Source organism: Pseudomonas sp. VE 267-6A, from assembly GCF_024126555.1.
In the GTDB taxonomy this organism is placed as follows: Bacteria; Pseudomonadota; Gammaproteobacteria; order Pseudomonadales; family Pseudomonadaceae; genus Aquipseudomonas; species Aquipseudomonas palmensis.
Genome location: NZ_JAMYBY010000008.1, coordinates 56,495 through 114,165, shown reverse-complemented (window position 1 = coordinate 114,165; position 57,671 = coordinate 56,495). Strand labels below are relative to the sequence as shown.

Annotated in this window: 51 protein-coding genes, 1 tRNA gene and 2 pseudogenes (2 of these 54 running past the window's edge); 31 read left to right on the top strand and 23 right to left on the bottom strand. The window is 58.0% G+C overall.

Going from position 1 to position 57,671, the window contains the following annotated elements; translation table 11 throughout:
• The 9 genes from NJH59_RS11295 to NJH59_RS11255 all read left to right on the top strand — a co-directional run.
• Positions 1-1,664 carry the 3' portion of a tetratricopeptide repeat protein gene (locus tag NJH59_RS11295; RefSeq protein ID WP_054916245.1) on the top strand. Its footprint begins 67 nt before the window's first position, so the window shows 1,664 of its 1,731 coding nt (coding positions 68-1,731); its start codon lies off the left edge, out of view; the stop codon is at positions 1,662-1,664.
• A gap of 4 nt (positions 1,665-1,668) precedes the next feature.
• Positions 1,669-2,286 (top strand): lipoprotein insertase outer membrane protein LolB, encoded by a 618-nt coding sequence (lolB, locus tag NJH59_RS11290; protein WP_043864329.1) that lies wholly within the window; start codon positions 1,669-1,671, stop codon positions 2,284-2,286.
• The gene (gene ispE, locus NJH59_RS11285) at positions 2,286-3,134 is read left to right on the top strand and encodes a 4-(cytidine 5'-diphospho)-2-C-methyl-D-erythritol kinase (protein ID WP_043864328.1); all 849 of its coding nucleotides are present in this window, start codon (positions 2,286-2,288) and stop codon (positions 3,132-3,134) included. The genes lolB and ispE overlap by 1 nt, the downstream gene beginning before the upstream one ends.
• 34 nt (positions 3,135-3,168) lie before the next feature.
• Positions 3,169-3,243: transfer RNA gene (locus NJH59_RS11280), tRNA-Gln, on the top strand.
• Positions 3,244-3,290: 47 nt separating this feature from the next.
• Positions 3,291-4,232 (top strand): ribose-phosphate pyrophosphokinase, encoded by a 942-nt coding sequence (locus tag NJH59_RS11275; protein ID WP_010225730.1) that lies wholly within the window; start codon positions 3,291-3,293, stop codon positions 4,230-4,232.
• Between the two features lie 138 nt (positions 4,233-4,370).
• Positions 4,371-4,967, top strand: a complete 597-nt coding sequence (locus tag NJH59_RS11270; RefSeq protein WP_043864327.1) for a 50S ribosomal protein L25/general stress protein Ctc — start codon at positions 4,371-4,373, stop codon at positions 4,965-4,967.
• Between the two features lie 75 nt (positions 4,968-5,042).
• On the top strand, positions 5,043-5,627 hold the full coding sequence (pth, locus tag NJH59_RS11265) for an aminoacyl-tRNA hydrolase (RefSeq protein ID WP_043864326.1): 585 nt from the start codon (positions 5,043-5,045) through the stop codon (positions 5,625-5,627).
• Between the two features lie 21 nt (positions 5,628-5,648).
• Positions 5,649-6,749, top strand: coding sequence for a redox-regulated ATPase YchF (gene ychF, locus NJH59_RS11260; RefSeq protein WP_054916246.1), 1,101 nt, complete (start codon positions 5,649-5,651; stop codon positions 6,747-6,749).
• A 188-nt stretch (positions 6,750-6,937) separates the two neighbouring features.
• Complete coding sequence (locus NJH59_RS11255; RefSeq protein WP_253086805.1) at positions 6,938-8,191, top strand: tyrosine-type recombinase/integrase; 1,254 nt, start codon at positions 6,938-6,940, stop codon at positions 8,189-8,191.
• A gap of 434 nt (positions 8,192-8,625) precedes the next feature.
• Here the strand turns inward: NJH59_RS11255 and NJH59_RS11250 are convergent.
• The 7 genes and pseudogenes from NJH59_RS11250 to NJH59_RS11220 all read right to left on the bottom strand — a co-directional run bounded on the left by NJH59_RS11250 (position 8,626) and on the right by NJH59_RS11220 (position 14,533).
• Positions 8,626-9,585 (bottom strand): annotated as a pseudogene (locus tag NJH59_RS11250) (IS5 family transposase).
• Positions 9,586-9,723: 138 nt separating this feature from the next.
• On the bottom strand, positions 9,724-10,011 hold the full coding sequence (locus tag NJH59_RS11245) for a cyd operon YbgE family protein (RefSeq protein WP_070087343.1): 288 nt from the start codon (positions 10,009-10,011) through the stop codon (positions 9,724-9,726).
• Entirely contained in the window at positions 10,008-10,130 is a 123-nt protein-coding gene (gene cydX, locus NJH59_RS11240) for a cytochrome bd-I oxidase subunit CydX (RefSeq protein WP_014753615.1), read from the bottom strand. Before cydX ends, NJH59_RS11245 begins: the two co-directional genes overlap by 4 nt.
• Before the next feature lie 22 nt (positions 10,131-10,152).
• Complete coding sequence (cydB, locus tag NJH59_RS11235; RefSeq protein ID WP_070087344.1) at positions 10,153-11,289, bottom strand: cytochrome d ubiquinol oxidase subunit II; 1,137 nt, start codon at positions 11,287-11,289, stop codon at positions 10,153-10,155.
• Positions 11,282-12,853, bottom strand: a complete 1,572-nt coding sequence (locus tag NJH59_RS11230) for a cytochrome ubiquinol oxidase subunit I (RefSeq protein ID WP_014753617.1) — start codon at positions 12,851-12,853, stop codon at positions 11,282-11,284. The genes cydB and NJH59_RS11230 overlap by 8 nt, the downstream gene beginning before the upstream one ends.
• The gene (cydP, locus tag NJH59_RS11225; RefSeq protein WP_070087345.1) at positions 12,850-13,140 is read right to left on the bottom strand and encodes a cytochrome oxidase putative small subunit CydP; all 291 of its coding nucleotides are present in this window, start codon (positions 13,138-13,140) and stop codon (positions 12,850-12,852) included. The genes NJH59_RS11230 and cydP overlap by 4 nt, the downstream gene beginning before the upstream one ends.
• Positions 13,141-13,207: 67 nt before the next feature.
• Positions 13,208-14,533: a sigma 54-interacting transcriptional regulator gene (locus NJH59_RS11220; RefSeq protein WP_253086804.1), complete on the bottom strand. Its 1,326-nt coding sequence runs from the start codon at positions 14,531-14,533 to the stop codon at positions 13,208-13,210.
• A gap of 235 nt (positions 14,534-14,768) precedes the next feature.
• Here NJH59_RS11220 and NJH59_RS11215 point away from each other — a divergent pair, with 235 nt between their 5' ends.
• The 8 genes from NJH59_RS11215 (at position 14,769) to NJH59_RS11180 (ending at position 20,926) form a co-directional block, all read left to right on the top strand.
• Complete coding sequence (locus NJH59_RS11215) at positions 14,769-15,647, top strand: MBL fold metallo-hydrolase (protein WP_014753621.1); 879 nt, start codon at positions 14,769-14,771, stop codon at positions 15,645-15,647.
• 51 nt (positions 15,648-15,698) lie between these two features.
• Positions 15,699-17,369 (top strand): bifunctional protein tyrosine phosphatase family protein/NAD(P)/FAD-dependent oxidoreductase, encoded by a 1,671-nt coding sequence (locus NJH59_RS11210; protein WP_253086803.1) that lies wholly within the window; start codon positions 15,699-15,701, stop codon positions 17,367-17,369.
• Positions 17,370-17,396: 27 nt separating this feature from the next.
• Positions 17,397-18,200 (top strand): sulfite exporter TauE/SafE family protein, encoded by an 804-nt coding sequence (locus NJH59_RS11205; protein WP_253086802.1) that lies wholly within the window; start codon positions 17,397-17,399, stop codon positions 18,198-18,200.
• A 191-nt stretch (positions 18,201-18,391) separates the two neighbouring features.
• On the top strand, positions 18,392-18,874 hold the full coding sequence (locus NJH59_RS11200; RefSeq protein WP_253086801.1) for an OsmC family protein: 483 nt from the start codon (positions 18,392-18,394) through the stop codon (positions 18,872-18,874).
• Positions 18,849-19,115, top strand: a complete 267-nt coding sequence (locus NJH59_RS11195) for a helix-turn-helix transcriptional regulator (RefSeq protein WP_253086800.1) — start codon at positions 18,849-18,851, stop codon at positions 19,113-19,115. Before NJH59_RS11200 ends, NJH59_RS11195 begins: the two co-directional genes overlap by 26 nt.
• Positions 19,112-19,552 (top strand): YeeE/YedE family protein, encoded by a 441-nt coding sequence (locus NJH59_RS11190; protein WP_253086799.1) that lies wholly within the window; start codon positions 19,112-19,114, stop codon positions 19,550-19,552. The genes NJH59_RS11195 and NJH59_RS11190 overlap by 4 nt, the downstream gene beginning before the upstream one ends.
• Positions 19,549-19,968: a DUF6691 family protein gene (locus NJH59_RS11185; RefSeq protein WP_253086798.1), complete on the top strand. Its 420-nt coding sequence runs from the start codon at positions 19,549-19,551 to the stop codon at positions 19,966-19,968. Before NJH59_RS11190 ends, NJH59_RS11185 begins: the two co-directional genes overlap by 4 nt.
• A gap of 104 nt (positions 19,969-20,072) precedes the next feature.
• A protein-coding gene (locus NJH59_RS11180; RefSeq protein ID WP_253086797.1) for an IS5 family transposase occupies positions 20,073-20,926 on the top strand; the annotation gives its coding sequence in 2 pieces (ribosomal slippage) (positions 20,073-20,426 and positions 20,429-20,926; 852 coding nt in all).
• A 163-nt stretch (positions 20,927-21,089) separates the two neighbouring features.
• Here NJH59_RS11180 and NJH59_RS11175 read toward each other — a convergent pair.
• The gene (locus NJH59_RS11175) at positions 21,090-21,299 is read right to left on the bottom strand and encodes a helix-turn-helix domain-containing protein (protein WP_253086828.1); all 210 of its coding nucleotides are present in this window, start codon (positions 21,297-21,299) and stop codon (positions 21,090-21,092) included.
• Between the two features lie 319 nt (positions 21,300-21,618).
• A complete protein-coding gene (locus NJH59_RS11170; RefSeq protein ID WP_253086796.1) occupies positions 21,619-22,311 on the bottom strand; it encodes an inovirus-type Gp2 protein in 693 nt (230 codons plus the stop codon).
• Positions 22,312-23,009: 698 nt separating this feature from the next.
• On the opposite strand from NJH59_RS11170, the gene NJH59_RS11165 reads away from it, so the two are divergent.
• The 5 genes from NJH59_RS11165 (at position 23,010) to radC (ending at position 26,998) form a co-directional block, all read left to right on the top strand.
• Complete coding sequence (locus tag NJH59_RS11165; RefSeq protein ID WP_034100767.1) at positions 23,010-23,339, top strand: hypothetical protein; 330 nt, start codon at positions 23,010-23,012, stop codon at positions 23,337-23,339.
• A 71-nt stretch (positions 23,340-23,410) separates the two neighbouring features.
• Positions 23,411-24,379: a DUF932 domain-containing protein gene (locus NJH59_RS11160; protein WP_103518024.1), complete on the top strand. Its 969-nt coding sequence runs from the start codon at positions 23,411-23,413 to the stop codon at positions 24,377-24,379.
• A gap of 75 nt (positions 24,380-24,454) precedes the next feature.
• A complete protein-coding gene (locus NJH59_RS11155) occupies positions 24,455-25,459 on the top strand; it encodes a lambda-exonuclease family protein (RefSeq protein WP_253086795.1) in 1,005 nt (334 codons plus the stop codon).
• Positions 25,460-25,535: 76 nt separating this feature from the next.
• Positions 25,536-26,450 carry a hydrolase or metal-binding protein gene (locus NJH59_RS11150; RefSeq protein WP_253086794.1) on the top strand — a complete coding sequence of 305 codons (915 nt, stop codon included), beginning with the start codon at positions 25,536-25,538 and terminating at the stop codon, positions 26,448-26,450.
• A 50-nt stretch (positions 26,451-26,500) separates the two neighbouring features.
• Positions 26,501-26,998 carry a DNA repair protein RadC gene (gene radC / locus NJH59_RS11145; protein ID WP_253086793.1) on the top strand — a complete coding sequence of 166 codons (498 nt, stop codon included), beginning with the start codon at positions 26,501-26,503 and terminating at the stop codon, positions 26,996-26,998.
• A gap of 193 nt (positions 26,999-27,191) precedes the next feature.
• Here radC and NJH59_RS11140 read toward each other — a convergent pair whose 3' ends face one another.
• The 4 genes from NJH59_RS11140 to NJH59_RS11125 are packed head-to-tail and all read right to left on the bottom strand — an operon-like array spanning position 27,192 to position 30,008.
• The gene (locus NJH59_RS11140; protein ID WP_253086792.1) at positions 27,192-27,329 is read right to left on the bottom strand and encodes a hypothetical protein; all 138 of its coding nucleotides are present in this window, start codon (positions 27,327-27,329) and stop codon (positions 27,192-27,194) included.
• Between the two features lie 2 nt (positions 27,330-27,331).
• Entirely contained in the window at positions 27,332-28,135 is an 804-nt protein-coding gene (locus NJH59_RS11135; protein ID WP_253086791.1) for a retron system putative HNH endonuclease, read from the bottom strand.
• Positions 28,132-29,514, bottom strand: coding sequence for an AAA family ATPase (locus NJH59_RS11130; RefSeq protein ID WP_253086790.1), 1,383 nt, complete (start codon positions 29,512-29,514; stop codon positions 28,132-28,134). Before NJH59_RS11130 ends, NJH59_RS11135 begins: the two co-directional genes overlap by 4 nt.
• Positions 29,511-30,008 carry a hypothetical protein gene (locus NJH59_RS11125; RefSeq protein WP_253086789.1) on the bottom strand — a complete coding sequence of 166 codons (498 nt, stop codon included), beginning with the start codon at positions 30,006-30,008 and terminating at the stop codon, positions 29,511-29,513. The genes NJH59_RS11130 and NJH59_RS11125 overlap by 4 nt, the downstream gene beginning before the upstream one ends.
• Before the next feature lie 78 nt (positions 30,009-30,086).
• Between NJH59_RS11125 and NJH59_RS11120 the strand changes: the two genes are divergently transcribed.
• A complete protein-coding gene (locus NJH59_RS11120) occupies positions 30,087-30,518 on the top strand; it encodes a hypothetical protein (protein ID WP_317618626.1) in 432 nt (143 codons plus the stop codon).
• A gap of 209 nt (positions 30,519-30,727) precedes the next feature.
• On the opposite strand, the gene NJH59_RS11115 is transcribed toward NJH59_RS11120, so the two are convergent.
• The gene (locus NJH59_RS11115; RefSeq protein WP_253086788.1) at positions 30,728-31,759 is read right to left on the bottom strand and encodes a hypothetical protein; all 1,032 of its coding nucleotides are present in this window, start codon (positions 31,757-31,759) and stop codon (positions 30,728-30,730) included.
• 49 nt (positions 31,760-31,808) lie between these two features.
• Here NJH59_RS11115 and NJH59_RS11110 point away from each other — a divergent pair.
• A pseudogene (locus tag NJH59_RS11110) lies at positions 31,809-32,171 on the top strand (transposase); the annotation flags it as partial.
• A gap of 185 nt (positions 32,172-32,356) precedes the next feature.
• Here the strand turns inward: NJH59_RS11110 and NJH59_RS11105 are convergent.
• The 7 genes from NJH59_RS11105 to NJH59_RS11070 form a co-directional block, all read right to left on the bottom strand.
• Positions 32,357-33,535, bottom strand: coding sequence for a GIY-YIG nuclease family protein (locus NJH59_RS11105; protein WP_253086787.1), 1,179 nt, complete (start codon positions 33,533-33,535; stop codon positions 32,357-32,359).
• Positions 33,528-35,606: a DEAD/DEAH box helicase gene (locus NJH59_RS11100; protein ID WP_253086786.1), complete on the bottom strand. Its 2,079-nt coding sequence runs from the start codon at positions 35,604-35,606 to the stop codon at positions 33,528-33,530. The genes NJH59_RS11105 and NJH59_RS11100 overlap by 8 nt, the downstream gene beginning before the upstream one ends.
• 71 nt (positions 35,607-35,677) lie before the next feature.
• A complete protein-coding gene (locus NJH59_RS11095; protein WP_253086785.1) occupies positions 35,678-38,479 on the bottom strand; it encodes a DNA methyltransferase in 2,802 nt (933 codons plus the stop codon).
• Positions 38,476-39,093, bottom strand: coding sequence for a recombinase family protein (locus NJH59_RS11090; protein WP_253086784.1), 618 nt, complete (start codon positions 39,091-39,093; stop codon positions 38,476-38,478). The genes NJH59_RS11095 and NJH59_RS11090 overlap by 4 nt, the downstream gene beginning before the upstream one ends.
• Before the next feature lie 774 nt (positions 39,094-39,867).
• Positions 39,868-40,536: an inovirus Gp2 family protein gene (locus tag NJH59_RS11080; RefSeq protein ID WP_253086783.1), complete on the bottom strand. Its 669-nt coding sequence runs from the start codon at positions 40,534-40,536 to the stop codon at positions 39,868-39,870.
• A gap of 489 nt (positions 40,537-41,025) precedes the next feature.
• A complete protein-coding gene (locus NJH59_RS11075; RefSeq protein ID WP_023442851.1) occupies positions 41,026-41,205 on the bottom strand; it encodes an AlpA family transcriptional regulator in 180 nt (59 codons plus the stop codon).
• A 78-nt stretch (positions 41,206-41,283) separates the two neighbouring features.
• The gene (locus NJH59_RS11070) at positions 41,284-42,144 is read right to left on the bottom strand and encodes a hypothetical protein (protein ID WP_253086782.1); all 861 of its coding nucleotides are present in this window, start codon (positions 42,142-42,144) and stop codon (positions 41,284-41,286) included.
• A 654-nt stretch (positions 42,145-42,798) separates the two neighbouring features.
• On the opposite strand from NJH59_RS11070, the gene NJH59_RS11065 reads away from it, so the two are divergent.
• Both NJH59_RS11065 and NJH59_RS11060 read left to right on the top strand, forming a co-directional pair.
• Positions 42,799-43,515, top strand: coding sequence for a hypothetical protein (locus tag NJH59_RS11065; protein ID WP_253086781.1), 717 nt, complete (start codon positions 42,799-42,801; stop codon positions 43,513-43,515).
• A 1,699-nt stretch (positions 43,516-45,214) separates the two neighbouring features.
• Entirely contained in the window at positions 45,215-47,419 is a 2,205-nt protein-coding gene (locus NJH59_RS11060; protein WP_253086780.1) for an OsmC domain/YcaO domain-containing protein, read from the top strand.
• Between the two features lie 99 nt (positions 47,420-47,518).
• Here the strand turns inward: NJH59_RS11060 and metE are convergent, their stop codons facing one another.
• Entirely contained in the window at positions 47,519-49,807 is a 2,289-nt protein-coding gene (gene metE / locus NJH59_RS11055) for a 5-methyltetrahydropteroyltriglutamate--homocysteine S-methyltransferase (RefSeq protein ID WP_253086779.1), read from the bottom strand.
• 208 nt (positions 49,808-50,015) lie between these two features.
• On the opposite strand from metE, the gene NJH59_RS11050 reads away from it, so the two are divergent.
• The 5 genes from NJH59_RS11050 to NJH59_RS11030 all read left to right on the top strand — a co-directional run bounded on the left by NJH59_RS11050 (position 50,016) and on the right by NJH59_RS11030 (position 56,628).
• Positions 50,016-51,392: a cystathionine beta-synthase gene (locus NJH59_RS11050; protein ID WP_043864322.1), complete on the top strand. Its 1,377-nt coding sequence runs from the start codon at positions 50,016-50,018 to the stop codon at positions 51,390-51,392.
• A complete protein-coding gene (locus NJH59_RS11045) occupies positions 51,389-52,555 on the top strand; it encodes a PLP-dependent aspartate aminotransferase family protein (protein ID WP_043864321.1) in 1,167 nt (388 codons plus the stop codon). The genes NJH59_RS11050 and NJH59_RS11045 overlap by 4 nt, the downstream gene beginning before the upstream one ends.
• A gap of 101 nt (positions 52,556-52,656) precedes the next feature.
• On the top strand, positions 52,657-53,187 hold the full coding sequence (locus NJH59_RS11040; protein WP_043864320.1) for a sigma-70 family RNA polymerase sigma factor: 531 nt from the start codon (positions 52,657-52,659) through the stop codon (positions 53,185-53,187).
• Positions 53,184-54,152 (top strand): FecR domain-containing protein, encoded by a 969-nt coding sequence (locus tag NJH59_RS11035; RefSeq protein ID WP_253086778.1) that lies wholly within the window; start codon positions 53,184-53,186, stop codon positions 54,150-54,152. Before NJH59_RS11040 ends, NJH59_RS11035 begins: the two co-directional genes overlap by 4 nt.
• A gap of 85 nt (positions 54,153-54,237) precedes the next feature.
• Positions 54,238-56,628 (top strand): TonB-dependent receptor, encoded by a 2,391-nt coding sequence (locus NJH59_RS11030; RefSeq protein ID WP_043864319.1) that lies wholly within the window; start codon positions 54,238-54,240, stop codon positions 56,626-56,628.
• A gap of 7 nt (positions 56,629-56,635) precedes the next feature.
• Here NJH59_RS11030 and NJH59_RS11025 read toward each other — a convergent pair whose 3' ends face one another.
• A protein-coding gene (locus NJH59_RS11025; protein ID WP_054916250.1) for an amidase crosses the window boundary here: on the bottom strand, positions 56,636-57,671 show its 3' portion. It continues 320 nt past the right edge of the window; 1,036 of the gene's 1,356 nt are visible here — the last part of the coding sequence; its start codon lies off the right edge, out of view — the gene reads right to left on this strand; its stop codon occupies positions 56,636-56,638.

Genomic DNA, 57,671 nt, shown 5'->3' with positions numbered 1-57,671 from the left:
GCGCCCGGGACGCCACGGCGCCTGCCGACGATGCGGCCACGGTCGCCGAGGCCAAGAAGCCCACGGTGTACGGCTCGTTCACCCAGGACACGGTGTACAGCCTGTTGACCGCCGAGCTCGCCGGGCAGCGCAACCGCTTCGATATCGCCCTGGACAACTACGTCACGCAGGCGATCAAGACCCAGGACGCGGGCATTTCCGAGCGGGCATTTCGCATTGCCGAGTACCTGGGCGCCGATCAGGCCGCCCTCGATACCGCACTGATATGGGCCAGGAACGACCCCGAGAACCTCGACGCACAACGCGCCGCCGCCATCCAGCTGGCGCGCAGCGGACGCTATGACGATTCGATGGTGTTCATGGAGAAGGTGCTGCAGGGTCAGGGCGACACGCATTTCGACTTTCTCGCGCTGTCGGCGGCCGAAACCGACCAGGACACCCGCGACGGCCTGCAGAAAAGTTTCGACCGCCTGCTGGTAAAGTACCCCGACAACAGCCAGCTGGTGTTCGGCAAAGCCCTGCTGCTGCAGCAGGACGGCAAGTCCGAGGCCGCCCTGGCGCTGCTCGAAGCCCACCCGCCGGCGGACGGTGAAATTGCCCCGATCCTGTTGCGTGCGCGCCTGCTGCAATCGCTCGACCGTGGGCCCGAAGCCCTGCCGCTGCTGCGCAAGGCCATCGCCCGCAACCCCGACGACAAGCGCCTGCGCCTGACCTACGCGCGCACCCTGGTGGAGCAGGACCGCATCGACGACGCCAAGGTCGAGTTCGCCAACCTGCTGCAGCAATACCCCGAAGACGACGAACTGCGCTATTCGCTGGCGCTGGTGAGCATCGAGGCCAAGGCGCTCGACGAAGCCACCAGCTACCTGCAGGAACTGATCGAGCGCGACAGCCACGTGGATGCGGCGCACCTGAACCTGGGGCGCATCTTCGAAGAGCGCAACGATTCCGAAGCGGCCCTGACCGAGTACGCCCTGGTCGGCCCTGGCAACGACTACCTGCCCGCGCAACTGCGCCAGGCCGACATCCTGATTGCCAACGGGCGCACCGACGAGGCCAGCCGGCGCCTTGCCGAAGCCCGCGAGGCGCAGCCGGACTACGCGATCCAGCTGTACCTGATCGAGGCCGAAACCCTTGGCAACAATGACAAGGACGCCCAGGCCATGCAGGTGTTGCAGGCAGCGATCCGGCAGTACCCGGACGACCTGAGCCTGCTGTACAGCCGTGCCATGCTCGCCGAGAAGCGCGACGACCTGGCCCAGATGGAAAGGGACCTGCGCAGCATCCTGCAACGCGAACCGGAAAACGCCATGGCGCTCAATGCGCTGGGCTACACCCTGGCCGACCGTACCACCCGCTATGCCGAAGCCAAGGGCCTGATCGAGAAAGCCCTGCAGATCAACCCCGAAGACCCGGCCGTGCTCGACAGCCTGGGCTGGGTCAACTACCGCATGGGCAACCTGGACGAGGCCGAGCGCCTGCTGCGCCAGGCCCTGGAGCGCTTCCCCGACCACGAGGTCGCGGCGCACCTGGGCGAAGTGCTGTGGGCCAACGGCAAGCGTCGTGAAGCCCGCCAGGTTTGGGCCAAGGCCTTCGAAGGCCAGCCCGACAGCCCTATTCTGCGCAAGACCGTCTTGCGCCTGACCGGATCCGAGACTCTATAAGCTTATGTTACTGCGCCATTTCATCACCTTCAGCCTGATCGCCGTGCTTGCCGGCTGCTCCAGCTTCGGCTCCCGCGAGGCCGTGCAGGGCCAGGGCAACGCGCAACTGTGGCGTGAACACAAACAGCAGTTGAGCACCCTCGACGGCTGGCAGATCAACGGCAAGGTGGGCATCCGCGCACCGAAAGACTCCGGCAGTGGCACCCTCTTCTGGCTGCAACGCCAGGACTACTACGACATTCGCCTGTCCGGCCCGCTGGGTCGCGGCGCCGCACGGCTTACCGGCCGTCCGGGCCAGGTGGTGCTGGAAGTGGCCAACCAGGGCCGTTTCGAGGCACAAAGCCCGGAAAGCCTGCTGGCCGAGCAACTGGGCTGGGAACTGCCGGTATCGCACCTGGTGTGGTGGGTACGCGGTCTGCCCGCCCCCGACAGCAAGAGCCAGCTGACCCTGGACGGCGACAGCCGCCTGGCCAGCCTCAAGCAAGACGGCTGGAGCGTCGAGTACCTGAGCTACACCGAACAGAACGGCTACTGGCTGCCCGAGCGCCTCAAGCTGCACGGTCAGGACCTCGACGTGACCGTGGTGGTCAAGGAATGGCAACCGCGCCAGCTGGGGCATTGATGATGAGCCGATTGACCCTGCCGGCCCCGGCCAAGCTCAACCTGATGCTGCACATTCTCGGCCGCCGCGACGACGGCTACCACGAGCTGCAGACGCTGTTCCAGTTTCTGGACCATGCCGACGAACTGAGTTTCGACCTGCGCGACGACGGCCAGGTCATCCTGCACAGCGACCTCAAGGATGTGCCCCACGAGAGCAACCTGATCGTGCGCGCGGCGCGCAAGCTGCAGCAACTGACCGGCTGCCCCCTGGGCGTGGACATCTACCTGAAGAAGGTACTGCCCATGGGCGGCGGCATCGGCGGTGGCAGTTCGGATGCCGCCACCACCCTGCTCGGTCTCAACCACCTCTGGCAGCTTGGCTGCAGCGAAGACCAGCTGGCCGAGCTGGGCCTGACACTGGGCGCCGACGTGCCGGTTTTCGTCCGCGGGCACGCGGCGTTTGCCGAAGGCGTGGGCGAGAAGCTCACCCCCGTCGACCCCGAGGAACCCTGGTACGTCGTGCTGGTACCGCAAGTATTTGTAAGTACAGCAGAAATTTTTTCGCATCCGTTGTTGACACGTAATTCACCGCCCATTAAGATGCGCCCCGTTCCCAAGGGAAACAGTCGTAATGACTGCCAACCGGTAGTAGAGCAGAGTTACCCGGAAGTACGTAACTCACTGAATTTACTAGGTAAATTCACGGATGCTAGGCTAACCGGAACTGGAAGTTGTGTGTTTGGGGCCTTCCCAAGCAAAGCTGAAGCTGATAAAGTTTTGGCCCTTCTTACAGAGACCCAAACAGGGTTTGTGGCTAAAGGAAGCAACATCTCAATGTTGCATCGCACGCTGCAAGGTCTGCTCTAGGAATCGAGTATCAGGTACTCGCAGCAACAGATACAGGGGCGTCGCCAAGCGGTAAGGCAGCAGGTTTTGATCCTGCCATGCGTTGGTTCGAATCCAGCCGCCCCTGCCATTTTCCTATACTCATCCAGGTATACCCTCAGCCTTCAGGTACTGCGCGTGTCCAAGATGATGGTCTTTACGGGGAACGCTAACCCCGATCTGGCTCGGCGTGTCGTACGTCAGCTGCATATCCCTCTCGGTGACGTCTCTGTCGGTAAGTTTTCCGACGGCGAAATCAGCACTGAGATCAATGAAAATGTTCGTGGTAAAGACGTTTTCATTATTCAGCCGACTTGCGCGCCAACCAACGATAACCTGATGGAACTGGTAGTGATGGCCGATGCCTTCCGCCGCTCCTCAGCGTCTCGAATCACTGCCGTGATTCCTTACTTCGGATATGCCCGCCAGGATCGCCGTCCGCGTTCGGCGCGTGTAGCTATCAGCGCCAAAGTGGTTGCCGACATGCTCACCGTCGTCGGGATCGACCGTGTTCTCACCGTCGACCTGCACGCTGACCAGATCCAGGGTTTCTTCGATATTCCGGTAGATAACATCTACGGCTCCCCCGTTCTGGTGGATGACATCGAAGACCAGCGTTTCGAGAACCTCATGATCGTGTCCCCGGACATCGGCGGCGTCGTGCGTGCACGTGCTGTTGCCAAGTCCCTGGGCGTCGATCTGGGTATCATCGACAAACGCCGCGAGAAGGCCAATCACTCCGAAGTGATGCACATCATCGGCGACGTCGAAGGACGTACGTGTATTCTCGTCGACGACATGGTCGACACCGCCGGCACCCTGTGCCACGCGGCCAAGGCCCTGAAAGAACACGGCGCGGCAAAGGTTTACGCCTACTGCACGCACCCTGTCCTGTCGGGTCGCGCGATCGAGAATATCGAAAACTCCGTGCTGGATGCACTGGTGGTGACCAACACCATCCCGCTGTCCGCTGCAGCACAAGCCTGTGACCGTATCCGTCAACTGGATATCGCACCGGTCGTGGCCGAAGCGGTTCGCCGCATCAGCAACGAAGAATCGATCAGCGCGATGTTCCGCTGAGGGCCTGGCCCTCGCGAGATCACGTTGACGTAAAGCGCCCCGCCCCAGCACTGGTTGTTGGGGCGGGGCTTTTTTGCCCTCCCCGGTTTGGCGCTGGTCGCAAACGCCGCCGGGGTCTGGCTATTTTGGAGAAACAACATGACTGATTTCACTCTGAACGCCCAAGCGCGTACCGACCTGGGGAAAGGTGCGAGCCGCCGCCTGCGTCGTCTCGCCGCCCAAATCCCTGCCGTTGTCTACGGTGGTGACAAAGAAGCGCAATCCCTGACCATCGTGGCCAAGGAAATCGCCAAGCTGTTCGAAAACGAAGCTGCCTTCAGCCACGTGATCGAACTGAACGTTGACGGCACCAAGCAGAACGTCATCGTCAAGGCCCTGCAGCGTCACCCAGCCAAGCAGTTCATCATGCACGCCGACTTCGTGCGCGTTGTTGCTGGCCAGAAACTGACCGCTATCGTTCCTGTGCACTTCGTCAACGAAGAAGCACCGGTCAAGAAAGGCGGCGAAATCTCCCACGTAGTGTCGGAGATCGAAGTTTCCTGCGAAGCCAAAGACCTGCCTGAGTTCATCGAAGTCGACCTGGCCAAGGCCGAAATCGGCACCATCATCCACCTGTCGGACCTCAAAGCTCCGAAAGGCGTAGAGTTCGTCGCTCTGGCCCACGGTGATGACAAGGCTGTTGCAAACGTTCACGCTCCGCGTGTTGCGCCTGAAGCAGAAGGCGCTGCCGAGTAATCCACTCGACACGCCGGCGTTGACCGGGTTGCAGCCCCGCGCTGCAACCCACAACTCCAAGGAAGAGCCCCTGACGTGACCGCCATCCAACTGATCGTCGGCCTGGGAAACCCCGGCCCCGAATACGAACAGACCCGGCATAACGCAGGGGCTCTTTTCGTGGAACGCATTGCCAGCGCCCAGCGCGTCAACCTGACCGCTGACCGCAAGTATTTCGGCCTGACGGCTAAATTCAGCCATCAGGGCCAGGACGTTCGTCTGCTGATCCCCACCACCTACATGAACCGCAGCGGCCAGGCCGTTGCTGCACTGGCGAACTTCTTCCGCATCCCGCCAGATGCCATCCTGGTGGCCCACGACGAACTCGACCTGCCCCCCGGCGTCGCCAAGCTCAAGAAAGGCGGCGGCCATGGCGGGCACAACGGCCTGCGCGACATCATCGCGCAGCTGGGCAACAACAAAGACTTTCACCGTCTGCGGCTTGGCATCGGCCACCCGGGTGACAGCACCAAGGTGTCCGGTTTTGTCCTTGGCAAGGCGCCCCGCGCCGAGCAGGAAAAACTCGATGCCAGTATCGATTTTGCCCTCGGCGTGCTGCCGGACATCCTCGCCGGCGATTGGACGCGTGCGATGAGAGAGCTGCACAGCCAAAAGGCCTGACTCCACGAAGAGGGATTCACCATGGGTTTCAATTGCGGCATCGTCGGCCTGCCCAACGTCGGCAAGTCCACCCTGTTCAACGCCTTGACCAAATCCGGCATCGCGGCAGAAAACTTCCCCTTCTGCACCATCGAGCCGAACAGCGGCATCGTGCCGATGCCCGACCCACGTCTGGATGCCCTGGCTGCGATCGTCAAGCCCAACCGCGTGCTGCCGACCACCATGGAGTTCGTCGACATCGCCGGCCTGGTGGCAGGTGCGTCCAAGGGTGAAGGCCTGGGCAACAAGTTCCTGGCCAACATCCGTGAAACCGATGCCATCGCCCACGTGGTCCGCTGCTTCGAAGACGAGAACGTGATTCACGTCTCCAACAGCGTCGACCCCAAGCGCGACATCGAGATCATCGACCTGGAACTGATCTTCGCCGACCTGGACAGCTGCGAGAAGCAACTGCAGAAGGTCGCGCGCAACGCCAAGGGCGGCGACAAGGATGCCCTGGCACAAAAGGCCATCCTCGAGAAGTTGATTGCGCACTTCACCGAAGGCAAGCCGGCGCGCAGCCTGATGAAGACCATGGCCGACGACGAGAAGGCGCTGGTACGCGGTTTCCACCTGCTGACCAGCAAGCCGGTGATGTACATCGCCAACGTTGCCGAAGACGGCTTCGAAGACAACCCGCACCTGGACGTGGTCAAGGCCATTGCCGAGGAAGAGGGCGCGATCGTGGTACCGGTCTGCAACAAGATCGAAGCCGAGATCGCCGAGCTGGAAGACGGTGAAGAGAAAGACATGTTCCTCGAAGCCCTGGGCCTCGAAGAGCCAGGCCTGAACCGAGTGATCCGTGCCGGTTACTCGCTGCTCAACCTGCAGACCTACTTCACGGCCGGCGTGCAGGAAGTGCGGGCCTGGACCGTTCGCGTGGGCGCCACCGCGCCTCAGGCGGCCGGCGTGATCCACACCGACTTCGAAAAGGGCTTCATCCGTGCCGAAGTGGTCGCCTACGACGACTTCATCCAGTACAACGGTGAAAGCGGCGCGAAGGAAGCCGGCAAATGGCGTCTGGAAGGCAAGGACTACATCGTCAAGGATGGCGACGTGATGCACTTCCGCTTCAACGTCTAAGCAGTAATCTGGATCCTCGTAGATCTCGGCGGACATCAAACCCCTTGAAGACAGCTGCTTCAAGGGGTTTTTTATTGTCCACGAGCGTCCATCAGGAACATTGAGATCCATACCTTTACCGGGTACGCTTCCGGGTACAGCAACCCCATACCCAGCCCAGAAACCGGGTACACGAGCAGGAGGCAGCCATGCCACTCACCGACACCCAGTGCCGTACCGCGAAGCCCAAGGAAAAGCCCTACAAACTCACGGATGGTAATGGGCTGTACCTGGAGGTAAAGCCCAATGGTGTTAAGGCCTGGCGCTATAGGTTTGAGCTGAGCGATGGCAACACCAGGAAGGAAAGCGTTTTCGCCATTGGGGACTATGTGATTGTCGCGAAGGCGGAAACCCCCGAGCAAGCACAGGAGCGGCGAAACGGACGTCGATTCACCCTATCAGAAGCTCGTGATGAACGCGTAAAAGCGCGTTCACTCGTCGTGCAAGGAATCAATCCTGCCCATCACCGGCAACTAGAGCGGGTCAAGCGTGATCACGAGAGAACCATTACCTTTGAAGCGGTTGCCAACGAATGGCTGGCATTGAAGGACTGGGAGGAAATCACCAAGTCAAGGCGACTCAACATGTTGGAGCGGGTCGTGTTCCCGAGAATCGGGGCTATGCCCATCAAAGCCATCACATCCGCCCACATCCTTGACGTGCTGAAAGGAGCCGCACAGGACAATGGGCCATCGGTCGCCGCTGAAGCCAAGAGAACCATGTCTGGCGTTTTCGAACTGGCAATCTCTACCTTACGCGCCAACAGTGATCCCGTTCACGCTGTTCGCCGGGCACTGCCCACAAACAAAACCCAGCACAAACGACCGCTTTCTAAAGAAGAGATTGGCCAGCTATTACGAGATGTGGATGCTCACGCTGGACGCCATGAAACCCTCTGCGCCTTCCGCCTGATGTGGTTGACGCTGTGCCGCCCAAATGAAGTGGTAGAGGCTCGATGGTCGGAGTTTGACCTGGGAAAGGCCATCTGGTGTATTCCTGCTGAGCGAATGAAAAAGCGGAAAGAACACACTGTTCCGCTCCCAGCCCAGGCAGTCAGAATGCTGCAGGCCCTTCACGGAATTACAGGAAAATACACACATGTTTTTCCGCATCGAGACATGCGGACTCAGCCCATGGTGGCCGCCTCGCTCCGTCAAATGCTCAAGACGTTAGGCTGGGGAGGCAAGTACAGCCCACACGCCACACGGACAACAGGGAGTACTAGGCTCAATGAAATGGGCTTTTCAGCAGACTGGATCGAAAGGCAACTGGCGCACACAGAACAGAACGCAGTCCGTCGTACCTACAACCACGCGGAATACTTGCATGACCGAACCAGGATGATGCAACAGTGGGCCGATATGCTGGACGCATGGGCAAAGGCGGAAAAGAACGTCAATTGACACCAGGTAGGAGACCTCGTTGAGTACGTCTCCGCCGCCTCCATCATGGCCAGGCCCTGAACCTTGCTCACAGGCAACTCGCTGGATTCAATCTGGTCGATGTTCCGGCACAGGGTTGCCACTGCACCCCGCCAGCCTCCGCGCTAGAGCTGAGGATCTTCATGCCAGCACCACTCACAGGTATGAGAAGATCCAGATCAGGCCCTCAATGATCGGCCAACCTGCTACAGCGCAGGTCGAGTAGTTCAGACGTGCCGATTATTAGGTTCAATTTCGGCCAACGCCAAGGGATGGTCTGAAATAGCCACGTGCTTCTGGCTGACTTCAGCCGACGCTGATTTTAAAAGCGGCAAATCGATCAAAAATGCTCAGATCACCCGCTCATGTCTGTGTTTTTAGCCACTGCGAGCACCTCGCTGCGGCTATTTCCCGCATTACAGACGCACCTCTCCTGCATTCGTCAGTAAATGTCGGCGTGCCATCCACAGATTCGACAGGGCGAACAGCGTCACCAGTTGCGCGGTGTTCTTCGCCAGGCCACGGAAGCGCGTCTTCACATAACCGAACTGGCGCTTGATCACCCGAAATGGATGCTCGACCTTGGCGCGCACCTGGGCTTTGGCCTTCTCGATTTTGCGCTTGGCTTTGTACAACGCGCTGCGCTTATCAAGCTTCTTATAGGTGCTGCGGCGTGCCGCCACCTGCCAGATAACCTTGCGGCCATCATGCTCCGGACGTTTCTCGACGCCGGTATAACCCGCATCGGCACCCACCATGTTTTCTTCACCGTGCAGCAGCTTGTCGACCTGGCTGATATCCGCCACATTGGCCGCCGTACCCACAACGCTGTGCACCAAGCCGGACTCGGCGTCCACACCGATGTGGGCCTTCATGCCGAAGTAATATTGTTGGCCTTTCTTGGTCTGGTGCATCTCTGGGTCGCGCTTACCCTCCTTGTTCTTGGTCGAACTCGGCGCATTGATCAGCGTGGCGTCGACGATGGTGCCTTGGCGCAGCGACAGACCCCGGTCACCCAGATAGCCATTGATCACAGCCAGAATGCCGGCAGCCAGTTCGTGTTTTTCCAGCAGTCGACGGAAGTTGAGTATGGTGGTTTCGTCGGGAATGCGTTCCTGGTTCAGTCCGTCAAACTGCCGCAGGATGGTGGTCTCGTACAGTGCTTCCTACGTCACCGGATCGCTGTAGCCGACCAGTTCTACATCAGGTGCACGAGCCTCGCCATATGCCGGACGACCACCTTCGCCCTTCGGGTAATGCGGCCCGATCAACGGAATCAAACCCTTCCACGGCACCACCTGAACCATCTCGATCAGAAACAACTCTTTGCGGGTCTGCTTACTCTTGCCGGCGTATTCGGCATGGGCGAAGGTCAGTTACTACATCGGAAAACTCGGCAGGTGGAGTCCAGGCATTTTGGCAAAATCGGGAAGTCTTCTTCAGGATTTCCCTAACTGGAAATAGGTAGTGCTACTGTCTTTATGTTGAGAACTCAAGAGTTCAGTCATCAGCCCTCAATTTGCAAACTTTACCCAGCAAGCCAGTGCCAGCGCAACACAGCAGGTCCAGCCCGAGAACAGCCAGCGCCAAACGCACGCTCGCGGCACGAAGCCCACGCCCCTGACAAAGGCCACACTCATCGCCACGAACATGGCCGTTGCCAGCCCGTGATCAGCTTTCCCGTCCGGGGCCGCCATCAGCGGCGGATAGAGCGTACACACGAGCATGATCGCGATCGCGATAAGCAGGCTCAGCGGGTGGAGGCGTGAGGACGCCGAGGCGTCGGCGACCCGCGTCATCATGGCTGTGCCTCGTCACGGTCACTCTGGGCACGACCGGCTTCGGTCTCGCCCCACATCGCATTCAATATGGCCAGCAGTAAGGCAAAACCGACTCCCAGCATCCAGGCGAAATACCACATGGTCCTTGCTCCTCTGAGGGCCTTAGTAGGCAGAATGTTCGTTGGCTTTGATCTGTGCCACGGTGACCTTGCCGCGCATGACGCGATAGGCCCACGAGGTGTAGATGACGATCAGCGGCATGAAAATCAACGTTGCCCAGAACATGATTGCCAGGCTTAGATGGCTGGACACGCTGTCCCACACGGTCAGGCTGGCCGCCGGCACGGTTGATGACGGCATGACGAACGGGAACATGGACACACCGGCGGTGCTGATCACCCCGACCACCGCCAGCGACGAGGCGACAAACGCGGCGAGTGTACGGCGCATCAGCAGCAAAAGCGTGGCACCGACGGCGCCGGCCATGCCCAGCGCGGGCAGCAGCCACAACGCTGGATAATGGTCATAGTTGGCCATCCAGGCCCCGGCGTCGCGTACCACGGTCTTGTTGAGAATGTCCGGCAGCCCGGCGATGTCCACTACCGAGGTAATGCGATAGCCTTCGATCGACTGCAACCACACGCCAGCAATGATGAATGTGCACAGCAGCACCAGCGCTGCGCCGACCCCGCCCTTGATGGCGCGGGCCTGGATAACGCCTTCAGTGCGGTGCGCCAGGTAGGTACTGCCTTGCAAGGTGATCATTGCACTGCTCACCACACCGGTCAGCAGTGCGAAGGGGTTCAGCAGTTGCCAGAAACTCCCGGTGTACGTCGATACCAGCATGTCATTGAAGTGGAACGGTACGCCTTGCAGCAGGTTGCCGAAGGCGATCCCGAACACCAGTGGCGGCACGGCCCCGCCGACGAACAGGCCCCAATCCCAGATGCTGCGCCATTTGGCATTGTGGATCTTGCTGCGATAGTCGAAGCCCACCGGGCGGAAGAACAAGGCCCACAGGACCAGAATCATCGCCCAGTAAAACCCGCTGAACGCGGTGGCATACACCACCGGCCACGCCGCGAACAGTGCGCCGCCGGCAGTGATGAACCACACTTGGTTGCCGTCCCAGTGCGGCCCTACGGTGTTGATCGCTACGCGTCGTTCCAGGTCCGAGCGGCCTACAAAGGGCAGCAAGGTGCCTACCCCCATGTCATGACCGTCCATGATGGCGAAGCCGATCAGCAGTACGCCGACCAGTGCCCACCAGATAATTTTCAGGGTGACGTAATCAAGCATGGTGGAGTTCCTTCAGGTTGGCATCGTGAGCATAACGGCCGGTTCTGAGGCTGCCGGGCCCTTGACGGGCGAACTTGACCATCAGGAACATTTCAACCACCAGCAGCACGGTGTAGAAAGCCACGAATCCAGCCAGCGAGCCATAGAGGTTATTGATGCTCAGGGTGGAGACGCTCATGTGGGTGGGCAGTACGCCATAGATGGTCCAGGGTTGACGGCCGTATTCAGCGACGAACCAGCCCAGCTCGCAGGCAATCCAGGGCGCAGGCAGCATGCAGAGTGCCCAGCGCAGCAGCCAGCGGCGGCGTGTACAGGCCGATTGCAAGGTGCTCCAGAAGGCCACCCCGAACAGCAGGAGCATGGCAAAACCAAGGGCGACCATGATCCGGAATCCCCAGAACATCGGCGTCACGCGCGGTACGGTATCGTTCACTGCCTTGTCGATAATCGCCGGTGTGGCCTGGTTGACATCCTCGACGTACTTTTTCAGCAGCAGGCCAAAGCCCAGGTCCGTCTTGTAGGCTTCGAAGGTGTCGAACGCCGCCTTGTCGGTGCGATCGGCCCGCAGGGCTTCAAGCGCATTGACGGCAGTAATGCCACGCAGAATGCGCTCGCGGTTTTTCTCTTTGATGTCATGAATGCCCGGGATCTGCTTGCTGACCGAGCGCGTGCCGATCAAGCCCATTACCCATGGCACGTCGACTTCCCAGTTATTTCTGGACTCGGCTTCATTTATGCTGGCCAGCAAGGTTAAGCCTGCCGGTGCGGGTTTGGTTTCCCACATGGCTTCCATGGCCGCCAGCTTGGTTTGCTGCGCCTCACCCACCGTGTACCCCGACTCATCCCCAAGCACGATGACGCTGAGCACCGAGGCCAGGCCGAAAGCCGCCGCCACCCGAAAACTGCGCTTGGCGAACTCGACATCACGACGCTTGAGCAGGTACCAGCTGGAAATTGACAACACGAACATCGAACCGGTGACATAACCGGCGGACACCGTGTGCACAAACTTGGCCTGGGCCACCGGGTTGAACACCACTGCCCAGAAATCGACCATCTCCATGCGCATGGTGATGTAACTGAACTCTGAACCCACCGGGTTCTGCATCCAGCCATTGGCGATCAGAATCCACAGTGCCGACAGGTTGGTACCGATGGCCATCAGCAGCGTGACAAGCAAGTGGTGCTCTTTCTTCAGGCGATCCCAGCCAAAGAAGAACAGACCGATCATGGTCGACTCAAGGAAGAACGCCATCAGGCCTTCAATGGCCAGCGGCGCACCGAAGATATCGCCCACGTAGTGCGAGTAATACGCCCAGTTGGTACCGAACTGAAATTCCAGGGTGATACCGGTTGTCACCCCCAGGGCGAAGTTGATGCCGAACAGCTTGCCCCAAAAACGCGTCATGTCTTTCCAAATGACGTTGCCGGTCATCACATAGACGCTTTCCATGATGACCAACAGCCACACCATGCCAACCGTGAGCGGTACGAAAAGAAAGTGGTAAAGCGCAGTGGCTGCGAATTGCAGCCGAGACAAATCTACCAGGTGTTCTGAAATCACTTGCTTGCCCCTTGAGTCAAGGTGGGTACTCCGAAACGGTTGCCGATAATGTTCGGGTCGACACTGACGTGCGAATCCCGGATGAACAGCCACCACAGCACTGTCAGCACCAGTAGTTTGATCACTACTGCCGTGAGCAGATGGCGTCGAAGTCGTTTGTCGAAAATGGTCATGACTTGCCAATATGCACACGGCATGCCAAGGGGTTGTTTTACTTTTTTATCTTTTAAAAACAGTGGCTTAGCGGTGATTTCTGGCAGGTGCGGCAGGCCTTGCCGGGTGAGCACGCTGCCAACCTGCCAGGGTGGCAGCGATTGGCAGTCATTGGCAGTCGTGGGGCGTGAGGGCGATTGATCAGGCCAAACCTTGCTCTTTCAGTCGTCTGTACAACGTGCGTTCGCTAACACCCATGTGCCTGGCCAGTTCACTGCGGGTACCTTTGAAGGTGGCCAGTATCTGCGCCAGCGAGCTGCCGTCGAAAGGCGTTGAGGCGGGGGGCTGAGGCGATATCGCCACCGATGCCTGGGGCAAATGTGTGGAGCGGATCACTCCATCGTCAGCGAACAGACTGGCTCTTTCCAGCACATTGCGTAATTCGCGGATATTGCCGGGCCAGGAGTGCCGCTGTAGTTGTGTCAGAGCCTCCGCCTCTATTGTCAGCCGGCGCTTGCCGGTACTGGCACGTTGTAGAAATGAATTCGCAAGCAAACCAATGTCTTCAACCCGGTTGCGCAAGGGGGGCAACTGAATGGGAAAGGCGCTGATGCGGTAGTACAGGTCCTGCCTGAATTCTCCGTTCTCCATCATCTTTTCAAGGGGTTTGTGGGTCGCGGCAATTAACCTGAAGTTGGCGTGAAGGGTCTCGACACTGCCGACACGGCGATAGGTGCCCGATTCGATCAGGCGCAGCAGTTTCACCTGCATGGCGAGTGGAACGTCACCAATCTCATCGAGAAACAAGGTGCCGCCCTGGGCCGTTTCAACCAGTCCGGGCTTGCGCGTGGTGGCCCCGGTGAATGCCCCTTTTTCATGGCCGAATAGTTCGCTCTCAAACAGCGTTTCGGGCAATCCCGAGCAATCGACGACGACGAAGGGCCCCGTGGCTCGATCGCTGTTTTCATGTACGGCGCGGGCGAACAGCTCTTTGCCCGTACCGGACTCGCCCAGTAGCAGTACCGGCAGCATGGATGGGGCCACCCGCTGCAGTTCCGACAGGGCAAGGTTAAAGGCCGGCGAGCGGCCAACCAGGCCTTCGTTGCTGGGGCGCGCTGAGGCGCTGCGAACCTGCGTGAGACGCTCCACATAGGCAGTGATAACACCTTGGTCGTCCAGAATCGGGCGTAGTTCGACGTCGACGTGCTCCGGGCCGCGAGGCGTGTGGTGAATGTGCAGGACACGATCCGGTCCGCGCATTTCCTGCGCTTTTTTCATCGGGCAGTTCTCGCCCGCCTGATCACAAGGAACGTCGTAGTGGTGTGAGATTTGATAGCACTTATGGCCGATAAAGGGCTTGTCAGCGCTGCCAAACTGCCGCTGATAGGCCGTGTTGGCAGCCAGGATGTTGTAGTTCGGATCAAGCACGATCATCGGCTGTGGTTCGTGCTCAAGGAACGAAACCAATGATTGCACTTGATCCGAGTGCGGGAGTAGGTGGGTCGGGGTGGGCAAGTAAGTCTTCATCGTGGCTCCTGACAGTCCATTCATCCTGTTCTGGCACTGCCACCTCTGTCAACAGGCACTGCCAATGGCAGTGAATCCAGGTGAATACAGAAAAAACAAACCCGTACTGAAAAATAAAATCAATAAAATCAAGTAGATATGACAATATCTTGGCTCCGTTTGAGTCTGGCAGGCTTATTGCTATGTCAGTCCTCAGTGTGAGCGGCTTGGTAAAAGCCCCTAAGGAGACAGGCCAATGAGTGTAAAACTTCACGTCGAAGGATTCTTCGATCCTGCTACCAATACCGTCAGTTATCTTGTGTTGGATGAGGCGACCCGCCACTGCGCGTTGATCGATAGCGTACTGGACTACGACCCTAAGTCCGGCCATACCGGCACAACCTCTGCCGACAAATTGATTGCAAGGGTGAAAGAACTCAGTGCGAGAGTCGACTGGATTCTCGAGACTCACGTCCACGCAGACCACCTGACGGCAGCACCATACCTGAAGGAGAAACTTGGCGGGAAAATAGGGATCGGCAGCCAGATTTCGACGGTGCAGGAGGTGTTCGGCACGCTGTTCAATACCGCTGGCGAGATGCCCCGTGACGGAAGTCAGTTCGATCACCTGTTCGTCAATGACGAACCGTTCACCATCGGCACGCTGCAATGCCAGGCTCTCCATACACCCGGCCATACGCCGGCCTGTATGACTTATGTGATCAGCGACGGCACCGAAACGGCCGCATTTGTTGGCGATACCTTGTTTATGCCCGACTACGGTACTGCACGCTGTGACTTTCCCGGTGGAAACGCGCGCACGCTGTTCCAGTCAATCAACAAGGTGCTGAGCCTGCCGGCCAATACGTTGCTCTATATGTGCCACGACTATCAGCCAGGGGGCCGCGAGGTGCAATTCGTCAGCACCGTTGCAGACCAACGCGCGCACAACGTTCATGTGCGTAACGGGATCAGTGAGGAGGAGTTTGTGGCGATGCGCACTAAGCGAGATGCCTCGATGGACATGCCTACTCTGATCCTGCCATCGGTTCAGGTAAACATGCGAGCCGGGCACTTTCCTGAGCCCGAATCGAACGGGACGCGTTACCTGAAAATCCCGCTCAACGTCGCCTGACGTTGCATCCCCGAACAACCGATAAGAAACATACCTATAACGGAGACCCTCATGGACATTCGTTGCCTTGTGCCTGGACTGTCTGTATCAGAGCAAATTTTTCCCGACCAATTGGCTGGACTGAAAGAAGCTGGTTTTCGCGCCATTATATGTAACCGGCCCGATGGTGAAGGCAGCGATCAGCCCTTGTTTGCCGAAATCAAACGTTCGGCCCAAGCGATCGGTATTGAGGCGCACTACCTTCCTGCTGAATCAGGCAAAGTGACCGATGAGCAAGGTATTGCCTTCGGCAAGCTCTTTGAAACGCTTCCAAAACCGGTATTGGCCTATTGCCGTTCCGGTATGCGCTCGACAACGATGTGGGCACTGTCACAAGCGGGTCGACAACCCCTGCCATACATCGTTGAGACGGCCAAAAAAGCCGGGTTCGATATGAAAGGCGTCATTCGCCGGATCGCGAATCAGGGGCGCACGCCGGTCGAACTGGCCGAGGCGCAGCATGCCGTGGTCATCATCGGAGGCGGTGCGGCAGGTATCGCGGCTGCTTCCAGTTTGCTTGCACGAGAACCTGGACTCGACGTTGCCATCATCGACCCGGCCGATGTGCACTACTACCAGCCTGGCTGGACACTTGTCGGCGGTGGTGTCTTCGATGCGCCACAAACTGCCCGCACGATGGCCTCGACCATCCCTCGCGGTGTGCATTGGATCAAGTCGGCGGTCGCCGCTTTCGAACCCGAGAGAAATGCCGTCGTTCTTGAAGGGTGCAGGGTCGTCAAATACGAGCAACTGATCGTGTGCCCTGGCCTCAAGCTCAATTGGCATGCAATCGAAGGTTTGTCGGACACCCTTGGCCGCAACGGCGTGACTTCAAACTACCTGTATCAGCTTGCCCCCTATACGTGGGAACTGGTGCAGCAACTGCGGGGTGGCCGAGGCATTTTCACGCAACCGCCCATGCCGATCAAATGTGCCGGGGCTCCGCAAAAAGCCATGTACCTCTCTGCTGATCACTGGAAACGTACCGGTGTATTGGACAAAGTCGAGATCGAGTTTTGCAGCGCCGGCGCGGTGCTGTTCGGCGTTCCCGACTACGTGCCCGCACTGATGGAATACATCAAGGCCTATGGTATCGACCTGAATTTCGGCAACACCCTCACCAGCGTGAATGGGCCTGCGCGGACTGCGACGTTCAACTGCGTCAACCCGGATGGCAGCGCCCATCTTGTTACTCGAGACTTCGATCTGCTTCATGTAGTGCCACCGCAGATTGCGCCGGATTTCGTTCGGGTCAGCCCTCTAGCTGACGCAGCTGGTTGGATTGATGTCGACCCCGCCACTCTGCGCCATAAAACCTGGGTAAATATTCACGCGCTGGGAGACGCCGCCAACTCCAGCAACGCAAAAACCGCTGCAGCAGCCCGCAAGCAGGCGCCAGTCGTTGCCCACAATGTGTTGGCTGCAATGGGCAAAGCGAAAGGTGGCGCCCATTACGACGGTTATGGCTCCTGCCCGCTGACGGTTGAGCGCGGCAAGATCGTATTGGCTGAGTTCACCTATGGTGGAAAGGTCGCTCCCAGCTTCCCGTCCTGGCTGATTGACGGTACCCGGCCATCGAGGCTGGCGTGGCTGCTCAAGGAGCGACTTCTTCCTCCCCTGTACTGGAAGGGAATGCTCAAGGGCCGTGAGTGGATGGCGAAACCCGAGTTGGCTGACCTGTGAATCAGATCTGAAAGCAAGGAGACTGAGATGATCATCGTCTTACTGCTCGGGCTTACTGTTGGCGTTATTCTGGCGCTGACCGGCGCTGGCGGAGGAATACTGGCTGTTCCATTGCTGGTGTTTGGAGTGGGGTTGAGCATGGCGGAGGCTGGGCCAATTGGTTTACTGGCTGTCGGTTTAGCCGCGACCCTGGGTGCCGTGATGGGACTCAAAAATGGCACCGTCCGCTATAAAGCGGCGCTTTTAATTGCAGGTGCGGGGATCGTCTGTTCTCCACTTGGTCTCTGGCTGGCGCAGAGCATGCCTAACCGTCCGTTGACGATCATGTTTGCCATCGTGCTGATGTACGTTGCGTTCCGGGTCTATCAACGATCGCTCGCATGCTCCTCGGAGTCGAAGCCCCCCGTCACATCCAAACCACCGCCTTGTCAGTTGGACGTGAACCGAGGAAAGCTTAACTGGACGAGGCCTTGTGCATGGGCTCTCACCGTTTCCGGCATTGTCGCGGGTGGGCTCTCTGGCTTGCTCGGCGTGGGCGGCGGCTTTGTGATGGTGCCGGCGCTCCAGCGATACACCAATTTGACAGCACAGTCAGTGCTTGCAACGTCTCTAGCCGTTATTGCGCTGGTTTCAATTTCCGGCGTTGCTGCAAGCTCGGCAACTGGGCATTTGCAGTGGGCAGTTGCCATCCCATTTTCCATTGGAGCATTAGCCGGCATGATCTGCGGGCGCTTGGTCGCTGCCAAGCTGTCGGGGCCAAACTTACAAAAAGGGTTTGCCATCGTATCTGCAGTGGTTGCGGTGGCCTTGCTGGTAAAAGCTATTCGGTAGATCAAGTGGGCAGAGGACTTACCCGCCTGTGCCGGCTGTCCTGAACGCCTTCAGCTAATCCATGATTGCCAGATCCGGCTGCGATGGTGCTTCTGCTGGTATTTATCTTGGCCGCCCCGTTGATCCGCTTCCTGATCCGCTGCTGCGGAGCTGGATTGAACCTGGCGTCAAATGAACGAAGGATTGGACTCATGAACGATAGCGCTCGTGTGAATTTGCGTTTGGAGCAACAACATGACTTTAGCTGCATGCTGCATTTCGAAGAAGGAGCGCCGACTCTGATCGTGGATGAGCCACCACCACTGGGTGAGGCTGTTGGCCCCAGCCCGGTAGAACTGCTGCTCGGTGCGGTAGCCAACTGCTTGACTAATAGTCTGTTGTTCGCGCTGCGTAAGTACAAGCAGGATGCCGAACCGCTTTCTTGCAAGGCCAGTGCTGAGATCGGACGCAATGCTGAAAACCGCCTACGTGTACTCCATATAGACATCGAACTGCAGTTAGGCAAATCAGCTGCCAAGCTGCAGCACTTGCCGCGCATCCTTGGCCAATTCGAAAGCTTTTGCACCGTTACACAGAGCGTTGCCCAAGGTATCCCAGTCCAATTACGAGTCACAGACTCTGAAGCGCTTGTACTAAAAGGCAATCTGCATGCTCCCACTGACCGCTTTGGCTAACTCGGATCGCTTGAGATTGCTGTACCTATTATCCCAAGGTGAACGCAATGGCAGCGATCTGGAGTCAATACTGGGGATACAACAACCGACTCTATCTCAACACTTGACGGTGCTGCGCCGCGAGGAACTGGTGAAGACCCGCCGTGAAGGAAGGCAGGTGTTCAATCGCATCAGCACTCCCGCAGCATTGGTAGTCATCCAAACCCTGTACGATCAATTTTGCGCCGGAGAAGCCCCATGAATGTCGACTGGCTCAACTTTACTCCTTGGTCATCCCTTGCAGGCGGCGTATTGATTGGCTTGGCTGCAAGTCTATTCGTCGTCGCCAACGGGCGTATCGCAGGCATCAGCGGTCTGATTGGCAGTCTTTTACAGCGTGGGAGCGAGGGAGTTAGTGAGAAAGCACTTTTTCTCGTGGGCCTTCTTATCTCGCCGCTTGTATGGGGCTTGTTCGCGACGCGGCCGCAGATTGAGTTCCAAAGTGGCTGGTTCGGACTAATCGTCGCCGGTGTATTGGTTGGCATCGGCACACGATACGGTTCGGGTTGCACCAGTGGCCATGGAGTGTGCGGCATATCGCGCCTTTCGCCACGATCAATGGTCGCCACTATTTGTTTCATGTTCAGCGGTTTCGCCACAGTGTTTATCTTGCGTCATCTTCTGGGAATTTGGACATGATCAAACTGACTGCACTCATTGCTGGCCTGCTGTTCGGCTTGGGTCTGCTTCTGGCAGGGATGGCAAACCCGAGCAAAGTACTCGCTTTTCTGGATTTAACTGGTGCTTGGGATCCTTCCTTGGCGTTGGTCATGGTCGGGGCAATTGGCATATCGATTCGCCCGCTAACTTGGGCGCGACAACAATCCAGTTCGCTACTGGGAAGGCCAATGCAACTACCGATCAGACGTGAGTTAGACCCGCGCTTGATTGGTGGGAGTCTGTTGTTCGGCATCGGCTGGGGAATAGCGGGCATCTGTCCTGGCCCCGCAGTGGCAATTCTGCTGACAGGAAGCTGGCAAGTGATCGTCTTCATGTTAGCTATGCTGGCCGGCATGTTGTTATTTACTGCATTGGAGATCAAGCGCAGCTATTGATCGGGATATCGCCATAAAAGCGAATATTGAAACCCATGTTTGCTAGGTTTTGTACGAAAAGTCGTTGTGGCTAAAATTGCCGCCATGACCGGTTGGAGGCCCGTATGGCAAGGCGTTACGAACTTTCTGATGCGTCATGGGAGCTGATCAAGGATTTGGTTTCTCCAGAACAGAAAATGGGCCTTCCTCGCAACGATGATCGTCAGGTTCTCCACGGAATTCTGTGGATCCTGTGCTCGGGCGCTCCCTGGCGCGACCTGCCTGAACGCTTTGGGCCTTGGTCAACGGTGTATCAGCGTTTTCGTGACTGGCGCGACGACGGCACATTCGAGCGAGTACTGGAGCGTCTGCATATTCGGCTGAACCGGGAAGGACTGATCGACTTGGACACCTGGATGATCGACTCCACCGCAGTACGAGCAACCCGAGCCTCTTCAGGCGCCGGGAAAAAGGGGGGCCTGAAGAACCGTTAGACCATGCCTTCGGGCGCAGTCGAGGCGGTCTGACCACCAAGATTCACATGGTGTGCGATGCCAATGGCGTGCCATTGCATTTCAGGCTTTCACTAGGACAAGCCAGTGATGTCTCCCACGCTCAGCCGCTGCTGGATGCTGTAAGAATTGCTGGCAAGCCAGGACGACCGCGTGAACGTAGCCGGTGGTTGCTGGCTGACAAGGGATACGATGCCGAGCACCTGCGCCAGTACTGCGACCGTTACCGAATGCAGCCGGTAATCCCATTGCGCGCTATGCCGCGCAAACCTCGACCTGGCTTGCCCCGACTGTTTGACCGGCCCAAATACCGGCAACGGAACATCATTGAGCGGATGTTTGGCTGGCTGAAAGAAAATCGCAGGATCGGCACTCGCTATGACAAGCTGGCCAAGAGCTTTGCAGCCATGGTCACCTTGGCCTGCAGCCTACGTTGCATGCGGCAATACTTTTCGTACAAAGCCTAGCAGCTTGTCCCCGCCCCACCAGATTTAGCCGGGACCACTGCAGCTGCTATTCCTGCTACTAATAGCAGGAATAGCAGTCTTGCTTGCCGTTCAGATCCCTTCCGTCCTTCGGAACCCAGTCGCCCCATAGCCAGGAAAAACGTTGACTCTCAGTCAGAACGACTCAGGGGGCCACTGATTGCCGGTCGATCCACAACTGCAGTAAGGCTTTTCCAGGCCCAGTGGGCTGACGTCGCCCCTGCTCCCAGTCCTGCAGCGTGCGAGCGCTGATCCCCAAATGCGCAGCGAGCTCTTGCTGGGTTAGCTTCAAGCGTTGGCGCAAGGAACATGCAAGCCTGATGATGCTTGAGTCTGGCGTGACTCCGTAACACATCTTTGGCCGTTTCTGCGGGAAGATCTCCGAGACCTCGAAATTAGACGAAGCAGCTCTAGGTAAAGGTAATGTGTAATTTGACTCCGGCGCTGTATTTACCCTCGCATGCCATGGGAGCGGAGCAGCCCGGACAGATGGAGATGACTTCTCCGGTTCATACCGAAGCTCCTGGCACTGTTGTTCATACTCAGGATGTTCGGCAAGAAATTTACGACGCCAATAATCACTGTAGCTCATGCGAAAGACTCCTATCTGGTGAGTTATAGTGCGGCAATGCCGGACCATACAATAGGTAAATTGAACATGTATGCCGCAGCACTCAGATTCGGCTGGTAGTGAACACAGCAAAGCCTTGCCCTAACTCTTGCGCCTTGCTGTACGTCTTGCACAAGTAGCTCATAGCGTAGACAACCGGCCTGAGCGAGTCAGGAAAGCGTCGATCCAAGCACTGGTAAACCTGCCCACTGAGTTTGTCTTGGCAGGCATGTACTAGCCCTGACATCTCGTATTCAGAACAACCAATTGCCCAGGCCCAAGCACGCACGACGCGATGAAATAAGTTGTTCCTACTGTAAGTACCGTCGTCGCTAGGCCCGTAGTTACCTAGGCCCCCGATGGCGTCGTAGTTGAGCAGCAACATGACGTGGCAATGCGGTGCTTGACTGCTGTTACGCTCTCGACACCAGATGTAGCGGATATCAGTCGTGTACTTTGTACTCGCCCAGATCAGCTCTTTACTTAGATGGTAGAAGAAGCGACTCATCACCTCATTGCTGACGAGCGCATCCGACGGCATCAGGCCGACGGGGTAACGCAAGTCTACCCTACAGACCAAGGTACGGGCCTGTGCCGAGAGACAGCTTTGCAAAGTTTCAAGTCCACGCTCCAGGTAGTTTTCAATCAAAGGGCCGTGTGTCAGCTGCTGCTGCACAGCGAAACCACGATACTCGTTGCCGTAGTGTAGTTTGAGTTTAGTATTGATTGGGTGACGCTTCGGTTGATGATGAAACATAGTTAATTTCCTGTCGGCCGTGTATGGAGGACTCACCGGCAGGCACACTGGACTAGGTGTATTCAAGCACCTTGCTTCGACTTATACGCTTGATCTATCAACGCTTTGACCTGCATTCAACGCTGCACATTACTTCTGCGATTTATGGCGACTCTGCATTGCAAACCAATAACATGATAGCACTATATTGGTGAGTGCTATCTATCACGGTAAAATCCATAGCAACCACGTCGATTACTAGTTACTGCATCGATACTTATTAGACACATACTACTTTAACCGTAACAGTAGCCATGCCGGACATGCAGAAACTCCCAAGAAATAGATCCCATTAGAAACACACCTCCAGGACAACAGCAAGAAAACCCACTCAATAAAATCCAAAAAGATTCCATTCTCATTGATAGCAAAAGCCGTATGAGCCGACAGGCGTGTGCCGCCTGCAAACTTAAGTCATGTAGACACTTCATACCGCCAACTTTTAAAAACTTACGACACTGCCGTATTCATGTCACCACGAGGACTTCAAAGGGCCAGTTAATAACGGCTCTGCCGTACATAGGTGATCCGATACGAGCTGAATCAAAAAAATCTCAGATCTATATCACCTCTGTGAACGCCCCACAGTATCGACTGCCGTAGGGGATTTGCCGTGCCGTTTTCGCTTCGGCACGCTCATCACTTGAGAGGATCTGCGTATGTATACCCCTTGCCCAAGCTGTAACTCGGGACGTGTCATTACGAAAAATATCGGCAAACAAACGGGTGGTTTGATTGGCGCAGCAGGCGGTGCAGCCAGTGGTGCCGCCGGCGCCCTATCAGGTGCCGAAGCTGGCGCGGTACTGGGAGTCGTCGGTGGGCCGGTGGGCATTGCTATCGGCAGCATCGCCGGGGCGATTTTAGGTGGTCTGTTCGGCGGGGCCGCGGGGGGCATTGCCGGGGCCACGCTGGGCGAGCAGATCGACGACAAGGTGCTGGCCAATTACCAATGTCTGGAGTGCGGTTACAGCTTCAGCGTCAACCGTTAAGCCTTTTTGAACGGGCGTCGCTCGTTGATGAAACGACGCTCTTTCCCCTTCATCCGCAAGGAATCATTCTCATGGCTCATCTCGTTGAAACCATGGCCTACGCTGGCGCTACTCCCTGGCATGGCCTGGGCAACAACCTGCCCCGCAAACAACCTATTGAGGTCTGGCAGCGTGAAGCCGGCATGGACTGGGAGATTCAGGAAAGCCCGGTCCATTTTAAGTCTGACGCCATCGGCCACCTGGGCACCATCCATTCCTTCCCCGAGCAGAAAGTGCTCTACCGCTCCGACACCAAGGCCCCTCTGTCGGTGGTCTCGCAGCGTTACCACACCGTGCAGCCGAGAGAGGTGCTGGAGTTCTACCGCGATCTCACCGAGGTATCCGGCTATGAGTTGGAAACGGCCGGCGTGCTCAAGGGTGGTCGCAAGTTCTGGGCGCTGGCGCGCACCGGGCAAGGCGCAACGCTCAAGGGTAACGACCAGGTCAACGGCTACCTCCTGCTCGCCACCTCCTGTGACGGCACCTTGGCTACCACAGCAACGCCAACCACCGTGCGTGTGGTGTGCAACAACACCCTGACCATCGCCTTGGACGGCAGCAGCCGCGCCATCAAGGTGCCCCACAACACTCGCTTTGAACCGAAGACGGTGAAGAAGCAACTGGGCATCGCCGTCTCTGGCTGGGACGAATTTATGTATCGCATGAGGGCTTTGGCTGAACGCAAGGTGCAGTGGCATGAGGCGCTGGGTTTCTTCATGAACGTGATGTGTGAGACCAGCCCAACCGGTGCTCTGCCGGAGCAACTCCCCAATGAGCGAGCCCTGCGCAAGGTGCAGGAGTTGTACGAAGGGCGTGGTCGAGGCAGTCAGCTAGAGTCGGCACGCGGCACCGCTTGGGGCCTGCTGAATGCCGTGACCGAGTATGTCGACCACGAGCGCCGTGCCCGCAGTAACGAGTACCGCCTGGACTCGGCATGGTTCGGTCAGGGGGCGCAGATCAAGCAACGCGCCCTGGATGCCGCTCTGCAACTCGCCGCCTAACCCTCACTCACATCAATCCTCGCGCCCGGTCAGCCTTGTGCTGGTCGGGCGTTTTTATGCCAACAGGTAAAGACGATGAAAGCAACGTCATTGAATAGTAGCACCCGTAAGAAACGCCCTGCCCTGCGCCTGGTCAACACCAAGGAGCTGCCCCGCGAGGACTGGTTGCAGATCCGCAAGCAAGGCATCGGCAGTTCGGATGCCGCCGCTGCAGTGGGTCTGAACCCCTACAAGTCGCAGTTGGAGCTGTGGCTGGAGAAGACCGGTCGCGATCCCCGCATGCCCAAGGTCGATCCTCACGATGAGGAAAGCCCGCTGTACTGGGGCAATGTGCTGGAGCCTATCGTGGCCTGGCATTACAGCAAGCGCAGCCAGCACAAGGTCCGACGGATCAACGCGGTGCTGCAGCATCCCGATCCGGCGCTGCCCTGGATGCTCGCCAATATCGACCGCGAGGTGATCGGTACCGACGATGTGCAGATCCTAGAGTGCAAGACTGCCGGCATAAACGGGGCACGCCTCTGGAAAGAGGGCGTGCCCGAATATGTGCAATTGCAAGTCATGCACCAGCTTGCAGTCACTGGCAAGCAAGCCGCTGATGTGGCGGTGCTGCTCGGTGGCCAGCATCTGGAAATCCATCGCATCACACGCGACGAGGCGCTGATTACGCGGCTGATTGACCTAGAACGGCTGTTCTGGGATTACGTCGTCAGTGACACCCCGCCACCAGCCGATGGCACAGCGTCTGCGGAAGCGGCATTGCGCTGCCTCTACCCCGAGGATAACGGACAGACCCTGGACTTCAGACAGCACACGGAACTGAGCAGCACCTTCCTGGAACTCAAGTCTATTCGTCTGAGCATTGCTCAGCAGGAAACGCGGGAGGCGCAGCTCAAGCAGGTTCTGCAGCAGGCCATGGGGGAGGCCGCCCGAGCCGAGTTTGCCGAGGGTTACATCAGCTGGAAGAAATCCAAGGACAGCATTGGTCTAGATGTCGAACAGATGCTCAAAGACAAGCCCTACCTGCAAGCTCGCTACCCCAAGGCCAAAGCAGGCACTCGTCGCTTCCTGATCGCCTAAAACAGCCTGCTCACCCTAGCCACCCGGACCACTCACGTCCCGGTGGCTTTTTTATTTCAGATCAAGGATAACCGCCATGCTTAAAGGTTTAGCCATTACCCCGCCGGTACTCGGGCGCATTTCCATCGGCAAGGTCGTCGAGAAAAATGGCAAGCGCCTGCCAGAGAAGGACAATCAGTTCACCATCACGTCGCAAGTCCAGAGCCGTGACGGCTGGCTGCTGCATCCACTCAACGAAGAACTGCGCAATGGTCAGGACGGCAAGCTGCGCAGCATTCCGATCCGCTTGTTGTTCAACGAACCAGACCTCAACTTTCGTGCGGACTTCAGCCTGTTCGACCGTACTACCGGCAGGCCGTTGTGCGTCGGCAATGGTGAAACTTGCAAGCGTTTGACCAAGGACGGCATCCAATCGCTGCCCTGCCCTTCACCTGATGGTTGCCCACTGGCCCAAGGCAATGCATGCAAACCTTACGGTCGACTGAACGTGGTGATTGGTGATGACGACCCACTGGGCAGTTTTGTCTTCCGCACCACTGGGTTCAACAGCATCCGTACCCTGGCAGCGCGTCTGCGTTACCTGCAAGCCATCTCTGGCAATCGCCTGGCCTGCCTGCCATTGGAGCTGCGTCTGCGTGGCAAATCTACCCGTCAGAGCCATGGCACGCCGATCTTCTACGTCGATATCACGGTGCGCAGTGAACTGAGTTTAGAAGACGCCCTATTGGCCGCCAAGCAACTGGAGGAAACCCGGCAAGCCTCGGGCTTTGACCAGAGCGCCTTGGATCACGCAGCCCGGCAGGGTTTTAACAATGGCGCTTTTGAAGACAGCGAGGAAGACACCGGCGCCATTGTCGAAGAGTTCTTTCCTGCTGATGAAACCCAGTCCAACAACGCAGAGCCACAACCGACAGCACCTTCAAAGCCCTCACTGGCTCAGAAGCTGGAGGCTCAAGCTATCGTGCACAGCATTGGGCCTTCCTTTAAGTAACGCTCTGCTCAAACTCTCCAGCCTACCCCCATTCGCACAGGAATACCGTCATGAAATATCACAAGCTCAAAGCCGGTGAGGCGAGTGGCACTTACGTCATGGAATCACCCGTCACCGAGGCCGACATCCTGCGGATGGCACAACAACTGGCCATGAGCCGTTTGTCTAAAGGCCGGGCATTGACTGAACCCAAGCAGGTCTTCAGCCACCTGCAAACACTGCTGCAGTACCACGAGTACGAAGTCTTTGCTCTGCTGCTGCTCGATTCCAAACACAGGGTTATATGCTTTAGAGAACTGTTCAGGGGCACGCTGGATGGGGCTAGTGTCTACCCGCGTGAAGTGGTCAAGATCGCCTTGGAGCACAACGCTGCGGCCATCATTATGGTGCACAATCACCCCTCCGGCGACCCAGAGCCCAGTCAAGCTGATCGTACCTTGACCACCAACCTCAAGAACGCTTTGAACATGGTCGGCACCCGCATCTTGGATCATGTGGTGGTTGGTCATGAAGGTTGCGTCTCGTTGGCTGAACGAGGTCTTTTGTAGAAAGATGTCATGATCCCTCCATGGTGATCTTTGGGCTCAGCCCAAAGATCACCATGGAGGGGGCTGATTTGACGCCTTATTTTTTTGCTTCGGTGCCCCGGCTGGGGCTACTCATATGGGCTTAGAGCCTGCGTCCATTATTTTGTCATCGAGCTTTTTCAACGCAGTCAGCAGTGAGCGGCCGATAAAGCGGCTAGGGGCGGAAGCGAGCACCTTGTACCAGCTCTGCGGTTCCCACCAGCGCCCGCGCGGTACCTTCGATGGTCACGCCTGCTCCTGCAAACATGGCCTCAACTTCGATGAGCTTTTTGGGAGTTTTGATGGCGTACATGGTTAACCTTGAAATCCAATATCAGTCAGATACTGCTCGGCAGTAGTACCCAGACAAAAACGAATGGTGGTGAAGAAACCCGGCCAACGCTGGCGGAAATAGCGCTCTGCAAGTGAGCGCAAGGCTTCCTCAGGTCGAATGTTCTGAAGGCGCAGGCTCTTCTTATTACGCTCTATATCCCAGTGAACACGCAGGCGTGCTTCACACAAGCGAGCGCAATTGAGGTTGAGCATATCGATTGTATGCTGCACCAACTCCTGCGTACTTGGGTGCTTGTTCCCCGGCAGCGTCATGCGGGCACAGGCCTGCTCATCGGGCAGCAATCGTCCTGTACTTCTCTCTAGGAAAAACAGGCTTGGGATTGCGGGCAAATCTGTTGGATCGATGATCCAGCCCTCACAATTCTCGGCAAGCTTGCTAGTTCCAATCATCTGATCCTTGTGGGCATCACAGCTGAGGTTGGACGGTAACGGATCTAGAGCATAGGGCGCCGGCACATGACGCTGAGATCCCCCCATGCAGACTGCGATCACGTTCTGCCAGTCAAGCGCCCAATTATGGGCTGTCGCGGTATCCGATTTGGGATGGAAATGCTCCACCCGACACTTACGTGAATCATTGTCGCGGATGTCGATTTCACAGTAGCCACACAGGCCGCCCTGCCCATTGACCAAATGAAGCCGGATAGCCTCATACGCCGTACGACCAGTAGCGTCGCCCCGCATTTGATCCCAAGTACTCCGCGAATTCTCTGCACGATACCCCGCCAGTTCAGCGGGTTCATCAAGCCTAATGACGCGCTTCACTCGCCCAGCTCCCACTTACGATTCTCGATCTGAAGATCAGCATCAAGCAGAGCTGGCTCCTGCCCCTGATAGCGCTCATCCAGCTTTTTGCGCAGCTCCTGGGCTCGCGGACTACTCCACTGGTCTCTATCAACCAGCGCCAGGTATTCCTTAAGCTCTTGGGTCGCAAGGCTGGCTGGAGGACGTACCTCGTCAAGACCAAGCACCTGCCGAAGCATCCGCTCCGGCTCCGAGCCTTCAGTGCCTGGTGGCGCGGAATAGACCTTATTGTCCTTCAGAATGCGGATGCACTCGGAGGGTACGGACGTCAACACTTGCGGGCTATGAGTGGTTATGACGAACTGGACTTGCGGGAATACTTCTCGCAATTGGGTAAGGATGATTTGCTGCCAACGTGGATGTAGGTGCATATCCACTTCGTCGATCAGCACCACGCCGTGGGTTTGCCGTGCTGCTTCGACCCCCAGATGAGGGTTGAGTTTGATACAGCGATAGGCGATGTCACCGATCATGGCTAACACACTTCGGATGCCATCGCTCAGTTGATCAACATCCAAGGTGCCATATAGGTCATGGCTGAGTACCAACGAGTTTTCCTGAGTTACGCTGAATTCCAGCTGATGCCAGCCGGTCGTCGTATTGAGAAAGCTATCGATGGCCTGCTGGACAACGCGAACACGATCTTCTGCAGCCTGCAGCTCCTCAACACGTGCGCGCCTTTCAAGCTGGCGAATTTGCTGCTCGCGCAGACTCTGGAACGCCCAGATGAACCACTCCTTGAAGTGCTTGTAGGATGAGGCCGGGTCCAGGCAGTTCATGTAGGCGAAAGTGCGGACATAAAAGTCGGTTTCCCGAGTGTCATCTTTGCCTTTCAGGTTCTCGGTCAGGCGCTTCTGCGCCCAGAGCCGACCAGTGCCGTAGTAGCCAAATACCGGTAGATCCAAGGTCGGCTTTTCCGGGTCTCGGATTTGATCCTGGACAGCACCAGCCCACTGCCGCATGAACCCGGTATCCCCGTCATCCTTGGTCTTGGTCGCTCTGGCTTCTTTATCTCGATAGCGAGTCCATGTAGAGACTGCCCCGGTACCAAAGTCTCCAGACATGGTGACCCGGGCTGGTAACTGGCGGGCCATATCTCCACTGGTCAGACGCAGCAGGCGCACGTCATCAATAGCGATAGCGTTACCTGGGTCATTGAAAGCATTACGCGCGAGGTCGAAGCTATTGACGAAGGGCCAGAGCGCGATACGAATAGCATCCAACAGGGTTGATTTACCCTGGCCATTTTCAGCCACCAGTACGGTCAGCTGTGGATGCAAGGGGACTTCCAAGTCTGCGTAGCAGCGGAAGTTTTCCAGACGCAACAGATCCAGTTTCACAAGCTTTCCTCCGGCTTGATCGCTCGGGATAACATCTCACTCAAGTCGCAGTTGACGCTGGCAATGCCGAAATCCGGTTCGCTCTTGAATGGGTGCTTAATGTAATAGGGGCCACTCACCTGTTCGCCATTCACCAGCACCATGGCCAGGAAGTATTTCTCGCCCTGGTGGTAGCTGGAGAAGATCTCGTTCTTGGTGTGCACCGCCATCATCGGATCAAATAGATGCGCCAGTTGGATACACCGCGCCTCCAAGGCCAGCTTGAATTCGCTACCTGGGGCATCAAACGCCCAAACTTTACCGGCCTGGGCCAGCTCAAGACGGTACTCGTCGCTGCGAAACAGCATCTGGTCGCCGGAACCACCGGCACTCTTCTGGTTGACGGCACTGATTGCCAAGTCACCGACCTTGTCGACACTGACGACTTTAACAACCTCGTCGCGATGCAGGCCACGAACCTGAGCGTCTTTTGCGATGTCCTCCAGATTGGCCATTTAAGCTTCCACAAATTCGTCAAATTTATCAGTTTACTTGAATGCCACCGATCTCGTCTCTCGACCCTCGAGGAAATCATGGGGTCATTACGGGCTTTGTCTACCGGTCATCTGCTATCGGCAACCCCTCAATCGGAAGCAGCTCTTGCAGGATCAATAGCTTCCTTTGCAACCGCTCAATGTGTGTTTTCTCAGCCCGCAGCGCCGAACGCAACCCCGCTTAGCCCTGAGCAAAGCCTGAAGCCGTTGCCAGTCACTGCCTGGCAACGGCTGAACGCGCGCGTACCGGACGATCAGGAGACGCTTTGGTGGTTGTTCGGGCTGGGGGAGAGCGTTTACCTGCATCAGCCAAAACGTTGGGTAGATGTAATCAAAGAGAAGCTGACAAAAATGAGCGAGCTGTACGCCGAAAAGCCGTTACGCGAGACGATGAAAGATATCGCTCGTACCAGCCATCGGGCCGGCGTGGAGGGCGCGAAGTACGGCGCGGCAATCGGTGGCGTTATTTAGCTGTTGACCAATGCGTTCAACGTGGCCCAAGACAAAAAGGAATTGGGTGAAGCTGCCCAAGATTTGGCCCTCGACACAGTTAAAGCCGGTGCTCTTGGATAAACCACAGCTTTCGCTGGCGCCACGCTCACCTAGGACGAGTATGTCACTCTGAATCTGCAGGTCTGCGCGAACTTGCAGGTGCAAGAGGAGCAGGCTGTGCTGCTCACTTACTTAAGGTGACCCAACACCTTACGCACCCTGCGCTGTGCCCTCACCAAGGTCTGGTTATCTAGCACCGGTAGCAACTCATCCATCGCCTCTTCCGCTGGAATACCCTCAGGTACGAACCAGCGAAGCTGGACAGCCTGCGCTTGCTCGACAGCCTCCAGCAGTACCCGAACATCTGCGCTGTCCAGATGGGTCAATGGTACGTCGATGCCATTTTCCTCGGCGTACACTTCCAAGTACTTCTGGTACAACCAGCCTTTCTGTTCTTCAGTCATGTGTTGTGCCGACACATATTCTGAAAATAGAATCTGCTCAGGGTAATCGTCTGGAAATCGGCACTCGTAAAGATCTACTTCAGGCAGATCGGCTATGGCCTCATCGACACCATTGAGGAACTCCGTCAATGTGGCTGGTCGTCTGTAAACACCCGTGCGCAAAGCACCCTCGATGAACAGCTCAGACTCACAAACCTCGTAGTGCAGGTAATGATCCAACTGAGCCAGGGCCTCGTCATCCCACAACCGGTAGGTCATATGGTCCTTGACCAACCGATCATGCACGTCGCACATCACGTCGCGCAGGCTTATACGAAGCCCTGATATATCACAGTCAAACTTGCACGAATCAGTGTCGTAAGGGTAGAGACTATAGCGATAAATGGATAGACGCTGGGCGATGGCCCAAGCACTGCCACTTAATTCACGGTCATTGCGCGGTCGCGACCCAACACCTTTCATGACTTCTTTGGCTAGCCCTGCGACCAGCTGGCTTTCGATGTAGTCTAGTTTTTCGTCGAGCCAAGCTTCCCCGAAGACATGCTTACCGCTAATGTGCATGTAATCGGGAATACCTGGAATCAACGACTTTTCGTGCTGCCGTGAATACAAATTCAATGAGAAACGTTTTTCAAGCGCTCTAATCGACGCACAGGCAGCATCAGTTCGAAGGTCGCGTCGGAGTATTTCTTCTTCAGTTAACCCGTCGTTGGCCCCGCGATGCATTAGACGCGGAGGTAGACTTTCGGTTGCCATTGCCTGCAATGCTCCATTATGCAAATGTTCACTCGCAACAGCAGCTAGTGTGCGGGTAATCAGGCATGTTCGCAAGGTTTACGGCTGCTGCGGCTGTGAGCTGCCCCGGCTACTGCCGGCAAACCCGCCCAACTGATCGAAAAGCCTTTCCTTGCCCAGTGTGTTGGCGATGCTCTTGACCACAAAGTACGTCGATGGCCTGCCGCTGTACCGTTTCGAAAAAGCCCTGGGGCGCCATGGTATCGAGATATCCCGACAAACCTTGGCTCGTTGGGTGATTCAGTGTGCCGAGCATTTGCAGCCGCTCTTGAATTTGATATATGACACCCTGCTGGAAGGCCGGGCGGAGCACTGCGACGAAACGCGTGTGCAAGTGCTCAAGGAAGAAGGCCGTGCCTCCAACATCCAGTCCTGAATTTGGGTACAGACTGGTGCTCCACCAGAACATCCGTGGTGTTGTTCGATTACCCGGGTCTCAACTTCTTTAGTTATAAAAAAACGGCTAGGCCTCGCCTTCCTGATGCCGCTTCGTCATTCTACTTCCTCCCGATGTTCATCCTAGCGAGCGGCAGGGGCTATTCATGCGATTACGCTTCCCTACGCCTTCACCAGCTTCGCAGCCATGGGATCATAGACATACCCAGTGATACTGCCATCCTTGATGCGCGTGACCGCCTCGTCGATGACGAACAACGGAACCAGAAACCACTCCTCGGGCTGCACTGGATGACCGAAACGGTCGTTGATAGTGATGTCAAATCGCGCAGCGGCGAACAGTCTGTGGAACAGACTCTCCATCCGGGTGCGATTGATACCAGCCAGCTTGTAGGTCGCCACCACCTCGACCTTGGCCAGCAGATATGTAGAGTCGTGTTCAGCATTGGCAATGCGGGCTTCTACCTTGCCACCGGTCACACCAATCTTGTGGATGACATCGCGGTGCTCCGCCACATAAGGGTTGTTGGATAACGAGCGCAACACATAAATGGTGCCACTCTCTAACTCACCTTCTTCCAGAGAATCGCTGAACAAGGGCCCCATATCCGGATCAGTAATTCGACGTGCTACGTCGTCCTTGTACAAAGCTCGTGCCAGGGAAAGCCGCAGTAGGTTACTTTCCGTGCCATTGGAAAAAATGACGCGCAGCCGAGCATCCTTCTTTCCTTGTGGCGAGTCGAACTCTTCACCTTCTTCGGCCACATAAGCTGTTTGGCCATCCAATATGAACCAATGGCCCACTTCAATGGTTGCGTACTGCCCGAAAGGCCGAGTCACTCTTACACCTGAACCCAGCGCACTGCGAACCTGGTCAAACAGCGGTTTGAACGCCTCGAAATCTTCGCACGGCTTGCGATCAGCAATCTCCTCGGCGGCGCGCTTTTCGGCGTTGGTACGCACATGGCGCAAAACCGTGATGTCGTCCTCGCCAGCAACACCTGCCAGCTCGGCAGCCAGGTCGTCGATGTCGATAGTTTCGTCCTCAGCAGCGACAGTGCCTCCCCCCCCCTCAAGCAAGCCATGATGATCCAGCGGCTCAAGCAAGGCGCGGCAATCCGGGAGCGCACGCAGTCGATCAAGGCGCACGGCATACAGGCGCTCGAATATGTCGCGGTCTTCACCATGCTGTGGCACGTACCCGTGCTGCTCTCTGAAGCGCTGAATCTCCTCGAAGCCCGCAATTACGCGCTCCTCGCTGGCTGGGCGTACTTTTTTCTTGTCAGGCGGCGCGAACTCGGCCAACTCTGCCGCCAAATCGTCAAGATCGGAGTTACTCATAACGTCCCTCCGCCTTGAAACGCATGAAGGCGGCCGCGCCTTCGGCAAGGTGCTTCTCCCAGGCATCTTGCGAGGTCGCCGATGGCAGTCGTCCACGTTCGCGCTTGAACTCCGCTGCACGCTTAGCGATCACCTTGGCATCATCTGGCGTGATCGAGGTTCGCTTGGCCGAAATGGCCGCCGCAACTTGCTTCAAGCTGTCCTCGCTCATGGTTTTGGAGAGGATGGCATAGGCTTCACCGAAGGGGTTGATGCGGTCGATCAGGTCGATGTCCAACTCGCGTACATCCATCGCAAAACGACGCACGCCATCGATCAGAGCAGTGTTGGGCGAGCCATCAGCACTGCCTCGCACAGTCCCCGCGTCGCCCTCGCCCTCGCCCTCCGTGACCAGCCGCTTACCCTGCTGCGTGAGGTTTAACGCAGCAATGGCGTGCTGCCGTACGGCCTCCTGATCTTCAGCATCAAGCTCCGGGTACTTGTCCTTGATGATTTTGCCCATGCGAACCTGTGTCAGCTCCTCGGGTACCAGCTCCTCATCGAACAAGCCGCGTTCAATGGTAGGCTTGTCCTGCACGAACGCCGCGATCACTTCGTTCAGGTCTTCATGGCAGATGCGCGTTGCTTCTTTGCTCTTGGGCTCGGCCAGCCCCCTGATCTCGATCTGGTAGGCCCCCGTCTGCTCATTGACACCGATATTACAACGCTCCGGGTCGTAGCCACCTTCGCCATAGGTGAAACCCGGCGTTGGGCCGCTTTCCGGGTTCTTCGGTTTGAACTCGAAACGCGGAGCCAGAACCTGCTCCATCAGCAGGCTCGCGGCAATGGCCTTCAAAGTATCGTTAATTGCCTCGGTGACAGCTGCCTTGGCCGCATCCGGCTCGGCGATCAGGTTGGTGAACCTCGCGCGGGTTTTTCTCGGTGCATCACGGGTAGCACGGCCAATGATCTGCACGATTTCGGTCAAACTGGCGCGGTAGCCCACGGTCAACGCATGTTCGCACCAGATCCAGTCGAAACCTTCCTTGGCCATGCCCAGTGCAATGATGATGTCCACATGGTCGCGGTTGTGCTTGTGCATCGGGTCTTTTAATGCGGCGGATACCCGGTCACGCTTTAGCGCATCATCATCCACCAGATCGGCAATCTTCAGTACCCCCCCCTCAGGCGTTTTGACCAACTGGAAGCCCGTTACCGGGTCAACCCCCTGCCACTCACCCAGCGCCTCGATGATGTGCTCCACCTCGCGCACCTTGTCCCTGGTGCTTTCGCGCGAATTGACATTCGGAATGTGGATGATGGTTTTCTCAACTGGGTCGAGCACCTTGAGAATGTCATCTACATAGGGCCCGCTGTAAAAAAAGTAGCCGATGTCTAGTTGCTTGAGGTGTTCGTAACCGTTGAGCTGCTCGTAATAGGTATAGGTGACGGTATCGAACCTCGATTCGTCCTGCGGGGCCAGCACTGCCTCAGCATCACCCCGGAAGTAGGAGCCGGTCATGGCAACGATGTGCATCTTGTCCCGCGCAATAAACTGCCCGAGGTGCGCACCCAGCTTGTTATCCGGGTTAGCTGATACGTGGTGGAACTCATCAACGGCGATCAAGCGGTCGTCGAACGCCTCTACGCCGTAGGCATCAACCGCAAACCGAAAGGTTGCATGTGTGCACACCAGCACCTTGTCATCACTTTCGAGAAACGCACCTAGGGAGTTGACCTTTCCACCGTTGTCGTTGCCCGGCGCGTTGCACAGGTTCCACTTGGGTTCGACCTGCCAGTCAGCCCAGAAGCCGTACGTTGACAAGGGCTCGTCATTGAAACTGGCTCCAATGGATTTTTCGGGCACAACTATAATGGCCTGCTTCAAGCCCTGATTTTGCAGCTTGTCCAGCGCAATGAACATCAACGCACGGCTCTTGCCCGAGGCAGGCGGCGACTTAATCAGCAGGTACTGCTCGCCACGCTTTTCATAGGCGCGCTCCTGCATCGGCCGCATACCCAGCGCATTGGCAGTGGTCGATACGCCATTGCGGGCATAGCTGACTGAAACAGAGGGGACGATCTTTGTCATAGCGCGATACCTGTCAGGGCTAATTGCCCTTGTTTTTTGGCTGTCATCAGAGGTGTAAAGGGTTAACTCGCTCACGCGTTGCCCCCCGTGTTGCGCTTCTTGCCCCTGGCCAGTGCCGTCTCAGCGGTCATCTTGGTATAGAGGTCGAATAGCTTTTCCAGCCGTTCGGTGTCGTTCTTGAAGCGACGGCCGATATAGATACGCTCCAACACTTCGTCGTTGCGCCCATGGGCAGCGCGCAGGTCGGCGGGCATGTTGCCGGGTTCGTACAGGTCGGCAATGGACGCCGGGAAATGATGCTCACGCGCCAGCAAAATATCCTCGGCGCAGCGTGCAAGGTCGGCCTTGTTTTTCTCGGTCAGTGTCGGCACAGGGAAGGTGTTCCAACCGAGGGTGTTGGAATAGCGGAAATCTGTCTTCATCTTGCCGCAGACGGTCGCGATCCAGACCAAGTGCAGGCGGCTGGCAATAAGTGCCATGTTCCAAAGGGGGGCGTCGTAAAGCGCGAACGCGAGGTTGGATACGATAGTGCCAGCAGGCTCAAAGCCACAGGGCAGATAGTCACGTGATTCAGAGGAAACGCTCGGGACGATGAGCACCGTTTCAATGCCCTTTTGTCGCACCTCTCCAAAACGGTGAGACTCAGATGCAGACTCCACTGTTGCTTGTTTAGGACTGGCCAGACGCATCGCCTGAACACTTTCGATCCGCGTAACAATGCCTGGTATGGATTCAGCCTCTGGCAAATTCTCGTCTTCAATCCATAAGCAATACCGTTCCAGCCCCCTTATGAATTCCGCAGAACCATAAATACGTCGTATGAAACGGTCCATTTGTTCTTGGGTTAAACCAAGCGCATCAACCTCGGAACGCGAAAGCAGCAAATGGCCGCCATCCGTAGGCTGATTACCCTTGGTCATGTCAGTAAGGTTGGCAAGAGGTTTACTTCGCTTGTCAATGGCAACGTTGTTTCCTGGGACTAGATAGGCATTGATGTTTGCAACCTCTTTAAGTGCCAGTCGTTCACCGCTCTCTGCCATAGTCTCTGTATACAGCTTGCGCGAGGCAGATGGATGTGCAGAAAGTCCCACAATCACCACTGTCACACCAGCGTTATGGCTAGCGAGGTTAGCCCACTTGAAGGAGGTGTAGGCAAAAATAATCTGGCAACCGGTTGCTAATACCAACGGCCATAAAATCGGCACTTGCTGCCCTTGGCAGATGGAGTTGGTGGACACAAAAGCCGCGCTCGCCGGATTACGAGCACAGTAATCAGCTGCTTTTACGAACCACCCAGCTACATAGTCAAGAGACTTCCAACTGTTGGTGCGCTGCCCAAGCACGGCTTGCAAGTCAGACTTCTGCGAAGCATCTTGCCAATTCGAGCCAAGGTAAGGTGGATTACCACAAAGATAGACTTCACCACCTTCATTACTGAAATCTATTTCAGCCTGATCCAAAGGAGTTTGGAACAAATCATCCCCCACCAGTTTGACGCTAGTGCCCTTTGCAGGACATGCCTGCTCCCAATCAAGCTGCAGCGCGTTACCGGCGGTAATCCAGTTCTCGTTGCGCAACGGTAGAAATTCGGCCAAAGCCAACTTCTGGCCACGATAGAGCACATCGCACTGGTATTCGGCGATGACCAGCGCAAGTCGAGCAATTTCCGCCGGGAAGTCGCGCAGCTCGATGCCACGAAAGTTGGTGAGCTGGATTTCTGACACGCGATCCGGCTCGCCGCGTCGCTGGTTGATCTCAGCCTCAATGGCGCGCATTTCCTTATAGGCGATCACCAGAAAATTACCCGAGCCGCAGGCCGGATCGAATACACGAATGCGGGCGATGCGCTTGCGCAGGTTGAGCAGGGTGCGCGGGTTGTCGCCCGCTTCCCCCAACTTGGTACGCAGATCGTCGAGAAATAGTGGGTTCAACACCTTCAGAATGTTGGGCACGCTAGTGTAGTGCATGCCCAGATCGCCGCGCTCCTCATCGTCCGTAACGGCCTGGATCATCGAGCCAAAGATATCTGGGTTGATCTTGGTCCAGTCGAGGCCGCCGACGTGGATCAGATAGGAGCGAGCAATCTTGCTGAATCGCGGTACCTCGTCACTACCCGAAAACAGGCGACCGTTGACGTAGGGGAAGTCGTCGACATTGGCCCAGCGGGGAAGCCCGGCAGCCAGCCGATCCTCGCGCTTGGTGTTCATAGCCCGGAATAGGGTGGCAATGACCTCGTGGGTATTGGTCGAGTCCCCGGCGCTCATCCGCGAAACGGTTCCGGTGAATTTGCCCCTGCCACCGAAAATATCGGTGTCCTCGGCGAAGAAGCAGAAGATCAGCCGCGCCATGAATTTGTTCATATCTTCGCGACGCTCTGCCGTGCCCCAGGCAGGGTTGTCTTTCAGCAGTTCGACGTATAGCCGGTTCAGGCGGCTGGTGGCGCGGATATCGAAGGCGTTTTCGCTAATTTGGCGAACGGTGCTGATGCCCGCCAACGGCAGAAAGAAACCGAAGTGATCCGGGAAGTCGGTGTAAGCACAGGCGATGGTCTCGCCGTTGGTAAGGTCTTCGGCCTCAAAGACTGCGCCATCAGTGGCAAGGATGAATTTCGCCTTGGCTTTGGCTGTCGCTGGACTGGCCTTGAGGGCGGTCAACATCTGCGTCACCCTTCCAGCATCGCAGGTCAGGATATGTATGTTGCTGGTCTGAAGCACACCACCCAGGTCGGACTTGTTCGACGCACCCGCGCGCAGCTTCTTAATGGTGGTTGCCTTGTTGCCAAACGCCTCAAGGAAGGAGAACGGGAACTCTGCCGGGTCAAACGGCTGCTCCGCTAGATCGGTGATAGCTTGTTCAATTTCTACGGCGTTCATACACTTACTCGTGGTGTTGTTACGCTAGCTTCTGCCTTCTCGCTACCTGTGGAGTCAGAACCGCGAGGCGCCACCTTATAAAGAGTTGTTCGAGAGACCTTATAGCGTTCTGCAATCTGGCTGACGGGGATATTTGGGTCAGCCATGAGCCGCCTGATCTCCCTGATTTGTTGAGCATCCAATTTGGGCTTACGGCCTCCGGAACGTCCGCGCGCACGTGCGGCCGCCAAGCCGACCTGCGTTCGCTCCCGGATCAGGTTGCGCTCGAACTCAGCCAATGCGGCAAACACATGAAACACCAGCCTTCCGGCGGCACTCGCTGTCTCGATTTTTTCGGTGATGCTTTCGAAACCGATGCCTTTGCCGTCCAACTCTACAACGATACGCACCAAATCAGGCAAGCTGCGTCCGAGTCGGTCGAGCCGCCATACCACCAGGGTGTCGCCGGCACGCAAGGCCTTCAGGCAATGATTCAACTCCGAGCGACTAGCGGCCTTGCCGCTTGCCTTCTCTTCGTAGATCGACTGGACGCCTGACAGATGTAGCGCAGCACGTTGCAAATCCAGACTCCGGTCATCCGTCGAGACGCAGGCATAACCGACCCTTTGATTCATTAACAATTTCCGGACGATGAAAAAATGACGGAAATTTTAACAGCCTGCACACCCTACTGGCAGCCTTAGGCGAAAAGATTTCTTGTGTTCAGAGAACCACCGTTTTGAGCACGGCAACTGCATGCTTCATACAATCCCTAGCACCGGCGATGCTCACAAGAGGTTCCGACGGGATGATACGGAGTCAACGTACACCGTGACGAATGGGTGGACAGCTCACCTTACCCTGAGCGCCTTGAGTCTGGTAGCGCGCTCCAAATGCAACGGCTAGCTGTTGTAACAAACTGGCCAGCTCTGCCGGTGCCGGCCCCAATCACGTAGGATGTGGGCGAAAGATTCTGCAGCATAGACAGGGGCTGCACGAAACTGCTCGTCCATAATTTTACTGTGCGATCTATCTCTCATGCGCTGCCCCCTCTCGGCTAGCGACACCATTAGCTAAAATCCTGCGAAATTGCACCCCACTTGGCCAACCGTTTGCGTTCGACCTGACCACTGATTGCATCCGAGCTGACCAGCACGCTTCGTAACTATGATCGGCAAAGAACCCAAAGCCGTCATTGCACGGTTGGTCAGCTCGGATGCAATTGACTGGTCAGCGGCAATGCAAGTGGGTGGTCAAGTCCATGCAATTGCGCAAAAACCGCCAGTAGCCCATTTTGGGCAATGGGCAAGGCATCAAGCTCAACACAGCGAACGCAACCAGCCGGCCGGAAGCCTTTTGAATTACACAGACCAAATACCACTCAGAGCAGAGAGGGTTCTCTATACCCTCTACCCTCGACTGCATCCAAAACCATGAGCTCCATCCCCATAACGCTTTGTGGCAGCTTTGCAGAGGTAACTAGCTCGATGAAACAGTTCAGGTAACTGGTCCACATTTCCAGGTCGAACATTCCGATCTACTCGGTACTCTGCGTTCTTAGGGATTTCCACCAAGCCCTGCACTTGCTCAACCTCGCACTTCAGAGCGCTAGCCCAAGCCTCCTGCATGCGGCTGATCATATTAGGCCTCTGTGATTGCAACCGCCCGACTGTGTAGTAGGCGTCTCTGTTAAGCAGGATCAGCAGGTGGTAATGCGGTCGCCCTCCCCAGCCCACTTCTCTCGCCCAGACGTAACGCACCCTGCAGGCATGGGCGTACTTGTGCTGCTCACGTGCTTTCTCACGGTCATGCTCAATTTTTGCCTTGAACGACTCGATGAACCTACTAATCACACGGTTTGACAACGCATCATCCGGAATACCCCCAAAACGCGGAAGACGCAGGTCCACCCTGAACGCAATCACCCTAGGATACTGATCAAGTGCAAGGTTGATGGTGCGACTCAGGGCTTCAAGGTATCCAAGTATAAAAGGGCCTTTTTCACCCATTATCGGCAGGCCCTGGAAAGTATCTGCTGAGTACAAACGAAGATTACGGTTCTCTGAAAAACGACGCATGGTTACTACCTACTCTACTGAAGTTCATATCTTCAGTCGGCTTGGTAGTTATTTACACGTTCACCGCAACCCATTTAGCTAGACCTCAATGAGCTCATCACGCAGATACCAAAATTCAATATCGATCACCTAAACCATACTGCCAACCGCAAGGTATAAATTAGACATTCATGATAGATACCCGTTAGAGGGACCTCTATCACCTTAACCTAATGATTCAATATCAGGCCCTGCATGAGTGATAGGCAGGAGTTATTAAACAGTAGCACTTAGAACACTAAAGCATACTACCCGCACCGAAAGCTCCAAAAGCATAAACCCTAGAGAAAGTTAAAACGTTCCTGTTCAGAGCCAGAAAAACAACGCCACCAAAAGGTCCGGCAAAAAAACATCATGTCCGGGAGTCAACCGGACATGATGTTTTCATTGAAAGAAAATAAATCAAACAAGAAGCAGACCAGCTGCCAAGAACAAGCCCATCAAGACCTACTAATTTCGCTCAACTAGCCTAGACTGAATCCAGGAATGAACCTCTGACTCCAACCAGCCAACAGAGCGCCCGCCTAACGAAATAGGCTTCGGAAATATCCCTTCAGCAACGTACTTATACACCGTAGATCGGGCCAGACCAGTAATTTCAATAACCGTTTTCATTCGAAGTATGCGCATGACCAACTCCTCAAATCCGTACACAGGATCTAGGAGGCCGGTAAAGAGTTACTGACCATTACTGGCATACAGAGCGATTTACCCCCGATACCGATAGCGCGTGGGAGTATGAACCTGAAAAAGAAGGCCAAAACGATAACGGTCAATCTCAGGCACCTCCTCCTCACTTGAAAACCTCTCACACGTAGGCTCGCCAAGATTGCTCTCATTCATGACATAGCACTCTCCTGCTCGAAAACTATTACCAGGAACAATCAACAAAGACCGGCCAACAGCAAACCGCCCAAAGTATGTACCGGGCTCAAAACTCGGCAGGATCTGCAACCCGGCAATTTCGTACGCAAAACCCTTAGCACTTAAAACCAAACTCTGCACACGCCGAGCCATCAAAACAGCGACTACATAAACAAACTCAAAAAACAGCTCGCTTCGAAGGCCATCATCCTTGAAATCTCGCCCTGTGCCCGTTCCTTTACTGAAATCTTTCTTGATTCGCAGCTGCAATTCATCATCAGAATTAAACTGACCTAGTTCCAAGGCTTTCCAATGCTTGGACAGTAGCCCTGACGCGTACTCCTCCAATCTAACCTGAAGCGCCCTCGACGAGCTTCTATCCTTGGCTAAAGAAGAAAACAACCCCGCCAGCGCATTAAATCTATCGCTATCAGGCAGTATTCCAGAAAACTTTTTATGCCTCTCGAATTCCAGCCCTTTGCCAAGCCCCGCAGAGCCAATGATGGCTGCAATCTCACTCATCTCCCCCGAATCCCCACTGGATTTCGAGACGAAAGTTAGCACGATCGCTCCCGAACTACCTTTTTGAAAAAACCCATGATGAAAATTAATAAAGTAAACTGACTTTGAAACGCCCAATACAACAGATGTTGCAACACCCGGAATCACTCCTCTGATGACCCTCAGAGCGATCAGCTTGTGCACCTGGGCCTTTATTCGATCTCGATTCAGACCAGTAGCCTGGGACAGCCTGGATACTCCGATTCCCCGTACAATCCCAAATTGATCGGCGTATAGAAGCAGAGTGGACAGTAGCAACCTATTACAAACACTCAAGCCACCCTTACAATTTTCCGCAGAAGGGTTCAGTACGTGATCAATTCTCGGTCTATTTATCACATTGAGTTTTTTGTTTTCGTCTTCTAACAACCTAGACAACTTACTTGACGCCCGATATCCACTCTTGGGGCGTCCCCGCCCGCAGACAATAGGTGTGCGTATCAAAAGATCTTCGGCCACCAATTCAGCCAGAGCGCTAGATACCACACGATCCGTAGCACCTGAGGCCTTGGCTAACTCCTTAACCCCGATTGTGATCGACTCCCACAACCCGTACAGCTGCACGAACCTTACAAGGACAAACTTCGCCTCAGGGCTGACCCCAGCCAATCCAAGACCCAACAGAACGCAGTGCATCACCCACCCTCACCTCTTCAGGAAGGCGGCCATTAAATCGTAGAATAACACCCTGTTTCAAGCGCATGGAGAATAGTCTATGCTACTACGTAACGTCACTCCGTAACGCAACACTAAAAATCACTCCATATAACTTTAATAAACGCATTGGCGAGGAATTCATTGAAAAAGGCACACAACAGACTTGAATGGATAGAAAAAGACAACCCAAACATGCTTAAGTGGGCCATCCGATACCTAAACAACCACAGAGCAAATATTCCCGAGCAAACCACCTACGACGGGCTTATAAGGGAATCTGAGAAATGGCCTGAAAGCAGTGAAATACGAGAGATTTTAAGAAAGATGAAAGGCGCCTGGCGCCAAAAGAAACTGAGAGAAAGCCTAAACGGGAAAAAGCCCAGCAACTTTATACTTTCGACCTCGACAAAGAAACATCTGGAAAATTTAGCCAAATCAAGACGCAGCAACATAACTGAAACACTGGAATGGCTAATTAAAAATGGACTTGAAGTAAAAAACCAATACCGCGACCAACTCAACGAGCTAAACAAGCTCCACCGCAAACAACTCGACATTTATGAAATAGCAGCTGTCACTCTCACTGAAAAACTCAGCGAAGCCCTGACCGAAATCTGCAAATTAATGCTTCAAATTGAAACATTAACCCCCTGCCCAGAAGGTCTTCCAACCCCACAAAAGGACCAGATCGAAACACTTTTCAGAAAGAAAAAATCAACACTCTTGAAATCAAATACAATCATAAAAAGAGACTCCATACTAATACACGAAAGACAGATACAACCAACAATTCATTACCTTGAGCAGGAACAGGAACAGGAACAGGAACAGGAACAGGAACAGGAACAGGAACAATGAAGATGTCATAAAAATCACTCTACCTATACTTTAACCGACAAATTATCACTATCCATGATAGGTATACGGAGCCCTGCGCTCAGTATTTAATTCCGCTTGAAAATTATCCGGCGAGCACTTTGAGTTCGGAATAACACCGCAAGCACGCTGATCGCTCTCAATAGTCTTGGCATGCTAGCTCGATGCTGTTCGCTCTTGCAGCTACGCCTTGTAAAACCTTTTAGCGCGTTATCCATCCCCTCTGGCTTCCGTAGACTGGCCTATTGATACCGATTAAACCCCGCACTGAGAAGCCTCTCTCATAACAAAATTTTCCTGTAATAGTCACCAACTTTTTTATAGGCGATGATGCATGGCCATTTTAGATAGCTCTTCCCCCTCCAGTTAGAGCCACTGTACGATCCGACCTGAGTCTGCCCCAAGACCTCAAGAGTGATTTTATAATGCTAATCAGAAGACACTTTTACGTTTGTGGCTCGGCCAAAATATTCCGAGTTTGGATTTAATTGAATGGATGTTTAGGCCTAGTAAAGCGTCCTTGTTTTCTCGCCTGGGATGGTACTAACAATTCCATATAGCCATGAGTGAAGGCTCAATCCGCCTTTGTCTTGGCAATTTTGATGAATGCCGTCAAGATTTCGAAGTCGCTAGACCGGCACCGCCAGAGAGTCTGACTGTTCTGGCAGAATGGATGCTGTCTTCTGGCGCGTGAACGACTGCTCATTTCGGGTGGATCGTCCCCCGACTTTCACACAGAACCTAGTCTAGACCATCACTGATTTTGCTCACCAGTTTGAGTAGCCAAACACAGTCGACTATCGCACACCTTAAATCGCACTTACTGCGTGGCAGCAATTTTCAACCACGATTGACGTTGGTTTAACTGCATTATCCTGATGATGTATATTAGCGGCATGTATAAGTGCGCAAGGGTGGTATCTTATTGATTCAAAATCAATTTTCTCTTTCCAGTCCTGTGGTAAATATAGGACAGCCTGCAGAACCTTTCACGCGCAGGGCTCCGGGTATTAGTCCAGCGGACCTGACGCACGTCAGACCTATCCCGAGCCTCAGGCTGGAGCTTTTTTCAAATGGCCTCGACGTGATCAGGCCCAACCACTGCAAGCTGAAAGAAGCTTGTGAGTGGAGCAGAATCTCCAAAACCCTCAGCAAACTAACTTGTGTGCTTCAGGAAGCGGTGAAATGATGTTATTCGGAGAGTCAAAGGATGACCCGCCTCCATGCCTCAAGCTTGGTGCCGCTTACGCCGGATCCACGAAAGCCCCGCCATTATCAGGAGGAGGGCTACGGCGGCAAACCAGGTGCGTCAGGCTCTACGCCCACACAACAGCACCAGCATCATTCTTAGAACGCGGATGCTGCCTCACAAACACGTTTCAGTATTCACTGTCACTGACCAAACAGAATACGGGTACAAAACCGGGTATAAAAAGGTAGAAACATCATAAAAACCATAAAAATAAATAGCTATAGGCCATGACTTCTGGTTTAACGTCTAAGCCCCGACCCGGGTCGCCACGACGCCCGACGCACACCAAACCCCTTGAGCGTTTACGCCTCAGGGGGTTTTGTTTTTACCGGTGTCGGTCACGCCTTCGGGTGACATGCCAAGACTTCCAGGCAAAAAGCCGGATAATGGCGGCCAATTCGTTTCGCACTTTCAGCACGGTATTCCCGCATGGAAATCAAGGTCAATTTTCTCGACAACCTTCGACTTGAAGCCAAGTTCGATGACTTCACGGTGGTGGCCGACCAACCCATCCGCTACAAGGGCGATGGTTCGGCACCCGGCCCGTTCGACTATTTCCTGGCCTCCTCGGCCCTGTGCGCGGCCTACTTCGTCAAGCTGTACTGCGAAACGCGCAACATCCCCACCGACAACATTCGCCTGTCGCAGAACAACATCGTCGACCCGGAAAACCGCTACAACCAGATCTTCAAGATTCAGGTCGAGCTGCCGGCCGACATCTCGGCCAAGGACCGCCAGGGCATCCTGCGTTCCATCGACCGCTGCACCGTGAAGAAGGTGGTGCAGACCGGTCCCGAGTTCGTGATCGAGGAAGTCGACAACCTCGATGCCGACGCCCAGGCCCTGCTGATGCTGGACGCCCAGGCGCAGACGCGCACCGTGATCGCCGGCAAGGACCTGCCGCTGGAACAGACCATCGCCAACATGTCGGGCATCCTCGCCAGGCTGGGGATGAAGATAGAGATCGCCTCGTGGCGCAACATCGTGCCCAACGTCTGGTCGCTGCACATCCGCGATGCGCATTCGCCCATGTGCTTCACCAACGGCAAGGGTGCAACCAAGGAAGGCGCACTGGCCTCGGCACTGGGCGAGTTCATCGAACGCCTGAACTGCAACTTCTTCTACAACGACCAGTTCTGGGGCGAGGACATCGCCAACGCCGACTTCGTGCACTACCCCGACGAGCGCTGGTTCAAGCCGGGCCGCAAGGACGCGCTGCCGGCCGAGATCCTCGACGCCCACTGCCGCGAAATCTACAACCCCGACGGCGAACTGCGTGGCTCGCACCTGTACGACACCAACTCGGGCAACACCGAGCGTGGCATCTGCGCCCTGCCCTTCGTGCGCCAGTCCGATGGCGAGGTGGTGTACTTCCCGTCCAACCTGATCGAAAACCTGTACCTGAGCAACGGCATGAGCGCCGGCAACACGCTGGCCGAGGCGCAGGTGCAATGCCTGTCGGAGATCTTCGAGCGCGCGGTCAAGCGCGAGATCCTCGAAGGCGAGCTGGCCCTGCCCGACGTGCCGCAGGACGTCATCGCCAAGTACCCCGGCATCCTCGCCGGCATCCAGGGCCTGGAGGCCCAGGGCTTCCCGGTGCTGGTCAAGGATGCGTCGCTGGGCGGTGAGTTCCCGGTAATGTGCGTGACCCTGATGAACCCGCGCACCGGCGGCGTGTTCGCCTCGTTCGGCGCGCACCCAAGCCTTGAAGTGGCGCTGGAGCGCAGCCTCACCGAGCTGCTGCAAGGGCGCAGCTTCGAGGGTCTGAATGACCTGCCGCAGCCGACCTTCGAAAGCCAGGCGGTGACCGAGCCGAACAACTTCGTCGAGCACTTCATCGACTCCAGCGGCGTGGTGTCGTGGCGCTTCTTCAGTGCCAGGGCCGACTTCGAGTTCGTCGAGTGGGACTTCTCCGGCCAGGGTGAAAACTCCAACGCCGAAGAAGCTGCCACCCTGTTCGGCATCCTCGAAGGCATGGGCAAGGAAGTGTACATGGCGGTGTACGAGCACCTGGGTGCCACCGCCTGCCGCATTCTGGTACCGGGCTACTCGGAGATCTACCCGGTCGACGACCTGGTGTGGGACAACACCAACAAGGCGCTGCTGTTCCGTGCCGACATCCTCAACCTGCACCGCCTGGACGATGACGCCCTGCAAGCGCTGGTCGAGCGCCTCGAAGACAGCGAACTGGACGACTACACCGACATCACCACACTGATCGGCATCGAGTTCGACGACAACACGGTGTGGGGTCAGTTGACCATCCTGGAGCTCAAGCTGCTGATTCACCTGGCGCTGGAGCGTTTCGAGGAGGCCAAGGAGCTGGTGGAGACCTTCCTGCAGTACAACGACAACACCGTCGAGCGCGGGTTGTTCTACCAGGCGTTGAACGTGGTGCTGGAAGTGGTGCTGGACGACGAGATGGAGCTTGAAGACTACGCCGTCAACTTCCGGCGCATGTTCGGGGACGAGCGCATGGATGCCGTACTGGGCTCGGTGGATGGCAGCGTGCGTTTCTACGGCCTGACCCCCACCAGCATGAAGCTCGAAGGTCTGGACCGTCACCTGCGCCTGATCGACAGCTACAAGAAGCTGTACGCGGCACGTGCCCGTGCGGTAGCGGGCACACGCTGATACAACGCCGATCCTGCAGGCCATGGCCTGCAGGATCGGCGTTGCCAGGCTTGTTCGTTCGCCAACAGGTCGCGGTGGCGGCCAACAAGCCTCGAACGATCACCCCAGCTCGTTGCGCAACAAGCGGGCAGCACTCACCATGTTCGCCAGCGCCGCCTCGGTTTCCGGCCAGCCGCGGGTCTTCAGGCCGCAGTCCGGGTTGACCCACAGGCGCTCGACCGGAATGCGCCGGGCAGCCTTGCGCAGCAGCTCGGCCATTTCCGAAGCCTCCGGCACCCGGGGCGAGTGGATGTCGTAAACCCCCGGGCCGATCTCGTTCGGGTAGTGGAAGGCTTCGAATGCCTCCAGCAGTTCCATGTCCGAACGCGAGGTTTCGAGGGTGATCACGTCGGCATCCATGGCGGCAATCGATTCGATCACATCGTTGAACTCGCTGTAGCACATGTGGGTGTGGATCTGGGTTTCGTCGCGCACGCCCGAGGCGCACAGGCGAAACACTTCGGTAGCCCAGTCCAGGTACTGCTGCCACTGCGCCCGGCGCAGCGGCAGGCCTTCGCGAAACGCCGCCTCGTCGATCTGCACGATCTTGATGCCGGCCGCCTCCAGGTCCACCACTTCATCGCGGATGGCCAGCGCCAGTTGTCGCGCCTGCACCTCGCGCGACACATCTTCACGCGGGAACGACCACATCAGCAGGGTCACCGGCCCTGTCAGCATGCCCTTCATCACCTTGTCGGTCAGGCCCTGTGCGTAGCGGATCCACTCCACCGTCATGGCATGCGGTCGACTCAGGTCGCCGAAGATCACCGCCGGTTTCACACAGCGCGAACCGTAGCTCTGCACCCAGCCGAAGCGGGTGAACACGTACCCATCGAGCTGCTCGGCAAAGTACTCGACCATGTCGTTGCGCTCGGCTTCACCATGCACCAGCACGTCCAGGCCCAGGCGCTCCTGCACCTGCACGGCGTGGCGAATCTCGCTGTGCATCGCCTCCACGTATTGGCCCTCGCTCAGCTTGCCCTGCCTGAACGACTGGCGTGCCAGGCGAATGGAACCGGTCTGCGGGAACGAACCGATAGTGGTGGTCGGCAACAGCGGCAGGTTCAGGCGGGCACGCTGGCGGGCAATTCGCGTGGCAAAGGGCGAGTGGCGCTGGCTGTCCTTCTCGCTGATGGCTGCCACACGGGCCTGCACCGCCGGCTTGTGGATGCGCGTGGAGGCAGCGCGGCTGGCCTGCACTGCACGGCTGCGGGCCAGGGCCTGCACCACCGGGGCCGCCTCGGGCTGGTCGAGGGCATGGGCCAGGAGCGCGACTTCCTCGCACTTTTGCACGGCAAAGGCCAGCCAGCTCTTGAGCTCGGCATCGAGGGCGTCTTCACGGCCCAGGTCTACCGGGCTGTGCAGCAGCGAGCACGACGGCGCCACCCACAGGCGCTCGCCCAGGCGTTCATGGGCGTGCTGCAGCACGGCCAGGGCCTTGTCCAGGTCGCAGCGCCACACGTTGCGGCCGTTGACCACACCCAGCGACAGCACCTTGTAGGCCGGCAGGCGGTCGAGAATGGTCGGGTACTGCTCGGGGGCGCGCACCAGGTCGATGTGCAATCCGTCGACCGGCAGGTTGGCCGCCAGCCCCAGGTTCTCCTCCAGGCCACCGAAGTAGGTGGCAACCAGCTTTTTCAGCGGGTCGCGCTGGATCAGGTTGTAGGCACGCTCGAAGGCGTTCTTCCACGCCTGCGGCAGGTCCAGCGCCAGGATCGGCTCGTCGATCTGCACCCACTCCACACCCTGTGCCGCCAGGCGCTGGAAAATCTCGCCGTACAGCGGCAGCAGGCGCTCGAGCAGCTCGAGCTTGTCGAAGTCGCCGCCCTTGGTCTTGCCCAGCCACAGGTAGGTCAGCGGGCCGATCACCACCGGCTTGACGTCGTGGCCCAGGGCCCTGGCCTCGGCCACTTCCTCGAACAATTGTTCCCAGCCCAGGCCGAACTGCTGGTCGGCGCTGAATTCAGGCACCAGGTAGTGGTAGTTGGTGTCGAACCACTTGGTCATCTCCTGGGCATGCGCACCGCCACAGCAGCTGTCGCTGACGCCACGCGCCATGCCGAACAGTGTCTGCAGGGTGGCCTTGCCGTGCTGCGGGCGAAAGCGCTCGGGCACCACGCCGAACATCAGCGAATGGGTCAGTACCTGGTCGTACCAGGCAAAATCGCCCACCGGCAGCAACTGGATGCCGGCCTGGCGCTGCAGGGCCCAGTGGGCCTTGCGCAGTTCGCTGCCCACAGCACGCAGGCCCGCCTCGTCGAGCTCGCCTTTCCAGAACGCTTCCTGCGCCTTTTTCAGTTCGCGGTCGCGACCGATACGGGGGAATCCGAGTGAGTGGGCCAATGCCATGACAATGCTCTCCTTAGGGGGTGATGGCAGCCATTGTCGGCAGGGCCGCAGAATGAGACAAACTCATTTAATTTCAGATCAAATCAAGTTCTGCTCATGTAAAGACATCGACAGCGCTGCGCCTGGAGGCGCAACCGGCTGGCCGGCCAGGGTTGCGAGGCCCCTGATCTGCGCCTAAGGTCAAACGACCCCGAAGCGAGATGACGTCATGCCCAACGCCTCGAACCCCGCCGTACTTGCCCTGATCGGCAACACCCCGATGGTGCAGGTGAGCCGCTTCGATACCGGCCCCTGCACACTGTTCCTCAAACTCGAATCACAGAACCCCGGCGGCTCGATCAAGGACCGCATCGGCCTGGCCATGATCGATGCCGCCGAGCGCGACGGGCGCCTGCGCCCCGGCGGCACCATCGTCGAGGCCACCGCCGGCAACACCGGCCTGGGCCTGGCGCTGGTCGGGCGGGCGAAGGGCTACCGGGTGGTGCTGGTGGTGCCCGACAAGATGTCCACCGAGAAGGTGCTGCACCTCAAGGCCATGGGCGCCGAGGTGCACATCACCCGCTCCGACGTCGGCAAGGGCCACCCCGACTATTACCAGGACGTGGCCGCACGGCTGGCGGCGGACATCCCCGATGCGTTCTTCGCCGACCAGTTCAACAACCCCGCCAACCCGCTGGCCCACGAGACCAGCACCGCCCCGGAAATCTGGGCGCAGACCCAGCACGATGTGGACGCCATCGTGGTCGGCGTGGGCTCGGCCGGCACCCTTACCGGGCTGACCCGTTTCTTCAAGCGCGTGCAGCCGGGCCTGGCCATGGTGCTGGCCGACCCGGTGGGCTCGGTGATGGCCGAGTACAGCCGCAGCGGCACCCTGATCACGCCTGGGGCGTGGGCGGTAGAAGGCATCGGCGAGGACTTCGTGCCCTCGATCGCCGACCTCTCCAGCGTGCGCCAGGCCTACTCGATCAGCGACGAAGAAAGCTTCGAGCATGCGCGTCAGCTGCTGCGCGCCGAAGGCATTCCGGGCGGCTCCTCCACCGGCACCCTGCTGGCCGCCGCGCTGCGCTACTGCCGCGAGCAGACCGAACCCAAGCGGGTGGTCAGCTTTGTGTGCGACACCGGCACGCGCTACCTGTCCAAGGTCTACAACGACCAGTGGATGACCGACCAGGGCCTGCTGCAGCGCACCCGCTACGGCGACCTGCGCGACCTCATCGCGCGCCGCTTCGAGGATGGCCGGGTGATCAGCGTGCGCCCCGACGACACCCTGCTCACTGCCTTCCAGCGCATGCGCCTGGCCGACGTGTCGCAATTGCCGGTGCTGGTCGACGGCCAGCGCCTGGTGGGCGTGATCGATGAATCCGACATCCTGCTGGGCATGCATGAAGACCCGTCGCACTTCTCCCTGAGCGTGGCCAGCGCCATGACCGACCAGCTGGAAACCCTGCCGCCGTCTGCCAGCCTGGCGGCGCTGCAGGCCGAACTGGACCGTGGCCTGGTGGCGATCATTGCCGACGCCTCGGGCTTTCACGGCCTGATCACCCGTGTCGATATGCTTAACCACTTGCGCAGAGCACTCCCATGACCCAGCACGACAAGACCGCCTTCGCCACCCGCGTGATCCATGCAGGGCAATCGCCCGACCCGTCCACCGGCGCGCTGATGCCGCCGATCTATGCCAACTCCACCTACATCCAGCAGAGCCCCGGCGTGCACAAGGGCCTGGACTACGGGCGCTCGCACAACCCCACGCGCTGGGCACTGGAGCGCTGCGTGGCCGATCTGGAGGGCGGCACCCAGGCGTTCGCCTTCGCCTCCGGGCTGGCGGCGATCTCGGCGGTGCTCGAACTGCTGGATGCCGGCTCCCACATCGTTTCGGGCAATGACCTGTACGGCGGCACCTTCCGCCTGTTCGAACGGGTGCGTCGACGCAGCGCCGGGCACCGCTTCAGCTTCGTCGACCTGTCCGACCTTGCCGCGTTCGAGGCAGCGTTGCAGGACGACACGCGCATGGTGTGCATCGAAACCCCGAGCAACCCGCTGCTGCGCCTGAGCGACCTGGCGGCCATCGCACGCCTCTGCCGCGCACGCGGCATCCTCTGCGTGGCCGACAACACCTTTGCCAGCCCATGGATCCAGCGCCCGCTGGAACTGGGTTTCGACATCGTGGTGCACTCGAGCACCAAGTACCTCAACGGGCATTCGGACGTGATCGGCGGCATTGCCGTGGTGGGTGACAACGCCGAGCTGGCCGAGCGCCTGGGCTTCATACAGAACGCGGTGGGCGCCATCGCCGGCCCGTTCGATGCCTTCCTCACCTTGCGCGGGGTCAAGACCCTGGCCCTGCGCATGGAGCGCCACTGCAGCAATGCCCTGGCACTGGCGCAGTGGCTCGAACAGCAACCGCAGGTGGCGCGTGTGTACTACCCCGGCTTGCCCTCGCACCCGCAGCACGCCCTGGCGCGCCAGCAGATGCACGGTTTTGGCGGGATGATCTCGCTCGACCTGGCTACCGACCTGGCCGGTGCCCGACGCTTCCTGGAGCAGGTACAGATCTTTGCCCTGGCCGAAAGCCTGGGCGGTGTGGAAAGCCTGATCGAGCACCCGGCGATCATGACCCATGCCACCATCCCCGAGCAGACGCGCGCGCAACTGGGCATTGGCGACGCCCTGGTGCGCCTGTCGGTAGGCGTGGAAGACCTCGATGACCTGCGCGCAGACCTGGCCCAGGCACTCGCACGTATCTGACCCCCATCAGCGCAAGCCAGCCCCTTGCTTGCGCTGATTGCTCAATGCCCGCCGGCTGAATATACTTGATAACTATTCTCATTCGGTACGGGCGCCACACGATGACCTCCCCTCCTTGCGGCTACCGTACCAACGTGGCCAGCCTCTACAGCGACAATCACGGCTGGATCCAGCAGTGGCTGGCGCGGCGTCTGGGCAACGTGCACGATGCCGCAGAGCTGGCCCACGACGTATTCCTGCGCCTGCTCGCGCAACCGCGCGAGTTCAGTAGCGACGGGCATGCGCGGGCCTACCTGAGTACGGTGTCCAAACACCTGTATGTGGATTTCCAGCGCCGCAAGCAGGTCGAGCGTGCATGGCAGCAGACGCTGGCCAACCAGCCGCAACGCATCGCCCCCTCCGAAGAGCACCAGGCGTTGATCCTGGAGACCCTGGGCCAATTGCAGGCCATGCTCGAACGCTTGCCGGCACCTGTGGCCGAAGCCTTTTGCCTGGCGCAACTGCAGGGCCTGAACTATCGCCAGATCGCCACGCAGCTGGGTGTAAGCGAACGCACGGTCACCAAGTACATGGCCCAGGCCATGCTCCAATGCCTGCTGCTGGAAGTGGAGCTGGACGGGGCCTTGCTGTGAGCGCGGCCCTGGACTCTGCCACCCTGGAGCAGGCCGCCGACTGGTTCGCACGCCTGCGCGCCGCGCCAGCCGATGCGGCCTTGCGGGGCCAGTGGCAACAGTGGCTGGAACAACAGGAACAGCATCGTATCGCCTGGACCTACGTGGAGCGCATCAGCCAGCGCTTCGACAGCCTGCAACCGCAAGCCGGGGCGGCGCATCAGACGCTCGCCAGCCTGCGGCGTGCGCAACGCTCCCGCCGCCAGGTGCTAAGCAGCCTGTGCGTGCTCAGCGGTGGGGCGACGCTGGGCTGGCTGGGCTGGCGACGCCACTGGGTGGACGACCTGCAAGCGCTCACTGCCGGCACCACCACCGCAGTGGGCGAGGTACGTCGCCAGGTGCTGGCCGACGGCACCCTCCTGTGGCTCAACAGCGCCACCGCCCTGGATGTACAACTGGACGGGCAGCGCCGGCTGCTGACCCTGTACAGCGGTGAAGTGCTGATCGAGACCGCCGCTGAGGCGCGGCCCTTCCAGGTGCAGACCCGGGCCGGCAGCCTGGTGCCCCTGGGTACGCGCTTCAGTGTGCGCCAGCAGGGCGCCCGCACCCTGCTCAACGTGTACGACGGCGCGGTACGCGCCACCTGTGCCGCCAGCGCAATACAGCGGGTGGCCAATGCGGGGCAGGGCCTGGGCTTCGATGCCAGCACCATGGCCGCCACCACGCCAGCCTGCGCCCAACGCCAGGCCTGGAGCCAAGGCCTGCTGGTGGCGCAGGACATGCCACTGGGGGATTTCATTGCAGAGCTGGCCGACCATCGGCGCGGGCACCTGGCGGTGAACCCGCTGATCGCATCGTTAAGGGTCATGGGCACCTACCCGCTCAACGATACCGACCAGGTGCTTGCCATGCTCGAAAGCGCCTTGCCGGTGCGAGTGTCACGACGCTTCGACTGGTGGGTGACCCTGGAGCCTGCCGAAAAATAAAAAGCGTCAGGTGCTTCCGGTTTTTGCGGCTCATTCGAATTAGAGGAGAACACCCTTTCACCCCTGCGCGCCCGAAGGATTCTGCATGCCACTCGCCTCTGCCCCTGCCCTGTTGAAACGCCCCCTGGCCCTGCTCATTGCACTCGCCAGCGGCGCCGCCACCGCCGCGCCACTGGACATCCCCGCCGGCCCCCTGGCCAGCCAGTTGAACCAGCTGGCAAGCCAGGCCGGTATCTACCTGGCCAGCGACGCCGCCCTGACCGCCGGCAAACAGAGCCGGCCCGTGACCGGTGCAAGTACCCCTGAGCAGGCCCTGCACGGCATGCTTGCCGGCACGGGCCTGAGCGTGGTGCGCACTGGCGAAAACCGCTACCAGCTGATCACCGCCCCCACCGGCAACGCCGTGGAACTGGGCGCCACCAGCATCAACGGCGCAGGCCTGGGCGAGACCACCGAGAACACCGGCGCCTACACCACCGGCCAGACCCGCACCGCAACCAAGCTCGGCCTGTCATTGCGCCAAACCCCGCAGTCGGTCACCGTGATCCCGCGCCAGGTACTGGACGACCACAAGCTTGCCTCGCTCGACGATGTGGTCAAGTTCACCCCCGGCCTGTCGAGCAACCACCGCGACAGCGACCGCTATACCTTCTACTCGCGCGGTTTCCAGATCCAGAACATACAGTACGACGGCATCCCGACCCAGGTGGCCAACGAGTCGCAGCAATTCACCAGCACCCTGTCGGACATGGCGATCTACGACCGTGTCGAAGTGGTGCGCGGTGCCACCGGCCTGCTCAGCGGTGCGGGCTCGCCCTCGGCCACCCTGAACCTGGTGCGCAAGCGGCCCACGGCCGACTTCCAGGGCTACGTCTCGGGAGAAGCCGGGGCCTGGGACCGCTACCGGGGCGAATTCGACGTCGCCGGCCCGCTGACCGACTCGGGTGCGGTGCGCGGCCGCCTGGTCAGCGCCTATGAAACCGCCAACTCGTTCGTCGACTGGTACAAGACCGACAAGCGCGTGATCTACGGCGCACTGGATTTCGACCTGAGCGAAAGCACCCTGCTGCGCGTGAGCCTGGACTACCAGAACAACAACTCCGACGGGGTCAGCTTCGGGCACATTCCGCTGTTCAACAACAATGGCAGCGCGACGAACTTTTCCCGCTCGTTCAACCCCGGAGCCCGCTGGAGCTACCTGGACAACACCCAGTACAACTTCACCAGCGTGCTGGAGCAGAAACTCGCCAACGACTGGAGCCTCAAGGCGTCCTACAGCCACCAGTACGCCTACCGCCGCGGCGTGACCGGTTCGGCCAGTGCCGGGGCGCCCGACCCGCAGACCGGCGCTGGCGTGTCGATGTACATCAACCGCCTGGACAGCTACCAGACCCAGGACAACGCCGATCTGTACGCCAGCGGCCCGTTCGAGCTGGGTGGGCGCGAGCATGAACTGGTGGTGGGTGCCAACATCGCCTACACCCACCTCAACTACCCGACCTATCAACGTGCCAACCCGGCGGTCGACGATATCAACCAGTGGGATGGCAACCCGGGCGGCAAGCCGCACCTGTCCAAGACCGAAGAAAGCCTGACCCGCCTGAGCCAGTCGGGCACCTACACGGCCCTGCGCCTCAAACCCTATGACCCGCTGTCGATCATCCTCGGCACCCGGGTCAGTTGGTGGGATCAGAAAGACGACAGCAGCGACGAACTGACCGGCGCCAGCACCAGCCGCGACCGTACCAGAAAATCCGGCGTGGTCACCCCGTATGCCGGTGTGGTGCTGGACCTGAACGACACCTTCTCGGTGTACGCCAGCTACACCAACATCTTCCAGCCGCAGACCTACTACAAGACTGCCAGCAACACCTCGCTGGAGCCGCTGCAAGGCGACAACTACGAACTGGGCATCAAGGGCGAGTTCTACGACGGTGCGCTGAATGCGAGCCTGGCGCTGTTCGAAGTGCAGCAGAAGAACACCCCGCAGTACGTTGGCGAGTCGCCCCAAGGGCGCGAAATCTACCGGGCCATTGCCGGTACCACCACGCGCGGCATCGAAACCGAAGTGTCCGGCGAAGTGCTGCCGGGCTGGAACATCATCGGCGGCTATACCTACCGTGAATCCCACGACAAGGACGGCAATCGGGTCGAAACCAACCAGCCGATGAACCTGTTCAAGCTCGGCACCACCTACCGCCTGCCGGGGCAGCTGAACCGCCTGACCGTGGGCGGCAACCTGGTCTGGCAGAGCGACATCTACGCGGTCAACGGCACCTACGGCACCAAGGCACACCAGGGTGACTACGGGGTGGTCGGGTTGCTGGCCAACTATGCGGTGGATGAACACCTCACGGTCGGCCTGAACCTCAACAACCTGTTCGACACCCATTACTACGACGGCCTGGGCACCTTCAACTCAGGCTCCTACGGCGAACCGCGCAATGCCATGGTGAATGCCAAGTGGACGTTCTGAGGCTGCATCAAGTGCGAACGTAGCGCTGCGCCAGCAACTGCAGCAGCTGATCGTCGGCACCCGCCGCACCGATCACCTGCAGCCCCACCGGCATGCCCCGCACCTGCCCTGCCGGCAGGCTGATGGCTGGCAGGCCGGTGAGGTTCCAGGCACTGGTGTAACTGAGCACTGCAGCACGCACGTCGATACGTTGCTCACCCACCTGTACCTCGCGTGCATCCACCGGCGTCGCGGTGATCGGCACGCTGGCCGAGACCAGGAAGTCATAACGCTCGAACAGCCGCGCCATCGCCGCCTTGAGCCGAGCCTGGCCGGCCTGGGCGCGAATGTACTGCCAGCCCCTGACCTCGCGTGACAGCTCAAGGCGTTCGCGCACCTCCTGCTCGAACAGCTGCGGCGCCGTCTGCATGCGCTCGGCATGCACGTCGTAGGCCTCGGCGCGCTGCAGGGTGAGCAAGGTGTCCTTGAGCTGCGCCACCAACGGCTCCAGCTCGCCGGTCTGCTCCAGTGCATCGCCAAACAGCTGCTGCGCAGCCTGGTACACCTGCCCCTGAACGTCGGCGTCCAATGGCCCGAAAGTGCCCGGCTCGATCCAGCCTACACGCAGCGGGCGACGCAGCGTGGCCGGCGCGCAGGTACGCGCGGCGATCACTTCGAACACTACCCGGGCATCGTCCACATGGTTGGCAATCGGGCCCACGTGGTCGAGGCTCGACGACAGCGGGAACACCCCGTCCAGCGGCACGGCAGCGAACGACGGCTTGAAGCCGACCGCGCCGCACAACGCCGCCGGAATGCGGATCGAGCCGCCGGTGTCGGTGCCCAGTGCCAGCGGCACCATGCCGCTGGCCACCGCCGCTGCACTGCCAGCGCTCGAACCGCCGGTGATGCAGCGCGCATCCCACGGGTTGCGCGCCGCGCCCTGCAGCGAGCGGTCGCCGGTGGGGCCATAGGCGAACTCGTGGGTCAGGGTCTTGCCCACGATTACCGCGCCGCCCTCGCGCAGGCGCTGCACGCACAGGGCGTCCTGCGTGGGGCGAAAG

What these genes read in the sequence shown, in the direction of transcription:
- lolB (WP_043864329.1), top strand. Translation starts at nt 1,669, where the DNA reads ATGTTACTGCGCCATTTCATCACCTTCAGCCTGATCGCCGTGCTTGCC.
- ispE (WP_043864328.1), top strand. Translation starts at nt 2,286, where the DNA reads ATGATGAGCCGATTGACCCTGCCGGCCCCGGCCAAGCTCAACCTGATG.
- NJH59_RS11270 (WP_043864327.1), top strand. Translation starts at nt 4,371, where the DNA reads ATGACTGATTTCACTCTGAACGCCCAAGCGCGTACCGACCTGGGGAAA.
- ychF (WP_054916246.1), top strand. Translation starts at nt 5,649, where the DNA reads ATGGGTTTCAATTGCGGCATCGTCGGCCTGCCCAACGTCGGCAAGTCC.
- NJH59_RS11255 (WP_253086805.1), top strand. Translation starts at nt 6,938, where the DNA reads ATGCCACTCACCGACACCCAGTGCCGTACCGCGAAGCCCAAGGAAAAG.
- NJH59_RS11245 (WP_070087343.1), bottom strand. Translation starts at nt 10,011, where the DNA reads ATGATGACGCGGGTCGCCGACGCCTCGGCGTCCTCACGCCTCCACCCG.
- cydX (WP_014753615.1), bottom strand. Translation starts at nt 10,130, where the DNA reads ATGTGGTATTTCGCCTGGATGCTGGGAGTCGGTTTTGCCTTACTGCTG.
- cydB (WP_070087344.1), bottom strand. Translation starts at nt 11,289, where the DNA reads ATGCTTGATTACGTCACCCTGAAAATTATCTGGTGGGCACTGGTCGGC.
- NJH59_RS11220 (WP_253086804.1), bottom strand. Translation starts at nt 14,533, where the DNA reads ATGAAGACTTACTTGCCCACCCCGACCCACCTACTCCCGCACTCGGAT.
- NJH59_RS11215 (WP_014753621.1), top strand. Translation starts at nt 14,769, where the DNA reads ATGAGTGTAAAACTTCACGTCGAAGGATTCTTCGATCCTGCTACCAAT.
- NJH59_RS11210 (WP_253086803.1), top strand. Translation starts at nt 15,699, where the DNA reads ATGGACATTCGTTGCCTTGTGCCTGGACTGTCTGTATCAGAGCAAATT.
- NJH59_RS11205 (WP_253086802.1), top strand. Translation starts at nt 17,397, where the DNA reads ATGATCATCGTCTTACTGCTCGGGCTTACTGTTGGCGTTATTCTGGCG.
- NJH59_RS11200 (WP_253086801.1), top strand. Translation starts at nt 18,392, where the DNA reads ATGAACGATAGCGCTCGTGTGAATTTGCGTTTGGAGCAACAACATGAC.
- NJH59_RS11195 (WP_253086800.1), top strand. Translation starts at nt 18,849, where the DNA reads ATGCTCCCACTGACCGCTTTGGCTAACTCGGATCGCTTGAGATTGCTG.
- NJH59_RS11190 (WP_253086799.1), top strand. Translation starts at nt 19,112, where the DNA reads ATGAATGTCGACTGGCTCAACTTTACTCCTTGGTCATCCCTTGCAGGC.
- NJH59_RS11185 (WP_253086798.1), top strand. Translation starts at nt 19,549, where the DNA reads ATGATCAAACTGACTGCACTCATTGCTGGCCTGCTGTTCGGCTTGGGT.
- NJH59_RS11175 (WP_253086828.1), bottom strand. Translation starts at nt 21,299, where the DNA reads ATGTGTTACGGAGTCACGCCAGACTCAAGCATCATCAGGCTTGCATGT.
- NJH59_RS11170 (WP_253086796.1), bottom strand. Translation starts at nt 22,311, where the DNA reads ATGTTTCATCATCAACCGAAGCGTCACCCAATCAATACTAAACTCAAA.
- NJH59_RS11165 (WP_034100767.1), top strand. Translation starts at nt 23,010, where the DNA reads ATGTATACCCCTTGCCCAAGCTGTAACTCGGGACGTGTCATTACGAAA.
- NJH59_RS11160 (WP_103518024.1), top strand. Translation starts at nt 23,411, where the DNA reads ATGGCTCATCTCGTTGAAACCATGGCCTACGCTGGCGCTACTCCCTGG.
- NJH59_RS11155 (WP_253086795.1), top strand. Translation starts at nt 24,455, where the DNA reads ATGAAAGCAACGTCATTGAATAGTAGCACCCGTAAGAAACGCCCTGCC.
- NJH59_RS11150 (WP_253086794.1), top strand. Translation starts at nt 25,536, where the DNA reads ATGCTTAAAGGTTTAGCCATTACCCCGCCGGTACTCGGGCGCATTTCC.
- radC (WP_253086793.1), top strand. Translation starts at nt 26,501, where the DNA reads ATGAAATATCACAAGCTCAAAGCCGGTGAGGCGAGTGGCACTTACGTC.
- NJH59_RS11140 (WP_253086792.1), bottom strand. Translation starts at nt 27,329, where the DNA reads ATGTACGCCATCAAAACTCCCAAAAAGCTCATCGAAGTTGAGGCCATG.
- NJH59_RS11125 (WP_253086789.1), bottom strand. Translation starts at nt 30,008, where the DNA reads ATGGCCAATCTGGAGGACATCGCAAAAGACGCTCAGGTTCGTGGCCTG.
- NJH59_RS11120 (WP_317618626.1), top strand. Translation starts at nt 30,087, where the DNA reads ATGGGGTCATTACGGGCTTTGTCTACCGGTCATCTGCTATCGGCAACC.
- NJH59_RS11115 (WP_253086788.1), bottom strand. Translation starts at nt 31,759, where the DNA reads ATGGCAACCGAAAGTCTACCTCCGCGTCTAATGCATCGCGGGGCCAAC.
- NJH59_RS11105 (WP_253086787.1), bottom strand. Translation starts at nt 33,535, where the DNA reads ATGAGTAACTCCGATCTTGACGATTTGGCGGCAGAGTTGGCCGAGTTC.
- NJH59_RS11100 (WP_253086786.1), bottom strand. Translation starts at nt 35,606, where the DNA reads ATGACAAAGATCGTCCCCTCTGTTTCAGTCAGCTATGCCCGCAATGGC.
- NJH59_RS11095 (WP_253086785.1), bottom strand. Translation starts at nt 38,479, where the DNA reads ATGAACGCCGTAGAAATTGAACAAGCTATCACCGATCTAGCGGAGCAG.
- NJH59_RS11090 (WP_253086784.1), bottom strand. Translation starts at nt 39,093, where the DNA reads ATGAATCAAAGGGTCGGTTATGCCTGCGTCTCGACGGATGACCGGAGT.
- NJH59_RS11080 (WP_253086783.1), bottom strand. Translation starts at nt 40,536, where the DNA reads ATGCGTCGTTTTTCAGAGAACCGTAATCTTCGTTTGTACTCAGCAGAT.
- NJH59_RS11075 (WP_023442851.1), bottom strand. Translation starts at nt 41,205, where the DNA reads ATGCGCATACTTCGAATGAAAACGGTTATTGAAATTACTGGTCTGGCC.
- NJH59_RS11060 (WP_253086780.1), top strand. Translation starts at nt 45,215, where the DNA reads ATGGAAATCAAGGTCAATTTTCTCGACAACCTTCGACTTGAAGCCAAG.
- metE (WP_253086779.1), bottom strand. Translation starts at nt 49,807, where the DNA reads ATGGCATTGGCCCACTCACTCGGATTCCCCCGTATCGGTCGCGACCGC.
- NJH59_RS11050 (WP_043864322.1), top strand. Translation starts at nt 50,016, where the DNA reads ATGCCCAACGCCTCGAACCCCGCCGTACTTGCCCTGATCGGCAACACC.
- NJH59_RS11045 (WP_043864321.1), top strand. Translation starts at nt 51,389, where the DNA reads ATGACCCAGCACGACAAGACCGCCTTCGCCACCCGCGTGATCCATGCA.
- NJH59_RS11040 (WP_043864320.1), top strand. Translation starts at nt 52,657, where the DNA reads ATGACCTCCCCTCCTTGCGGCTACCGTACCAACGTGGCCAGCCTCTAC.
- NJH59_RS11030 (WP_043864319.1), top strand. Translation starts at nt 54,238, where the DNA reads ATGCCACTCGCCTCTGCCCCTGCCCTGTTGAAACGCCCCCTGGCCCTG.